The 54,295-nt window shown below is 65.6% G+C and carries 45 protein-coding genes and 1 riboswitch (1 of these 46 cut by a window edge); of the genes, 15 read left to right on the forward strand and 30 right to left on the reverse strand.

Annotated features, from left to right (window positions below):
* The 4 genes in view from KHN96_RS19820 to KHN96_RS19835 are tightly spaced (at most 32 nt apart) and all read left to right on the forward strand, a layout consistent with a single transcriptional unit that may run on beyond the window.
* Positions 1-599, forward strand: the 3' portion of a protein-coding gene (locus KHN96_RS19820; protein WP_009241687.1) for a copper resistance protein B. Its footprint begins 376 nt before the window's first position; only the last 599 of its 975 coding nucleotides appear in the window; its start codon lies beyond the left edge, outside the window; it ends in the stop codon at positions 597-599.
* 32 nt (positions 600-631) lie between these two features.
* On the forward strand, positions 632-1,018 hold the full coding sequence (copC, locus tag KHN96_RS19825) for a copper homeostasis periplasmic binding protein CopC (RefSeq protein WP_009241686.1): 387 nt from the start codon (positions 632-634) through the stop codon (positions 1,016-1,018).
* A gap of 4 nt (positions 1,019-1,022) precedes the next feature.
* Positions 1,023-1,952 carry a copper homeostasis membrane protein CopD gene (copD, locus tag KHN96_RS19830; RefSeq protein WP_009241685.1) on the forward strand — a complete coding sequence of 310 codons (930 nt, stop codon included), beginning with the start codon at positions 1,023-1,025 and terminating at the stop codon, positions 1,950-1,952.
* A gap of 31 nt (positions 1,953-1,983) precedes the next feature.
* A complete protein-coding gene (locus KHN96_RS19835; protein ID WP_021197391.1) occupies positions 1,984-2,472 on the forward strand; it encodes a DUF411 domain-containing protein in 489 nt (162 codons plus the stop codon).
* A 43-nt stretch (positions 2,473-2,515) separates the two neighbouring features.
* Here the strand turns inward: KHN96_RS19835 and KHN96_RS19840 are convergent, their stop codons facing one another.
* From KHN96_RS19840 to KHN96_RS19850, 3 genes are all read right to left on the reverse strand, one after another.
* Complete coding sequence (locus tag KHN96_RS19840; protein ID WP_009241683.1) at positions 2,516-3,781, reverse strand: hypothetical protein; 1,266 nt, start codon at positions 3,779-3,781, stop codon at positions 2,516-2,518.
* Between the two features lie 364 nt (positions 3,782-4,145).
* Positions 4,146-4,784: a PepSY-associated TM helix domain-containing protein gene (locus tag KHN96_RS19845; RefSeq protein ID WP_238587603.1), complete on the reverse strand. Its 639-nt coding sequence runs from the start codon at positions 4,782-4,784 to the stop codon at positions 4,146-4,148.
* Positions 4,785-4,805: 21 nt separating this feature from the next.
* Positions 4,806-6,944 carry a TonB-dependent receptor gene (locus tag KHN96_RS19850; RefSeq protein ID WP_062739568.1) on the reverse strand — a complete coding sequence of 713 codons (2,139 nt, stop codon included), beginning with the start codon at positions 6,942-6,944 and terminating at the stop codon, positions 4,806-4,808.
* A 269-nt stretch (positions 6,945-7,213) separates the two neighbouring features.
* On the opposite strand from KHN96_RS19850, the gene KHN96_RS19855 reads away from it, so the two are divergent.
* Together KHN96_RS19855 and KHN96_RS19860 are read left to right on the forward strand one after the other, a co-directional pair.
* On the forward strand, positions 7,214-8,311 hold the full coding sequence (locus tag KHN96_RS19855) for an oxidoreductase (protein ID WP_062739567.1): 1,098 nt from the start codon (positions 7,214-7,216) through the stop codon (positions 8,309-8,311).
* On the forward strand, positions 8,308-10,404 hold the full coding sequence (locus KHN96_RS19860; protein ID WP_062739566.1) for a cation:proton antiporter: 2,097 nt from the start codon (positions 8,308-8,310) through the stop codon (positions 10,402-10,404). Before KHN96_RS19855 ends, KHN96_RS19860 begins: the two co-directional genes overlap by 4 nt.
* A gap of 66 nt (positions 10,405-10,470) precedes the next feature.
* On the opposite strand, the gene KHN96_RS19865 is transcribed toward KHN96_RS19860, so the two are convergent.
* The 4 genes from KHN96_RS19865 to KHN96_RS19880 all read right to left on the reverse strand — a co-directional run bounded on the left by KHN96_RS19865 (position 10,471) and on the right by KHN96_RS19880 (position 14,940).
* The gene (locus KHN96_RS19865) at positions 10,471-11,733 is read right to left on the reverse strand and encodes a DUF3734 domain-containing protein (protein WP_045220065.1); all 1,263 of its coding nucleotides are present in this window, start codon (positions 11,731-11,733) and stop codon (positions 10,471-10,473) included.
* Between the two features lie 32 nt (positions 11,734-11,765).
* Positions 11,766-12,551 carry a 3-hydroxybutyrate dehydrogenase gene (locus tag KHN96_RS19870; RefSeq protein WP_062739565.1) on the reverse strand — a complete coding sequence of 262 codons (786 nt, stop codon included), beginning with the start codon at positions 12,549-12,551 and terminating at the stop codon, positions 11,766-11,768.
* 47 nt (positions 12,552-12,598) lie between these two features.
* Complete coding sequence (locus KHN96_RS19875) at positions 12,599-13,342, reverse strand: acetoacetate decarboxylase (RefSeq protein WP_062739564.1); 744 nt, start codon at positions 13,340-13,342, stop codon at positions 12,599-12,601.
* Positions 13,343-13,536: 194 nt separating this feature from the next.
* Complete coding sequence (locus tag KHN96_RS19880) at positions 13,537-14,940, reverse strand: aminotransferase-like domain-containing protein (RefSeq protein ID WP_045220503.1); 1,404 nt, start codon at positions 14,938-14,940, stop codon at positions 13,537-13,539.
* A gap of 154 nt (positions 14,941-15,094) precedes the next feature.
* Here KHN96_RS19880 and aptA point away from each other — a divergent pair, with 154 nt between their 5' ends.
* On the forward strand, positions 15,095-16,432 hold the full coding sequence (gene aptA / locus KHN96_RS19885) for an omega-aminotransferase AptA (RefSeq protein ID WP_062739563.1): 1,338 nt from the start codon (positions 15,095-15,097) through the stop codon (positions 16,430-16,432).
* Between the two features lies 1 nt (position 16,433).
* Positions 16,434-17,957: a CoA-acylating methylmalonate-semialdehyde dehydrogenase gene (locus KHN96_RS19890; protein WP_045220074.1), complete on the forward strand. Its 1,524-nt coding sequence runs from the start codon at positions 16,434-16,436 to the stop codon at positions 17,955-17,957.
* A gap of 75 nt (positions 17,958-18,032) precedes the next feature.
* On the opposite strand, the gene KHN96_RS19895 is transcribed toward KHN96_RS19890, so the two are convergent.
* Together KHN96_RS19895 and KHN96_RS19900 are read right to left on the reverse strand one after the other, a co-directional pair.
* On the reverse strand, positions 18,033-18,239 hold the full coding sequence (locus tag KHN96_RS19895) for a cold-shock protein (protein WP_045220075.1): 207 nt from the start codon (positions 18,237-18,239) through the stop codon (positions 18,033-18,035).
* Positions 18,240-18,448: 209 nt separating this feature from the next.
* Positions 18,449-18,652 (reverse strand): cold-shock protein, encoded by a 204-nt coding sequence (locus KHN96_RS19900; protein WP_045220077.1) that lies wholly within the window; start codon positions 18,650-18,652, stop codon positions 18,449-18,451.
* A gap of 331 nt (positions 18,653-18,983) precedes the next feature.
* Here KHN96_RS19900 and KHN96_RS19905 point away from each other — a divergent pair, with 331 nt between their 5' ends.
* Positions 18,984-20,879, forward strand: coding sequence for a potassium transporter Kup (locus tag KHN96_RS19905; protein WP_062739562.1), 1,896 nt, complete (start codon positions 18,984-18,986; stop codon positions 20,877-20,879).
* Positions 20,880-20,887: 8 nt separating this feature from the next.
* Here KHN96_RS19905 and fdhD read toward each other — a convergent pair whose 3' ends face one another.
* The 9 genes from fdhD to KHN96_RS19950 all read right to left on the reverse strand — a co-directional run bounded on the left by fdhD (position 20,888) and on the right by KHN96_RS19950 (position 33,091).
* On the reverse strand, positions 20,888-21,703 hold the full coding sequence (fdhD, locus tag KHN96_RS19910; RefSeq protein WP_045220080.1) for a formate dehydrogenase accessory sulfurtransferase FdhD: 816 nt from the start codon (positions 21,701-21,703) through the stop codon (positions 20,888-20,890).
* Complete coding sequence (locus tag KHN96_RS19915) at positions 21,700-21,945, reverse strand: hypothetical protein (protein WP_045220082.1); 246 nt, start codon at positions 21,943-21,945, stop codon at positions 21,700-21,702. The genes fdhD and KHN96_RS19915 overlap by 4 nt, the downstream gene beginning before the upstream one ends.
* Positions 21,945-24,284: an FdhF/YdeP family oxidoreductase gene (locus tag KHN96_RS19920; RefSeq protein ID WP_062739561.1), complete on the reverse strand. Its 2,340-nt coding sequence runs from the start codon at positions 24,282-24,284 to the stop codon at positions 21,945-21,947. The genes KHN96_RS19915 and KHN96_RS19920 overlap by 1 nt, the downstream gene beginning before the upstream one ends.
* Before the next feature lie 31 nt (positions 24,285-24,315).
* A complete protein-coding gene (locus KHN96_RS19925; RefSeq protein ID WP_045220085.1) occupies positions 24,316-25,971 on the reverse strand; it encodes an OFA family MFS transporter in 1,656 nt (551 codons plus the stop codon).
* Between the two features lie 368 nt (positions 25,972-26,339).
* Positions 26,340-26,840: an Hpt domain-containing protein gene (locus tag KHN96_RS19930; RefSeq protein ID WP_238587602.1), complete on the reverse strand. Its 501-nt coding sequence runs from the start codon at positions 26,838-26,840 to the stop codon at positions 26,340-26,342.
* A gap of 65 nt (positions 26,841-26,905) precedes the next feature.
* On the reverse strand, positions 26,906-30,001 hold the full coding sequence (locus KHN96_RS19935) for an efflux RND transporter permease subunit (protein ID WP_062739560.1): 3,096 nt from the start codon (positions 29,999-30,001) through the stop codon (positions 26,906-26,908).
* Positions 30,002-30,003: 2 nt separating this feature from the next.
* Entirely contained in the window at positions 30,004-31,167 is a 1,164-nt protein-coding gene (locus tag KHN96_RS19940; RefSeq protein WP_045220089.1) for an efflux RND transporter periplasmic adaptor subunit, read from the reverse strand.
* Between the two features lie 4 nt (positions 31,168-31,171).
* Positions 31,172-32,425, reverse strand: coding sequence for a TolC family protein (locus KHN96_RS19945; RefSeq protein ID WP_062739571.1), 1,254 nt, complete (start codon positions 32,423-32,425; stop codon positions 31,172-31,174).
* A gap of 276 nt (positions 32,426-32,701) precedes the next feature.
* Positions 32,702-33,091: a MerR family transcriptional regulator gene (locus KHN96_RS19950; RefSeq protein ID WP_045220091.1), complete on the reverse strand. Its 390-nt coding sequence runs from the start codon at positions 33,089-33,091 to the stop codon at positions 32,702-32,704.
* Positions 33,092-33,180: 89 nt separating this feature from the next.
* Here KHN96_RS19950 and KHN96_RS19955 point away from each other — a divergent pair, with 89 nt between their 5' ends.
* A complete protein-coding gene (locus tag KHN96_RS19955) occupies positions 33,181-33,603 on the forward strand; it encodes a hypothetical protein (RefSeq protein WP_045220094.1) in 423 nt (140 codons plus the stop codon).
* Here KHN96_RS19955 and KHN96_RS19960 read toward each other — a convergent pair.
* From KHN96_RS19960 to KHN96_RS19995, 8 genes are all read right to left on the reverse strand, one after another.
* On the reverse strand, positions 33,600-34,016 hold the full coding sequence (locus KHN96_RS19960) for a BON domain-containing protein (protein ID WP_062739559.1): 417 nt from the start codon (positions 34,014-34,016) through the stop codon (positions 33,600-33,602). The genes KHN96_RS19955 and KHN96_RS19960 overlap by 4 nt on opposite strands.
* A 60-nt stretch (positions 34,017-34,076) precedes the next feature.
* Entirely contained in the window at positions 34,077-34,547 is a 471-nt protein-coding gene (locus KHN96_RS19965; protein ID WP_062739558.1) for a DoxX family protein, read from the reverse strand.
* The gene (locus KHN96_RS19970) at positions 34,544-35,302 is read right to left on the reverse strand and encodes an HvfC/BufC N-terminal domain-containing protein (protein ID WP_062739557.1); all 759 of its coding nucleotides are present in this window, start codon (positions 35,300-35,302) and stop codon (positions 34,544-34,546) included. Before KHN96_RS19970 ends, KHN96_RS19965 begins: the two co-directional genes overlap by 4 nt.
* Complete coding sequence (bufB, locus tag KHN96_RS19975; RefSeq protein WP_062739556.1) at positions 35,289-36,158, reverse strand: MNIO family bufferin maturase; 870 nt, start codon at positions 36,156-36,158, stop codon at positions 35,289-35,291. Before bufB ends, KHN96_RS19970 begins: the two co-directional genes overlap by 14 nt.
* A 22-nt stretch (positions 36,159-36,180) precedes the next feature.
* Positions 36,181-36,447, reverse strand: a complete 267-nt coding sequence (locus KHN96_RS19980; RefSeq protein WP_027679010.1) for a BufA1 family periplasmic bufferin-type metallophore — start codon at positions 36,445-36,447, stop codon at positions 36,181-36,183.
* 243 nt (positions 36,448-36,690) lie between these two features.
* Complete coding sequence (locus KHN96_RS19985) at positions 36,691-37,221, reverse strand: hypothetical protein (protein WP_062739555.1); 531 nt, start codon at positions 37,219-37,221, stop codon at positions 36,691-36,693.
* Positions 37,222-37,334: 113 nt separating this feature from the next.
* Positions 37,335-37,586, reverse strand: coding sequence for an H-NS family nucleoid-associated regulatory protein (locus tag KHN96_RS19990; RefSeq protein ID WP_062739554.1), 252 nt, complete (start codon positions 37,584-37,586; stop codon positions 37,335-37,337).
* Between the two features lie 155 nt (positions 37,587-37,741).
* Entirely contained in the window at positions 37,742-38,641 is a 900-nt protein-coding gene (locus KHN96_RS19995) for a DMT family transporter (RefSeq protein ID WP_062739553.1), read from the reverse strand.
* A 123-nt stretch (positions 38,642-38,764) separates the two neighbouring features.
* Between KHN96_RS19995 and KHN96_RS20000 the strand changes: the two genes are divergently transcribed.
* Positions 38,765-39,217 carry an Lrp/AsnC family transcriptional regulator gene (locus KHN96_RS20000; protein ID WP_062739552.1) on the forward strand — a complete coding sequence of 151 codons (453 nt, stop codon included), beginning with the start codon at positions 38,765-38,767 and terminating at the stop codon, positions 39,215-39,217.
* Positions 39,218-39,437: 220 nt separating this feature from the next.
* On the forward strand, positions 39,438-41,153 hold the full coding sequence (ggt, locus tag KHN96_RS20005; protein WP_115044518.1) for a gamma-glutamyltransferase: 1,716 nt from the start codon (positions 39,438-39,440) through the stop codon (positions 41,151-41,153).
* A gap of 68 nt (positions 41,154-41,221) precedes the next feature.
* On the opposite strand, the gene KHN96_RS20010 is transcribed toward ggt, so the two are convergent.
* The 3 genes from KHN96_RS20010 to KHN96_RS20020 form a co-directional block, all read right to left on the reverse strand.
* Positions 41,222-42,475, reverse strand: coding sequence for a D-amino acid dehydrogenase (locus tag KHN96_RS20010; protein ID WP_062739550.1), 1,254 nt, complete (start codon positions 42,473-42,475; stop codon positions 41,222-41,224).
* A gap of 145 nt (positions 42,476-42,620) precedes the next feature.
* A riboswitch (glycine riboswitch) is annotated at positions 42,621-42,726 on the reverse strand.
* A gap of 64 nt (positions 42,727-42,790) precedes the next feature.
* The gene (gene eutC / locus KHN96_RS20015) at positions 42,791-43,591 is read right to left on the reverse strand and encodes an ethanolamine ammonia-lyase subunit EutC (protein ID WP_062739570.1); all 801 of its coding nucleotides are present in this window, start codon (positions 43,589-43,591) and stop codon (positions 42,791-42,793) included.
* 20 nt (positions 43,592-43,611) lie between these two features.
* Positions 43,612-44,994, reverse strand: a complete 1,383-nt coding sequence (locus KHN96_RS20020; RefSeq protein WP_062739549.1) for an ethanolamine ammonia-lyase subunit EutB — start codon at positions 44,992-44,994, stop codon at positions 43,612-43,614.
* A 130-nt stretch (positions 44,995-45,124) separates the two neighbouring features.
* Here KHN96_RS20020 and chrA point away from each other — a divergent pair, with 130 nt between their 5' ends.
* The 3 genes from chrA to uvrA all read left to right on the forward strand — a co-directional run bounded on the left by chrA (position 45,125) and on the right by uvrA (position 53,593).
* Positions 45,125-46,363, forward strand: coding sequence for a chromate efflux transporter (gene chrA / locus KHN96_RS20025; protein ID WP_062739548.1), 1,239 nt, complete (start codon positions 45,125-45,127; stop codon positions 46,361-46,363).
* A gap of 259 nt (positions 46,364-46,622) precedes the next feature.
* Positions 46,623-47,513 (forward strand): class II glutamine amidotransferase, encoded by an 891-nt coding sequence (locus KHN96_RS20030; protein ID WP_062739547.1) that lies wholly within the window; start codon positions 46,623-46,625, stop codon positions 47,511-47,513.
* Positions 47,514-47,755: 242 nt separating this feature from the next.
* Entirely contained in the window at positions 47,756-53,593 is a 5,838-nt protein-coding gene (gene uvrA, locus KHN96_RS20035; protein ID WP_115044520.1) for an excinuclease ABC subunit UvrA, read from the forward strand.
* Between the two features lie 295 nt (positions 53,594-53,888).
* Here the strand turns inward: uvrA and KHN96_RS20040 are convergent, their stop codons facing one another.
* Positions 53,889-54,164, reverse strand: coding sequence for a hypothetical protein (locus KHN96_RS20040; protein ID WP_062739545.1), 276 nt, complete (start codon positions 54,162-54,164; stop codon positions 53,889-53,891).
* Positions 54,165-54,295: the final 131 nt, after the last annotated feature.

A 54,295-nucleotide genomic window follows, 5' to 3' on the forward strand; every position in this document is an offset into this window, starting at 1 on the left:
TGGAGTGGGTGCACGGTAACGATGCCAATGCAACCGCCTACGAATTGCAAGCCCGGTTCGGCAGCGTGTACAACAAAGCGGTCCTAAAAGCCGAAGGCGATGTCTCAAAGGGGCGCTTCGAAGAGGCGCGCACCGAGTTGCTGTGGAGCCATGCCGTCACAACGTTCTGGGATACCCAGCTCGGTGTGCGGAATGACACGGGTTTCGGCCGACCCACACGCAACTGGGTGGCCTTCGGCGTGCAAGGTCTGGCTCCATACTGGTTCGATGTCGAGGCCACCGCCTATGTGGGCAATAGTGGACGCACGGCATTGCGTCTGTCCAGCGAATACGAGCTGTTGCTGACCCAGCGGCTGATCCTGCAGCCGCGCATCGAAGCCAACTTCTATGGCAAGCGCGATCCCGATCTCGCCGTTGGCAGCGGGCTTTCCAACGCGACGGTGGGCTTGCGGCTGCGCTATGAGTTCAGCCGCCAGTTTGCGCCCTATATCGGCGTCGAACGCAGTCAGGCATTTGGCGGTACCGCCAACATGATCGAAGCGGCCGGTGGGCGCCGCGGCGACACCCGTTTTGTTGCGGGTGTGCGCCTCTGGTTCTAGTTTTCTCAACTCCCAACCACAAGGGTGTTTCTATGTTCACGTCTCGTTTTGCCACCAAGGCCATCATTGGCACGTCCTTGGCGCTTCTGGCTTCGGCCGCGTTCGCGCATCCCAAACTGGTCTCTTCGACGCCCGCCGATCAGGCGGAAGTGACTGCGCCGACGAAGATCGAGCTGAAGTTCTCGGAGACCCTCACGACACAATTCTCCGGGGCCAATCTCGTCATGACGGAGATGCCCGGCATGTCGGGGCATAACCCGATGAAGGTTGGCGCAAAAGTCTCCGCCGGCGACGACGCCAAGACGATGGTCATCACGCCCGCACAACCGCTGACGACCGGGACGTACAAGGTGGAGTGGCGCGCGGTCTCGTCGGATACCCACCCGATGACGGGGAATTTCACGTTCAAGGTGAAGTAAGGCCATGGCGGACGATTGGCTCAATATCGCCCTGCGCTTTGGGCTGTACCTGGACTTGACGATCCTTTTCGGGGTCTCGCTGTTCGGGGTCCAGGCGTTGCGACCCGATCACCGGGCCACGGCGATTGCGCGCCGATACGTCCGTGCCGTCGGAGTCACTGCCGCATTGGGCATCGTGCTGTCGCTCTGGAGCTTCGTTGTCATGGCCAAGGCGATGACGGGGGCCACCGAGTACGCTGAACTCACCAGCCATGTCTTCAGCATGATGCTGACCACCACCGCGGTTGGCCTGGCCTGGATGGCGCGATTGGTGGCCCTGGCCGGATGCTTGGTCGCCGTTGCGCGTTTGCGGAAGCACCCAGCGCCTCACTTCGGCGTGTGCGCCGGGCTGGGTGCGGTGGCTCTGCTAACGGTCACTTGGGCCGGGCATGGGGCGATGGACGACGGTGTGAAGGGATACCTTCATCTCACATTTGATATCGCGCACGTTTTGGCCGCGGGCGCCTGGGTTGGCGCATTGGCAGCGTTTGTGCTGCTGGCGTCGACAAGACAAGCGGCCTCATCGGAAACGGTGGAAATCCTTAGTCACACATCCAATGGCTTCGCGCGTCTTGGGACGCTGATTGTTGCCACGCTGTTTGCGACAGGGACGTTCAACTATTTTTTGATCGTTGGGCCGACGATTAACGGGTTGTTCACCACGCCATACGGGCGCTTATTGTTGATCAAGCTGGCTTTGTTCGCGCTGATGCTCGGACTGGCCGCAGCCAATCGTTATCGGCTGAGCCCACGGCTTGCGGCGGCGGTTAGGGCCGCAGACCACGTCCACGCGGTGATAGCACTGCGCCGCAGTCTGGTCATGGAAACCAGCCTTGCCATACTGATTTTGGCGTTGGTCGCTTGGCTTGGTGTGCTTTCGCCGCCTGGAACCTGATACTGCTTACCTGTTTGCCGGAGGAACCATGATGATGAAATCGCCGACTGCCAAGCCCGTGTCCGCGACAAGACGGTCCCTGATTGCAGGTCTGTTACTGCTGCCTGCCGTAGCCCTGGCGCAAAAGGCCGGATCGAAACCCGTGATCCAGGTGTGGAAAACGCCGGGTTGCGGCTGCTGCAAGGATTGGCTTGCCCACTTGCGGGACAACGGGTTCGACGTGGTTGCACATGACGTCGAGGAAACGGTGGAAGCCAGGCGAAAGGCTGGCATGCCAGAGCGCTATGCCTCTTGTCACACGGGCATCGTGCAGGACTATGCGCTGGAAGGCCATGTTCCGGCACGCGAAATCAAGCGTCTGCTGCAGGAGCGCCCGAAAGCGATCGGGCTGGCGGTCCCCAGCATGCCGCTCGGCGCCCCTGGCATGGATGGGCCGGCATACGGTAATCGGCGCATGCCATACAACGTCCTGCTGATCGGATTGGACGGACAGGCCACCGTGTTCCGCGCATACAGCTGATGGGGTGTGACCGTCTCCTTGGCACCCGCAATCGTGCCACCGGTCAGAGCGTTTTGGCGATGGCTTCAATCGGCTTGATACCTGCGCCGAACCGGGCCATGGTTTCCCGGTGCTCGGTGAGGCTGGTGTAGGGCACATATCGGATGCCAAGTTCCGATACGCGGCTGAAGGCGGGGCGTGCAAGTTGAGCGCGCACGTCGGCCTCTCGTCCATCCGGCGCAACCAGGAACAGGTGTTTCTTCGCCGGCTGTTCTGTGCCCAGGGCTAAATCAAGCAGTCGCACGATGCCTGAGTAGATCGAAGTGGTGTGTTCGACCTCGAAGGCGGCTTCCACCTCCAGCGAAGCAGCGTTCAGCCAAACGACGTCGATAAGGGGCACGGTGTCGGCACCCGCTACCAACAGCGAGTTCGGCAACGTTGCCAGGCAGCCATCGCTGAGCACGCCGCCGTTGTAAGGGCGGCTACGGTCGTTGGTTGCCACCCATACTGCGAAGCCCAGTGCCTTGCCGAGATCGCGCAACCAGCCTTGCACCTCTGTATGGGAGGCATCGTCGGTTCGTCCCGCCTGAAGTTGTTTGGCGAAGGAGGCCGCTTCCTCGCGCGCCTTGGCCAGATTGCTCTCCCACTCAGCGATCGTGGCAGCATCGCCTTCTCGCGGCGGCGCCGGATAGCGCTCCATTCCGATATCGAACAGCAGTCCGGCAACTGCGCCCAAATCGTTGGACAGGAGGTCGCGGTAGCGACCATTCAGGGACAGCACACCCTCGCGCATGGCCAGGTAGTGGTCCCATTTCCCGAGCTTGACGCGAGAACCCGTCAGCGCGTTGTATCCGTTGACGATCGCGGTGTTGAAGGGAACCGCCAGCGTCGGGTGAATGAAGTACAGCAGGTTGGCGACGGCCGGGCCCAGCCCCTTGATGCCGTGTTGGTTCAACTGCTGAATCGCTTGAACCAGTTCTTGTTCGGTGTCGCAGCAATTGCACGTATGCAGCAGCCTGGCGAACGCTCGCTGATGATCGGCATTCTCATAGATGTCCGGGATGCGCAGTTTGGGCTTCCAGAGGAAGGCATGGTCCGCCCCCTTGAAGATCTGGCGCTGCTCTGCAATCGAGGAGACCACGGTTTCGAGGGGGGACCCGCGATAGGCGTTGCCGAATGTCCCAGCTTGAATCTCATTGACGACCGCGCCGATGCCGCGCCGAATGGAGCGGAAGTTCTTGAGGCGCTCCGGCCAGAGAAACCACGTCTGATATGTCCCGTCCCTGTCAGCTTTCCATCGCTCAATGAGCGTTCTTGTCAAATCGGTCATGCACGCCAGTGTTCTTCAAAAGATCGGAGTCTATCTTCTCAAAGAATGCGTTCAATTTGTCGCTCGTATGCGCGTCTTGTTTCGATAACCAGCGTGCTGGTGCCGGGAATGCTGTATGGGCGCAAACTGATTTCGGCGGACACCCTGGAACGTGCACCGCAGGCGTCAGGTGATACCAGTGTGGCTCACTGAGAGCAGGGTCGGTGGCCGTACGGCCAATTGCGAAGGTGTATGTTTTTGAAGTGTACGTTGCCCCTTGAATCCATAGAGGCGCGCTCCACCGCTTGATCCTATGACCTATTTTCTTTTCAAATCAGCACCTTAGATCGGATGTGGCGGATTTTTTACGAATCCCGGCCATCCCTCAATACAGCCCACTGAACGCGGCCAGCAGATACAGCGGCAACACCAGCGTGCCGACGACGGTGTGCACATCCCACCAGCGGATGCGCCCCGCGCGGCTCCACCGGATCATGAGCCAGCTTCGCCAGTTCGCGACGCGTTTCGGCCACCGCAGATAGAGGCCGGACAACGCCATCACGACCAGCGCGATGGTGCTCGCCCCGACAATCTGCTTGCCCACTTCGTCCGCCAGCAGCGTGCGGTGCAGCAGCTTGACGGTGGCAAAGAAGCGCTGGCCGCGCGCCTCGGGAAGCAACGTGCCGGTGCCGGCATCGATGTAGCGCAGTTCCCCGCGGCTGCTGCCGCCGCGCTTGCCGGGCGGCCAGGCATACCAGACGCGCCACGGCTCGGTGGGGTCGGATGCGGCGGTGATGAACGTGACGGGGCGCTGCGGCATGGCTGCGCGCGCCTGTGCGGCCACCTGCGGCAGCGTCGGGGCGGAGCCGCTGCGCGCGGGCAGGGTGAGCACGCCGGGATTGAGGGCGCGCAGGAGTTCGTCTTCGTACGCCATCAGCGCGCCGGTGGCGCCGACGATGGCCAGCACCACGCTGGCTGACAACCCGATCAGCCAGTGCAGGCGGAAGAGCACCCGTCGCAGCATCGCCATTCGCCTGTTGGACGCTTACATCTTGTACCGCACGCCGAGCAGCGCCATGCGAGGCGCGCCCGGCATGTTGTAGTGCTCGGCGCCGCCGTGGGCCGACACGTAGTACGCGCGATTGAACAGGTTTTGCAGGTTCAGCGTGAGGTCGACGTGCCTGCTGCGGTAGCCTGCGCCGAGATCGACCGTCATGTAGCCGGGCAGCGTCGTCAGGTTGTACTGCGACGCATAACGCGCGCCTTCGGCACGCACGCCGCCTGCCACGTAGAAGCCGTTCGGCAGATCATGCTTGAGCCACAGCAAACCGCTATGCCGCGGTGTGAGCGAGGGTTGATTGCCCGTGACGGCCGTTCCGGCGCTCCGGTCGTATGGGTTGTCCAGGCGGCCGTTCAGATAGGCATAGCTGGCGATCAGGGACCAGGTTTTGACGATTTCACCCGTGAACGACAACTCCAGCCCGCGCGTACGCTGTGTACCGATAGGCACGCCGAGGCCAGAGTTATCCGGGGCTGCTGCCGTCAGGTTGGTCTGCTTCATATCGAACAGCGACGCCGTCACACTCGCGCCGGCCGACAGGTCGTACTTGGCGCCGATCTCGTAGTTGGTGGTCCGCTGCGGAGCCAGCGCACCGCTGTTCGGGAAGAACGTGAAGCTGTCAGCCAGCGGCTGGAACGAGCGGCTGTACGACGCGTACAGCGAGAGTGGCTCGACCGGGTGGTACACCACGCCCAGGCGCGGGCTGACCGGCTTGTCGGTCCGTGCCAGATCCTGGTTCTTCGGCGTGAGGTCGTCGCGGCTTTGCTTGAGGATCTCGTAGCGAAGGCCGGCGAGCACCGTCCATTGCGGCGAGAACTTGATCAGATCCTGCACATACGCGGCATACGTTTCGTTGTGCGAGAGGCCGTAGTTGGTGGGCGTGGCGTTGGCGGGCACCGTGGGCAGCACCGGCAGCACGGGGTTGAACAGGTTGACCGTGAAATTGCCCGGGGCCGCGGCCACGCGGTCGCTCTTGTCCTGGTAGCCGAGCTCGATGCCGTACAGCAGCGTGTGCTGGATGCCCCAGGTCTCCGCCTTCTGCGTCAGTTCGTTCTGCCAGACCGTGCCGCGATCGCTGCGGTTGCGCTGGTTGACGCTGAGCGTCACGGTCGGGATCGGGCCGTCGTTGACGCTGCGCACGGTCGTGTAGTTGTTGCGGCCGAGCGAGTACTCGTAATTGCGCACCACGCTGTGGAACGACCACTTGTCGTTGAAGCGGTGGTCCAGCGTGCCGGTCACGCTCTTGACCGTCGATTCGACATTGCCGGCGCCTGCATCGGCCGAGCCGTATCGCGTCTCGATGGGCACGTTGGCGGGGCGGCCGTGATAGGCGGGCACGCCCTGGTCTGCGATGCGCTTGTCGTGCAGGTAGTCGAACTGCACCGTCAGCTTGGTATCCGGCGACAGGTTGAACAGGAACGACGGCGAGATCGCCTGGCGACGCAGGAAGTAGTCGTTGCGGAAACCGCCCGAGTCTTCCACCGCGCCGGTGATGCGTGCGCGGATGGCGTCGTCATTGATGGAGGTGTTCAGGTCCAGCTCGGCGCGTTTCTGACGCTCGGTGCCCACCAGTACGCCCACTTCGGCCAGCGGCGTAGCGAGCGGCTTCTTCGTGACACGGTTGATGATGCCGCCTGACGAGCCGCGCCCGTACAGCACCGCAGCCGGGCCCTTCAGCACTTCAATGCGGTCGATGTTGGAGAGGTCGCGGAAGTAGAGGGAGTCGTCGCGCAGGCCGTCGACGTACTGGTCGTTGATCGACGAGAACCCGCGGATGGTCACCTGGTCGCGCTGGGCATCCCCAAGCGAGGCCGACACGCCCGGCACGTTGCGCAGCGCCTCGTTAAGCGACGTCACGCCCTGGTCCTGGATCACCGCGTGCGGCACCACGTTCACGGTTTGCGGAATCTCGCGCAGCGGCACGGGGATCTTCGTGGCCGTATTGGCGATCGGCGTGTCGTAGCTGGCCGTGCTGCGCGTGCCCTTGACGGTCGAGGTGGGCAGCGTGCCGGCGTCGGCTGCCGCAACCACGGCGTCTGCAGCGGTTGCCACGTGGGCCAGCGGCAGCGTTCCAAGGACGGCCAAAGACAGGCGAAGACCCTCTCGACGAAATTTCGGCGGCATTACAGTTCCCGTAAAGTGAAAGTCGCGCCGACAGGCGCACTGGCGACGCGATCCCACCCCCGGAATGCTGTGGCGCGTCTTCAAAATGTGAAGCCGCAAATAATAATGAGAGTAATTCTTATTTACAAGAGACTTAGAAGTCGTTTTTGACGATGGGCAACGTTTGCTGATGCCAAGCGGGGCAATTCCGTACGCAAAGGTGCGCAGGTTGCCGGCACCAAATTGCGTTCGGGACGTCTCATTCGCTCGCGTTCCGCCTTTTTCCTGACATGTCCCATCCTCCACACGAAGCACCGCTGCGCGTGGCCCTCGTGGGCTACGGCTATGCCGGCAAGCTGTTTCACGCCGCCTACATCGACGCCACCCCGGGGCTCCAGCTGCACGTGGTCGGCTCCAATCGTCCGGACACGGTGCTGGCCGATCGGCCGGACGCCGTGGTGTGCGCGCCCGAGGCTGCCGTAACGCATCCCGAGGTGGATCTCGTGGTGATCGCCACACCCAATGACCGGCACGCCCCTTTGGCCGAAGCCGCGCTCCGGGCGGGCAAGCACGTGGTCGTCGACAAGCCGTTCACCGTGACGCTGAGTGAGGCGCGGCATCTCGCCCGCGTTGCCACTGACACGGGCCGGTTGCTGTCCGTCTTTCAGAACCGCCGCTGGGACAGCGACTTCCTTGCCGTGCAGGCTGCCATCGCAGGCGGGGCCATCGGGCAGCCAATGCACATCGAGGCGCATTTCGACCGCTACCGCCCGCAGGTGCGTGCGCGGTGGCGCGAGCAGGCCGGGCAGGGCACGGGCATCTGGTTCGACCTGGGGCCGCACCTCGTCGATCAGGCATTGCTGCTGCTGGGCCTGCCCGACGCCGTGAGCGCATCGTTCGCGCGCCAGCGCGCTGGCGCCGAGACGCCGGATTGGGCGCATGTCGTTCTGCATGCCGCAGAACGCCGCGCCATCCTGCACGCCAGCATGCTCGTGGCGGGCGGATCGCCGCGCTGGACGGTGCACGGCACGCGCGGCTCCTTCATCAAGCGCCGCATGGATCAACAAGAGGCGCAACTCCTTGCCGGCGTGGCGCCCGGCGCGCCCGGCTGGGGCGTGGATGACGACGCTGGTGTGCTGATCGGGGGCGCCACGTCCGCACAGAGCGATATGCCGACGCCCAGTGGCGATCAGCGTGCCTTCTATGCCGCGGTGCGCGATGCCATTGCGGGGGCGCGGCCGAACCCCGTGCCGCCCGTACAGGCGGTGGCGGTCATGGCGGTGCTGGAGGCCGCCGTGGCCGCGGCGCAGACCGGTGCGACCGCGGTGCCGGACCTGACCGATACGGAGCGCGCCGACTGGGGCGCCGCGCGGGAGGCGGCTTCGTGAACGGCGTGGTGATCCTGTTGCTGGTGGCGGGCGGGCTGCTCGCCGTGGTGGCGCTCGTGCAGATGCTCGCCTCGCGCCTGACTTTGCCGGAGTCGACGCTGCTGGCGCTGGCCGGCATCGGCATCGGCGGGGCGTATGTGGGCTTGCAGAACACCGCACCCACTTTCGCGGCCACGTTCTTTACACCGCTCATCAACCCCAGCTGGCCGGCCGAGGCCTATCTGTGGCTCTTTCTGCCGCCATTGCTGTTTCAGGCGGCGCTGTCGGTGGACGTACGCCGCATGGCGCCCGACGCCGCGCCGATCCTCATGCTGGCGGTCGTGGCCGTGGTGCTCGCCACGGGCGTGATCGGTCTGGCGGCCGCGGCCGTGGCGCCGTTTGGCATTGTCACGTGCCTGCTGCTCGGGGCCATGATCGCGACGACCGACCCGTCCGCGGTGATCGCCGTCTTCCGCGATGTTGGCGCACCGGCACGGTTGATTCGCCTGGTGGAAGGCGAGGCGCTGCTCAACGACGCGGCGGCCATTGCCATCATGGGTGTGCTGCTTGCCATGCTGACCGGGCACGGCGGCGAGGCCAGTATCGGGGCCGGCTTGCGCGAACTGGCCCGGGCATTCGGCGGCGGCGTGATGTTCGGATTGATTGCCGGGCGCATCGCCGCGTTCCTGCTGCCGGCCCTGCGCGGGATCGCCCAGGCCGAAGCCGCATGGACGCTGGCGCTGCCTTACCCGCTGTACCTGGTGGCCGAAGACGTGCTTGGTGTGTCGGGCGTGGTGTCGGTGGTGTGCGCGGGGTTGGTGATCGGGGCGCTGGGGCGCACGCGCCTGACGCCGCGCAACTGGTCGCACCTGCAATTGATCTGGGAGCAGATTGCCGCGCTGGCGGGCGCCGTGGTCTTCCTGCTGGCCGCGGTGCGCGTGCCGGAGCTGCTGCACGGCGTGGAGTGGAGAGACGCGCTCTGGCTCGCGGTGATCGTCGCCGCTGCGCTGGCGGCGCGCCTGGCCGTGCTGTTTGGGCTGCTGCCCGCACTCGCGTGGCTCAGGCTTTCCGCACCGGTCAGCCATGCCTACAAGCTGGCGATTGCGTGGGGCGGCCTGCGCGGTGCCGTGACGCTGGTGCTGGCGCTGGGCGTGGCCGAGAACCCGGCCGTGCACGCTGCCGACCGCCATTTCGTCAGCATCCTCGCGACCGGGTTCGTGCTGGTGAGCGTGCTCTTCAACGGCGCGACGCTGCGCTGGGTGATGCGCCAGCTCGGGCTCGACCAGCTTTCGCCGCAGGAGCAGGTGCTGCAGGGCCAGGCGCTGAACGTTTCGACCGAAGAGGTGGAATCGACCATGCGCCGCATCGGCGGGCACTTCCACTTCACGGCCGGCGCCACGGAGCAGGCGGTGCAGGCATACCGCCGCGAGGTGGCCGCTGGCGCCGCAGAGCTGAATCTGGAAGAGGCGCTGTCCGAACGGGAGCGCCTCACCATCGGGCTCGTGGCCCTGGCCACGCGCGAGCGCGAACTGATTCCCGAATACGGCAACGGCCTCATCTCGATCCGCAACCTCGACGCGATGATGCGCAATACCGCCGACATGATCGACGCCGCGCGTGCGGAAGGGCGGCTCGGTTACAAGCGCGCCTCGCGGCGCATCCTCGCCAAGCACTTCGGCTATCGCCTGGCATGGTGGGTGCACCGCGTGCTGCATATCGACCGGCCGCTGGCGAACGCGCTGGCCGATCGCTTCGAGCTGCTGGTGTGCCGCCAGACGGTGCTCGAACGCCTGCGCGCCTACAACCGCACGTCATTGCAGCCGGTGCTGGGCGAGCGCATGGCGGACCTGCTCGACGGCGTGCTGATCGCGCGCATCGAAGCCGCTGAAGAAGGCCTGGCCGAACTGCGCGGCAATTTCGGCGACTACAGCGCCGCGCTGGAGAAGCGCCTGCTCCTGCTGTTCGCGCTCCACATCGGTCAGAGCAAGATCGACACGATGCTGGCCGAAACGGTGATCTCGAAGGAGGTCTACAAGCAGATCAGCGGCGTCATCCATCGTGCGTGGACGGCGGCGCTGCCTCGTCCGTCGCTGGCCTTGCGCACGCAGTCGTAGGTGCATGGCACCCCGCGCGGCCGGCTCGTGCCGCCTGCGCAGACGCCGCAGGCGACATTGATCTGCTTACAAGCGCTTGGGGGGCCGTTCCACGTGCAGATGCCGGTGAACGTCATGGGTCGCGAAGCCCGAATCGCCGGTCGGCATCGCCAGCCACTCGGGGTGCGAAAGCGACTCGCGGATATCCGCCAGGCCCGAGGCCCAGTGCTCGCGCATGGTCGCCGGGCCGAACTGGATGTCCTTGCCGGGGCCTTCGTCTTCCTTGGCGGCGTAGATCAGGTGGATGACGTTGTAGCGCTTCGTGCAGGCCAGCTCCTGCGCGTGCTTGTACCACTGCGTGCGGCCGAATTCCTTCTCGGGCAGGTGGTCCAGCATCTGGCGCACCAGCCGCCGCGTGGATTGCGAGCGCTCCATCCAGTCCGTAATCAGGCGTGTCCGGCTCGAGTACTGCAGATCCTTCTGCCGGCTGGCCACGCCGATCATGGTGTCGGGCACCGGGCCCACGGCGCTCCACAGGTCCACCTGGAACACCAGCGTATCCTTGCGCGGCTTTGCGCCCAGCACGTAGGAGAGCGGCGTGTTGGAAACGACACCGCCGTCCCAGTAATACTCACCGTCGATGAGCACGGGCGGAAAGCCCGGCGGCAGCGCGCCTGATGCCATGAAGTGCTCGGCGCGCAACCGGCGTTCGGTGTTGTCGAACGCTTCCAGGTTGCCCGTGCGCACATTGACGGCACCGACCGACACACGGATGCCGCCATCGTTGATGCGGTCGAAATCACACAGGCGCTCGAGCGTGGCCTTGAGCGGCGCGGTGTCGTAGTAGCTGGCGTCGAGCGGGTCGACTTCGCTGGCGGGCAGCGGCGGCGGAACGCGCGGCGTGAAAAAGCCGCGCTGCCCTTCGAGCAGCGTGTCGGCAGCCTGCATGGCGGTCAGCCATTTGCGCAGGTGCGTGTTGCCGTCGAACCAGGCGTTCTCGAGAATGTCGGGCAGCGGCGGTGAAAAGCCCGGCTGCGTGATCGTCTGCCAGAACTCGCGCAGCTTCGCGTGCCGATCCTTCGGCGCGTTGCCGGCAATGATCGCCGTATTCAGCGCCCCAATGGAGATGCCCGCAATCCAGTTCGGCACGATGCCGGCTTCGTCCAGTCCTTCGAACACGCCGGCCTGGTACGAGCCCAGCGCGCCGCCGCCTTGCAGCACCAGCGCGATGTTCTCGTATTCGGGAAGCACGATGCGCTGCGCTGTAGTGAGCGGCGCATCTGCGGGGCGTGACGACTCTGCCGGCGTGGGCCGCTTGGTTGCGGCCACGCGTAGTTTGGGTGCGGGCATATCTCCTCCAACCTCCTTGCGGGTACTTGGATTTACTGCATGAACCAGCCGTGGCTCACCACGAAGGATTGCCCGGTCAGCGCGGCACTCGGGAACGTCGCCAGGAAGCGCACCGTCTCGGCCACGTCCTCCACGGTGGTGAACACGCCGTCCACGGTATCACCGAGCATGACCCTTTTCACGACATCCTCTTCGCTGATGCCGAGTTCCTTTGCTTGCTCGGGGATCTGCTTTTCGACCAGCGGGGTGCGCACAAAACCGGGGCACACCACATGCGAGCGCACGTTATGCGCCGCACCTTCCTTGGCCAGCACCTTGTTCAGGCCAAGCAGCGCATGCTTGGCCGCCACGTAGGCCGACTTGAGCGGCGAGCCTTCATGCGAGTGCACCGAACCCATGTAGATCACCACGCCGCCACGGTCGTCCTTGTACATGTGGCGCAGCGCTGCACGCGTGGTCAGGAACGCGCCATCGACGTGGATGGCCTGCATCTTCTTCCAGTCGGCAAACGAATAACTCACGAACGGGTTGACGATCTGGATGCCGGCGTTCGAGACGAGGATGTCGACCGAGCCGAGTTCTTCGGCCACGCGGTCAATGCCGCTGTCCACGGCTTGTTCGTCGGTCACGTCCATGCGCAGGCCGATGGCCTTGCCGCCGGCATCGGTGATTTCCTTGGCGACGGCCTTGGCGCCGTCTTCGTTCAGGTCAACGATGGCGATGGCCGCGCCCGAACCGGCGAGCGTGAGGGCGATCTGCTTGCCGATGCCGCTGGCGGCACCCGTGACGACGGCGACTTTGCCTTTCAAATCAGACATGTGTGTACTCCAAGGGGTGGCGGGAAAGGAATGGCGTTGGGCAGGCGTTACTTCGCGAGGTAATCGAACACGACTTCGCCCATGCCGAGGGTCAGGTCTGCAATGATGTGCCGCGCTTCGACAATCTCCAGCACGGGCAGTTCGGCCACGGGCGCCAGCGCATGGTGCGCCAGTTCGAGCGATGCGGGGCCGGTCCACGCACCTTTCATGTCGATGTCGATCATGTAGTTGCGCGACAGCTCGCAGATGCGCGCGGTTTTGCCGTCCACGTGCGGAATGATCTTGAGCAGGAAGTTCGGGCGCTCCAGGCGGCGTTTCTGTTCGGCCAGATCCAGCTCGCGGTGCTTGTAGCCCATGGTGCCGGTCGCCACGCGCACGGGGCCGTAGTCGAGCGTGCCGATCAGCGTGTCCTTGTCGGTCACCAATCTGGGCGAGGCGAGCTTCTTCGGGAAGCCCCACATTTCGCGGCCGCCGGCCAGGGGCGGATGGTCGTCCAGGTACATTGCCAGCGTGTACGTGCCAGGAGTGCCTTCGTAGGTGACGGGGATGACCTGGCCGCTTTCGGTGTAATCGCCAAAGCCGGTGGAATCAGCCATGCGGATGAACTCGTAGGCGACGAGCGGTTCGGGCACTTCCAGCGGCTCGGGCACCATGGCGCGCAGCTTGGCGGGGTCGGTGCGGTACGTGATGATGAAGAACTCGCGATGGATGAAGCGATACGGGCCGGGCGGGTAGGCGGGGCTCGTCAGCGGCATCGCAAAGGCGGTTTCGCGGATGGTCTTGATGTCCATGGCACTCCTTGCGCAGGTTGGACTGCAGGTCGCGTTGGGAATCGATACGGCGCAAGAGAACGGTAGACGACAGCGCATCGTGTCGCGCCTTTGTGACGCTGCAACTTTCCGTTCACGCCAATTTCACGTTTGAGTGCCGGTAACGTGATTGATTGCATGCAATACGTCATTGCGCCGCATGCAGCGTGCGCCTGTCAGGCGTGCGAGAGGAATTCCCAGAGCGCCGGTTCAGCGGAATACGCCACGTTGAAGCGCAGCCACGGGCTCGGCTCGTCATGCGGCCGGAAGTACTGGCCGGGCGCGAGCCAGATGTTGTGGTCGATGGCCTGATTGGCTAGCGTGGCGGCATCTGCATGGCCGGGCAAACGCGCCCACAGGAAGAGGCCGCGGCCCGGCGTATCGAACGGCTCGGCACGATGCTCGCGCATGAGGGCTTCGACACGTGTGTGGGCCTCGCCCAGTCGCGCGATCAGTCGCGCCACGTGCTCGGCATAGACGGGCCGGGTGACGAACGCATGCACGATGCGCTCGGTAATTTCGGACGAGGTGAGCGCCACGGCCATCTTGGTGCGCGCCAGTTCGCGGGTGATGGCGGCATCCGCCACGACGTAGCCGGCGCGCAGCGAGGGCGAGATCGTCTTGGAGAAGCCGCTCACGTACAACGTGCGGCGCAACCCGTCGAGCGCGGCGAGCATGGGCGCGGCGGGATCGGCGAGCTCGCGGTGCAGGTCGTCCTCGACGATCCACAGGCCGTGCTGCTCTGCCAGTTGCAGCACACGGTACGCGTTCTGCGCCGTCATGGAAGAACCGGTGGGATTCTGCAGGACGGAGCTGGTGAAGAGCGCGCGCGGGCGCTCGGCCTCGTCGGCGCGCAGGATGGCTTCCAGTGCCGCCGTGTCGAGCCCGTCCGGCGTGCGCGGCACACCGACCACGCGCAGGCCGGCGAGCTTCAGTACCTGCAGGACGTTGCAGTAGCCCGGGTCGTCCACTGCCACCACATCGCCGGCCTTGAACAGCGTGCGCACGATCAGGTCCAGGCCCTGTGTGGCACCGCTGGTCAGCAGCACCTGTGAGCGCTCCACCGGCAGCCCGCGCAGCGTGAGCGATTGCGCAACGTGCTCGCCAAGCGGCGCGTATCCCAACGGATGCCCATAGCCGGCCACGCGAAGCGCCGAGACGCGGCTCACCGCGCGCATCGCTTCCTGCACGCCGCGCTCGTCCAGCCAGTCGTTCGGCAGCCAGCCGCAGCCCGGCTTGACGGCGATCGAGCGATCGGCAAACACATCCGACAGCAGCCACGCAGCGTTGAGCTTGGGCGGCTCCCAGCGCGGCGCAACCGGCGCGGGCTGGGCCGGCGTGCGGGCGGCCACCAGGTAGCCGGAGCGCGGGCGCGCCACGATGGCGCCCAGGGCGGCCAGCCTGGTATATGCCTCCGCGACGGTGAAGGTGCTGACCTCGTGCGCCTGGGCGAGCTTGCGCACCGAGGGCAGCCGGGTGCCCGGCAGCAGGCTGCGGTTGTCCACGGCCGCGCGAATGCCTTGGACGATCTGGTCGACCAACGTACGCTGGGGATGATGAGGATCCAGTTCGAGCTGCATGCTGCGATGCGACATGAGAAGGAGGGCGGACCTATACAGTTTCTTATAGATCCGTCATCTGTGCATGTCGGCGTGGCGCCCGACTCTGTACAGTTTGCGTCAACCGCTGGTTCGCCAGCTTGCGCCTTGTCGCTTCATTTTTCCGGAGACGCCGATGAAACCCGCACCGCACCCGCTGGAAACCACCGACCTGTCCTACTTCTGGATGCCGTTTACGGCCAACCGCCAGTACAAGGCCGCACCGCGCCTGCTGACTTCTGCCCAGGGCATGTACTACCGCGACGCCGGCGGCCGCGAGGTGCTCGATGGCACGGCGGGTCTGTGGTGCGTCAACGCTGGCCATGCGCGCAAGGAAATCGTCGACGCCATCGCCGCGCAGGCCAGCACGCTCGACTACGCGCCGACCTTCCAGATGGGCCACCCCCTGGCCTTCCGCGCGGCCGAGAAAGTGGCCGAGATCATGCCCGAGGGGCTCAACCGCATCTTCTTCGTCAACTCCGGTTCGGAAGCGGTGGATACGGCGCTCAAGATTGCGCTGGCCTACCACCGCGCGCGCGGTGAAGGCCAGCGCACGCGCCTGATCGGCCGTGAGCGCGGTTACCACGGCGTGGGCTTCGGCGGCATTTCGGTCGGCGGGATCTCGCCGAACCGCAAGGCGTTCTCGGCCAACCTGATCCCGGGCGTGGACCATCTGCCGCACACGCACGCGCCTGAGCACAACGCGTTCTCCAAGGGCCAGCCGGCGTGGGGGGAGCACTTGGCCGACGAGCTGGAGCGCATCGTCGCTCTGCATGATGCGTCGACCATCGCCGCCGTGATCGTCGAGCCGCTGGCGGGGTCCACCGGGGTGCTGGTGCCGCCCAAGGGCTATCTGCAGCGTCTGCGGGCGCTGTGCGACAAGCACGGCATCCTGCTGATCTTCGACGAGGTCATCACCGGCTTCGGGCGCCTGGGTGCGGCCACCGCGGCAGAGTTCTTTGGCGTGACGCCGGACTTGCTGACGATGGCCAAGGGCATCAACAACGCAGCGGTGCCGATGGGCGCCGTGGCCGTGCGCCAGTCGGTACATGACGCCGTGATTGACGCCGGTGCGCCGGGTGCGATCGAGTTGTTCCACGGCTACACGTATTCGGCGCACCCGCTGGCAGCGGCCGCAGCCGTCGCCGCGCTGGATCTGTATCGCAGCGAGGGCCTGTTCGAGCGTGCCCGCGCGTTATCGCCGGCCTTCGAGGCGGCGGCGCATTCGGTCAAGGGCGCGCCGCATGTGAAGGACATCCGCAACCTGGGGCTGGTGGCCGGCATCGAGCTCGAATCGCGTCCTGGCGCCGTGGGTGCGCGCGCCTACGAAGTCTTCCTGAAATGCCTGGAGCGTGGCGTGCTCGTGCGCTACACCGGCGACATCCTGGCGTTCTCGCCGCCGCTCATCATCGAAGAGGCGCAGATCGCGCGCATCTTCGACACCGTTCGTACCGTTCTGCAAGAGGTAGCCTGAAATGAACCGACCGATTGATCCTGCCGTGACGGAATCCGTCGTCAGCCATTACATCGGCGGACAACGCCATACCGGAAGCGGCAACCGTAGCGCCGATGTGTTCAACCCGGCCACCGGCGCCGTGAGCGCGCAGGTGCTGCTGGGCGGCAAGGCCGAGGTGGATGCCGCCGTGGCCGCCGCGCACGCCGCCGCGGCTGCCTGGGCCGAGACATCGCCGCTCAAGCGCGCACGCATCCTGTTCAAGTTCAAGGAGCTGCTGGATCAGAACCAGGACGCGCTGGCCGCCGCCATCACGCGCGAGCACGGCAAGGTGTTCTCCGACGCCAAGGGCGAAGTCACGCGCGGCATCGAAGTCGTGGAATTCGCCTGCGGCATCCCGAACCTGCTCAAGACGGAGTTCACCGACAACATCGGCGGCGGCATCGACAACTGGAACCTGCGCCAGCCGCTGGGCGTGGTGGCCGGCATCACGCCGTTCAACTTCCCGTTCATGGTGCCGATGTGGATGGCGCCCGTGGCGCTGGCGTGCGGCAACACGTTCATCCTGAAGCCCAGCGAGCGTGACCCCAGCCCGAGCCTGATGATTGCCGACCTGCTCAAGCAGGCTGGGCTGCCCGACGGCGTGTTCAACGTCGTGCAGGGTGGCAAGGACGCCGTCGACGCGCTGCTTGCGCACCCGGATGTGCAGGCACTGTCGTTCGTCGGCAGCACGCCCATCGCTGAGTACATCTATACGGAAGGCACCAGGCACGGCAAGCGCGTGCAGGCGCTGGGCGGCGCGAAGAACCACCTGGTCGTCATGCCCGATGCGGACCTCGACCAGGCCGTCGATGCGCTGATCGGCGCGGGCTATGGCTCTGCCGGCGAGCGCTGCATGGCCATCTCCGTGGCGGTGGCCGTGGGCGACGTGGCCGACAGGCTCGTGCCGCGCCTGGCCGAGCGCGCGAAGGCGCTCAAGATCGGCAACGGCATGGAAGCCGACAGCGAAATGGGGCCGCTCGTCACTGCCGCGCACAAGGCCAAGGTGGAAGGCTACATCGCCAAGGGCGTGGAAGAGGGCGCGACGCTGGTGGTGGACGGACGCGGCCACACGGTGCCCGGGCATGAACAGGGCTTCTTCACCGGCGGCACGCTGTTCGATCACGTCACGCCGGAGATGACGATCTACAAGGAAGAGATCTTCGGTCCGGTGCTGTCGGTGGTGCGCGTGCGCGATTTTGCCGAGGCCGTCGACCTCATCAACGCGCACGAATACGGCAACGGCGTGTCGTGCTTCACCAGCGACGGCGGCGTGGCGCGCGCGTTTGCACGGCAGATCCAGGTCGGCATGGTCGGCATCAACGTGCCGATTCCGGTGCCGATGGCGTGGCACAGCTTTGGCGGCTGGAAGCGATCCCTGTTTGGCGATCACCACGCCTATGGCGAAGAGGGCGTGCGTTTCTACACGCGCTACAAGAGCGTCATGCAGCGCTGGCCGGACTCGATCGGCAAGGGCGCGGAGTTCGTCATGCCGACGGCAAAGTAACGGAGGCGTCCGTTTTGAAGAAAGGGAGGCACTGCCTCCCTTTTTCTTTGCGCGATGCTGCGTGAAACCGGCACGTCATATCGGCCGGATATTGACCGCGATGGGCTCGCCATCCGGCCCGATCTCGATATCGAAACTCACACGCTGGCCCTCCTGCAATGTTGGCGAGCGTGAGAACCGGATTTCCGAATCCCGAATGAAACTCGGGGCAGCGTGCATTTCTGCAGCTGCCCCGGCGGGCGGATCATATTGAACGGCGTGATCTTCAATTCGGCTGGCCATTGCATTCTCCCGAGAGGGGTTTCGTCAAACCCGGGTGCCGCTGTTTAACGGCGGCAGCCCTTCGACCGCTGGATGGCAAACACGTACTGAACAACCCTTGCAACCTGATTCCTTGGGGCCTTCCGACCGGTACACACTCTGCCCGAAGAGTGCGCCCGTCCTGCAATCGTGATGACGATCTTGGCTCTGCCTGCGCCCCGGCCTTCGGATTAAGCCGCCTGGATATTCGAGGCTTGCTTGCCCTTCGGGCCTTGGGTGACTTCAAACGACACCTTTTGACCTTCCTTCAGGGTTTTGAAACCCTGCATGTTGATCGCGGAGAAATGAGCGAAAAGGTCCTCGCCGCCATCATCCGGGGTAATGAAGCCAAAACCCTTTGCGTCGTTGAACCACTTGACGGTACCAGTAGCCATGATCTTGAGTCGTGAAGTTGAGAAATCGATCGACTGCCGGCCAAAACCACACAGCAGGCAGACCCGGCCAAACCAGCCAAACGATCGTTTGCTGAATATATGCTTGGCGCGTCTCCCCGTCAAAGTGTGTTTTTTTGGAACGTTACGTTTTGCAAGGTAAGCATGGACGGTGCCAGCCTCGCCATCGGTGCAAACACTCGCGCAAAAACGAGCGTTTTCACCTAAGCTTCAGTGGCGTCTGCGGCACTCCACCGAGCCGGCGGGGGTTCAAGTGCCGCAGATGGCGCACGGAAATTGCGTGTGCTTCCGCCGTTCCAGTTGCAAGCCGCCCATGACGACAGCCGCCGCCAGTACAACCACAAAAAAACCCGCGTTGATGGCCACCATGATGGGTGCGATCGGCGTGGTGTTCGGGGACATCGGTACCAGCCCCCTGTATGCACTCAAGGAGTGCTTCAACCCCGAGCACGGGGTTCCGTTTTCTGACCAGACCGTCTACGGCATCCTCTCGATGCTGTTCTGGGCGATGACCCTGGTGGTCTCGATCAAATACGTCCTCTTCGTCATGCGCGCCGACAACAACGGCGAAGGCGGCATCCTCGCGCTGACGGCGCTGGCGATGCGCGCCAGCAGCGGCAGTGCGCGATTCACGCGCACCCTCATGCTGCTCGGCCTGCTGGGGGCCGCCATGTTCTACGGCGACGCCGTCATCACGCCGGCCATTTCGGTGCTCTCGGCCATCGAGGGCATGGAAATCATGGCGCCCGCACTACAGGCGTGGGTGCTGCCGCTGGCGCTCGTCGTGCTGATCGGCCTGTTCCTGCTGCAGAAGCACGGCACGCATGTGGTCGGGCGGCTGTTCGGTCCGATCATGCTGCTGTGGTTCGTGCTGCTCGGGCTGCTCGGGTTGATCTCCGTCGTGCAGTCTCCGCAGATCCTGGTGGCGCTCAATCCGCTCTATGCCATCGAATTCGGATTCCGGCACACCATGCAGGCGTTCGTCGTGTTCGGGTCGGTGTTCCTGGCGCTGACCGGCGCGGAGGCGCTTTATGCCGACATGGGCCACTTCGGCGCGCGCCCCATCCGGTATGCGTGGTTCTACATCGCGATGCCGTGCCTGCTGCTGAATTACTTCGGGCAGGGCGCCATGCTGCTGCGCGAGCCGAGCGCCGTGCAGAACCCGTTCTTCCTGTTGATGCCGGGCTGGGCCGTGGGGCCCATGGTGGTGTTGGCCACGGCGGCCACCGTCATTGCTTCGCAAGCGGTCATTTCCGGGGCATTTTCGATGACGGCGCAGGCCGTGCATCTTGGCTACGCACCGCGCATGAAGATCCTCTACACGTCTGACGTGGAAATCGGCCAGATCTATGTGCCGGTGGTCAATTACGTGGTGCTGGTTCTGGTGGTGGCGGTCGTGCTGGCCTTCGGCAAGTCCGATAACCTGGCCGCCGCATACGGCATTGCCGTCACGACGACCATGGTGCTGACCACGGGCCTGGTGACGGTCGTCATGCGCAATGCCTGGAAGTGGAGCCTTCCGGTGGTGGCCGGCCTCGGCGCGGTGTTCCTCGCGGTGGACCTGTCGTTCTTCAGCGCGAACCTGCTCAAGATTGCAGCCGGCGGGTGGTTCCCGCTGCTGCTGGGCGGCCTGATCTTCTTCCTGATGGTGACGTGGCATACCGGCACGCAGTTGCTGAAGGCACGCAACGTGGAAGGCGGCATTCCGCTCGAGCCGTTCATGGAAGGCCTGCTGCGCCATCCGCCGCACCGGGTGGATGGCACGGCCGTCTATCTGACGCCGAGCATGGATTTCGTGCCGCTGGCGCTGCTGCACAACCTCAAGCACAACCACGTGCTGCACGAGCGCGTGCTGTTCATCCACTTCCGCACGCTCGCCGTGCCCTACGTGCAGCCGGCCAAGCGCCTCTCGATCAAGACGATCGGCGACAACATCTACGCGGCGGTGGCGGACTTCGGCTTCAAGGAAACCCCGGCAGTGGACGAGATCGTCAAGAACGTCGGCGAGCGCCTGGGCGTGGTCTTTGAAGATATGGAGACGTCGTTCTTCATCACGCGCGCCACGGTGGTGCCATCGCCGTTGCCCGGCATGGCGATGTGGCGCGAGGCGCTGTTTGCGTGGATGCAGCACAACAGCGCCAAGCCGTCGGATTTCTTCCGCATTCCTGCCAACCGGCTGGTGGAGCTGGGGAGCAAGGTGGAGATCTAGCGGCGCCTTCAGGCAAACCGCGTCACGCTATCCCCACGGCAGAACGCCAGCAACGCCAACTGCCCGGCCTGGGCGTGGCGGATCGCCAGCGAAGACGGCGCGGAGATCGTCGCCAGCAGTGGCACCTGCAGCTGCACGCACTTGCGTGCCAGCTCGTAGCTTGCACGACTGGTCATGACGATGAATCCGTCTGCCGGGCGGATGCCGAGTCGCGCCAGCCGGCCGATCAGCTTGTCGAGCGCGTTGTGGCGCCCCACGTCTTCCAGCACATGCAGCGGTGTGTTGCCGTCCGCAGACACCCAGCCGGCGGCATGCAAGCCACCGGTGAGGGCGTTGGCCGGCTGATGTGCCGTCATCGCATGCATGGCGTCCAGCACCTGCGCGTCGGCAAGAGACGCCAGCCATGCGGGTGGCGTCAGCGGCGCCGGTGCGTCTTCAAAGGTTTGCAGGCTTTCAATGCCGCACAGGCCGCAGCCCGTGGGGCCCGCCAGGGCTCGGCGGCGCGCCTTCAGCCGCACGAAGCAGTGCGAGGCGATTTCCGCGTGCACCTCCAGCCCGTGCGGGTGCGTTTCCACATCGGCTCCACGCCAGTCGGCACGGCTGTCGATGATGCCTTCCGAGAGCGCAAAGCCGAGTGCAAAGTCCTCCAGGTCTGTCGGCGACGCCATCATCACGGCGTGCGTGATGCCGTTGAAGACGAGCGCGACCGGGGCTTCATCGGCGACGGGGGTGGTGGCGGCTTCGTGCGTGCCGGCGCGCGTGCGGCGCGTTGCGGTAGTGGAAACGACGGGCAAGCCCGCGGGGTGACGGAGGAGGGCGGTCATTCGGTCAAATCAGGCAGCGCGCGGCCCGCGTCAAGCAACACGATGAGCCAGCGCGTGTCGTCCATGGCGACGCGCAGCAGGCCCGCATCGGCCAGCGGATGCAGCGCGCGCAGCACCGTGCTGGCGCGCTCGCCCACGCGCTTGGTCAACCACGGAAGCGACACCGGCTTGCCGGCATCGGTTTCGCGCAATGCGGCCAACAGTGCCAGCTGCAGCGCAGACCACGCGGCCGTCGTTGGCATCAGGCCTGGGCCGTGGAGGCTGCCTGCGTGCCCGTGCTGCGTTCAGCCTGGCTTGGCACGAGCATCACCGGAATCGATTTCGACGTCGGCGTGCGCGCGTGGTCGGCCACGGACGACAGCGGCACCAGCGGATTGGTCTCCGGATAATACGCCGCCAGGCACCCGCGCGGAATGTCATACGCCACGAGGCGGAAGCCATCGGCGCGGCGCGTGGTGCCGTCTTCGGACAGCGTCACCATGTCGACCCACTCGCCGTCTTTCATGCGGATCGTGCGCAGGTCTTCCTTGTTGATGAAGACGACGCGGCGCTGGCCGAACACGCCGCGGTAGCGGTCGTCCATGCCGTAGATGGTGGTGTTGTACTGATCGTGCGAGCGCACCGTGGCCAGCGTAAAGACGGTCGCATCCGCATGGCGCTCGCGCGCGCGGTGCACCGGCGTATCGGTCGGGATCGCGTGCGCATGGAATTCCGCCTTGCCCGACGGCGTGTTCCAGACACGCTCCGATGCCGTGTTGCGCAGGCGGAAGCCGCCGGGCACGCGAATCTTCTCGTTGAATCCGGCAAAATCGTCGAACACCGCTTCGATGCGGTCGCGAATGCGGTCGTAGTCTTCCACCAGCCAGCGCCATGGGATGGGGCTGTCGGGCAGCGTGGCCTCGGCCAGCCGCGCCACGATGGCCGGTTCCGACAGCAGGTGCGGCGACGCCGGCGGATTGATGCCCGCCGACATGTGCACCATGCTCATCGAATCTTCCACCGTCACGCCTTGCGTGCCGCCGGCCTGTTGGTCGACTTCGGTGCGGCCCAGGCACGGCAGGATCAGTGCGGCCTTGCCGTGCACGATGTGGCTGCGGTTGAGCTTGGTGGTCACGTGCACGGTGAGGTCGCACTGGCGCAGGCCGGCCCACGTGGCAGCGGTGTCCGGCGTGGCCGCCGCGAAGTTGCCGCCCATGGCGAAGAACACGCGCGCCTTTCCACTGCGCATCGCCTCGATCGCGCCGACGGTGTCGTAACCGTGCTCGCGCGGCACCTGAATGCCGAACACTCTCTCGAGCCGATCGAGAAACGCAGGCGCGGGCTTCTCATAAATGCCCATCGTCCGATCGCCCTGCACGTTGCTGTGGCCGCGCACGGGGCACGCGCCGGCGCCTGGGCGGCCAATGTTGCCGCGCAGGAGCAGCAGGTTGACGATCATCTGGATCGTCGCGACCGAATGCTTGTGTTGCGTGATCCCCATGCCCCAGCACGCGATGACGCTGCCGGCCTTGATGTACGTATCGCCGGCCTGGCGGATTTCGTGTTCTGGCAAGCCCGATTCGGCTTCGATCGTTGCCCACGATTCGGCACGCACGTCAGCGGCAAAGGCGTCATAGCCACCGGTGTGCTGGGCGATGAAGGCGTGGTCGATGATGGCCGGCTCACCGCGGCTGCGGGCCACGTCATCGCGCTCGATCACGTGTTTGATGATGCCCTTGACCGTTGCCAGGTCGCCGCCGATGCGCACCTGGTGGTATTCGGTGCTGATGCGCGTGGAGCCGAGCGTCAGCATCTCGATCTTGCTTTGCGGATCGGCAAAACGCTCCAGCCCGCGCTCGCGCAACGGGTTGAAGGACACGATGCTCGCGCCGCGCTTCGATGCCTCACGCAATTCGCCCAGCATGCGCGGGTGGTTCGTCCCCGGGTTCTGCCCGAAGATGAAGATCGCGTCGGCCTTGGTGAAATCGTCGAGCGTGACGGTGCCCTTGCCGACGCCGATGCTGCTCCGCATGCCCGTGCCGGAGGGCTCGTGGCACATGTTGGAGCAGTCGGGGAAATTGTTCGTGCCATACGCGCGCACGAACAACTGATAGAGGAAGGCCGCCTCATTGCTGGTGCGGCCGGAGGTGTAGAAGATCGCCTGGTTCGGATCGGGCAGCGCGCGCAGGTGCTGCGCGATGAGCGCGAAGGCGGCGTCCCATTCGATCGGCACGTACTTGTCGCTGGCCGCTTCGTAGACCATCGGGTGCGTGAGGCGCCCTTGATCTTCCAGCGCGTAGTCCGACCACTCGGCGAGTTCGCGCACGGTGTGCTGTGCGAAGAACTCCGGCGTGGTGCGGCGGGACGTCGCTTCTGCAGCCACGGCTTTGACGCCGTTTTCGCAGAACTCGAAGGTGGATGCGTGGTCGCGGTCCGGCCAGGCGCAGCCGGGGCAGTCGAAGCCGTCAGGCTGGTTGGCCGACAGCATGGTCTTGGCGCCCTTGGCCGCGATGCCTTGCGACAGCAATTGATGCGCAACGCTTTTAAGCGCGCCCCAGCCGCCGGCCGGGTGACGGTAAAACTCGATCTTCTGGTGCTTCATGGGTGGCGGGGCGGCGACTTTAAATCACGTATTAGGAGAACAGAACGGCAGCTTTTTGGAGTGTAATCCAAACCCCCCAGCCCAACGGCAGCCCCACGGCGGCCCAGGCCAGCACCACGGCCACGGCCGAACCCGGATGCGCCTTCCATTCCAGCGACGTTTCCGGCGCAGCCACCGACGGCGTCGGGCTCTTGCTTGCCGCAGCGTGACGCTGCTCGTCGAGTTGCGCTTCGGTCATGAAGTGCTTCGCGTTGACGGGGCGCACCAGCAGGTTGCAGATGAAGCCGAGGATCAGCAGGCCGGCCAGGATCATCATCGTGATGTCGTACACGGCTGCGCGTTCCACGCCATGGGCGATCTGGTATTCGCGCAGGTAGTTCACCAGCACGGGGCCCAGGATGCCGGCCGTCGACCACGCCGTGAGCAGGCGGCCGTGGATGGCGCCCACCATCTGCGTGCCGAACATGTCGGCCAGATAGGCCGGCACGGTCGCAAAACCGCCGCCGTACATCGACAGGATCACGCAGAAGGCCAGTGCGAACAGCGCGATATTGCCGGTGTGCGAGGTCCACGGAATCGATGCGTACAGCACGAAGCCGAGCACGAAGAAGACCGCGTACGTCATCTTGCGGCCCAGGCGATCCGACAGCGATGCCCAGAAGAAACGGCCGCCAATGTTGAACAGACTCAGCAGACCCGTGAAGCCCGCGGCGATGGCTGCGATCTGGCCTTTTTGCGCGGCTGTCAGGTCCATGAACGACGTCGTTACGCCCAGCAGCTTTCCACCGAAGACTTCCTGCAGCAGCGGCGAGGCCATGCCCAGCACGCCAATACCGGCCGATACGTTCAGGCACAGCACGGCCCAGATCAGCCAGAACTGCGGCGTCTTCAGGGCTTCATTTGCGTGGACGTGGCGTTGCGTGACCATCGTGTCCTTCGCCTTGGCGGGCGAGGGCGTCCAGCCGGCCGGCTTCCAGCCCGTGGGCGGTACACGGTAACCGAGCGCGCCGGCCATCATGAAGACGAAGTAGATGCCGGCCAGCACGATAAACGTTTGCGACACACCCACAGATTCTGGCGTCGCAAACAGCTTCATCAGGCGGTCAGCCAGCGGGGCGCCGATCATTGCGCCGCCACCGAAGCCCATGATGGCCATGCCGGTCGCCATGCCGCGCTTGTCCGGGAACCACTTGATGAGCGTCGACACGGGCGAGATGTAGCCCAGCCCCAGGCCGATGCCGCCGATCACACCCGAGCCCACCCACAGCAGCCACAGCTGGTGCATCTGGATGCCGAGCGCGGAAATCAACAGCCCGCCGCACCAGCACACGGCCGAGACGACGCCGGCCTTGCGCGGGCCAACGCGCTCGAGCCAGCCGCCCCACATGGCAGCGGATGCGCCCAGGAACACGAAGAACAGCGTAAACATCCAGCCAAGGCTGGAGACGCGCCAGTCGCAGGTGGTGGTGAACAGCTCGGCGATCAGCGAGACGTCGGCGCCACAGGTGAGCGGCTTGGTGATGCCCAGCGCGCGGCCAAGCGGCAGCCAGAAGACGGAGAAACCGTAGGCCATGCCGATGCACAAATGGATGGCCAGCGCGGCAGGCGGAACCAGCCAGCGGTTGAAGCCAACCGCGGCGACGGTGCGCTCGCGTGAAAAAAATGGATGCAGGACTGCTTCGGACATCGAATCCCCCCGGATAAGTTGAGTGCCCGTGTTGTGACGTAATGCGGTAGACGGCCGCACAGGTCGTAGCCGGTACGTACCCGCCGGTTGCAGAGGCACTGCGCCGACGTTGCCCGCGACAATAGAGGTGCGGCGTGCTTTACATCAATAGCTGATGTTGCCCGTTGTATTGCGGATCACGCAACGCACAGCCGAATTGTGTCTTTTATGCGACCGGGAACATAAATGATGCCGCGCGTCGCCGCCGTTGCGGCAGGCCCGCTCCGGAATAACGTTGACGAGGCGGGGAGGCGCAGCGCTGCGCAAAGGGCAGGCCAGTACTTCGGAGAGTGCCGTGGGGGGGGCGGATGCAACGACGCGGGTACCGGTCACGCACCCGCGACCGGCGCATCGGGCCACACACAGTCGCGGGCCGCTTGGCGGAACTGGTCTACCAGGCCGCGCAACGCGGCGAGGCCGGTGCGCATGGCCGCTGTGCGTTCGTGATGCGGCCCGACGCCTTGCGCCGCGCGCTCGATGGCGCGTGCCGCATCGCCGATGGACAGATGCCCCAGCATGCGCGCGGAGCCGACGATGCGGTGCGCCGCCTCGATGATGTGGGCGTCTTCACCGCCGCGGATGGCCTTCTCGAGATTGCAGAGGTCCTGTTCGACCGTGTCCGAGAACAAATCGATGATGAAGCGCCATTGCTGCAAGTCGTTGCCGAACAGTTCGGTGAGGGCGGCGATCACTTGCGCGGGGAGTCTGGCGGCGATGTCGGCAGGCGTGGAGGCTGTGGGTTGCATGGTGGCGTAGAGGCGATCAGGGCATACGCACTGTGCCCGCCGAGCCTGCATGCAGCCATCGGAATAATCCGATTCAGCCGGCACCGGAAACAAATCGGGCGCACCGTCGGCAGCCGGCGCGCCCGCTTGTGTTGATTACCGCCGTCGCATCAGGGCAGCATGGCCGCCGTCGGTGTCACGTCGGGCTCGCGCGGGGGCGTACCGCGATGGCGGTGCGCCCACGTGAACACCACCGGCAGAACCAGCAGTGTCAGGATCGTCGTCGTCACCATGCCACCGACGATCACCAGCGCCAGCGGACGCTGCGCCTCCGAACCGATGCTGTGCGACAGCGCCGCGGGCAGCAGGCCCAGGCCGGCCAGCATGGCCGTCATGATCACGGGCCGCAAGCGCAGCGCAGCGCCTTCCACCGTGGCTTCGCGCAGGTTTTCGGATTGCGCCAGGCGGTTGACGTACGAGATCAGGATCACGCCGTCCTGGATCGCAATGCCGAACAGCGACAGAAAGCCGATGCCGGCCGAAATCGACAGCGTCTCGTGGGCGATGTGCAGCGCCAGCAGCCCGCCGATGGCGGCAAACGGCACGTTCAGCACTACCATCAGCGCGTCCTTGAAGTTGCCGAAGGTGCTGTACAGCAGCAGGAAGATGACGAGGATGGTCAGCGGCACGATCACCATCAGCTTGCCCTGCGCGACCTTCATCTCGTTGAACTGGCCGTCCCACTTGACGGTGTAGCCCTCGGGCAGGGCGACGTTGCTGCCGACCACGCGTTGCGCCTCATCGACCGCGCTGCCCAGGTCACGCCCGCGCACGCCAAACTTGATGGCGATGTAGCGCTTACCGAGTTCGCGGTAAATGAAGAACGGGCCGTCGGTCATTTCCACCTTCGCGACCATCGACAGCGGGATGCGCTGGCCGTCCGGCGTGTCGATCAGCAGTTCGCGGATGGCGTCGTACGATGCGCGGGCCTGCTGGTTCAGGCGCACCGCGAGCCCGAACGATTTCTCGCCTTCCAGGATCTGCGTGACCGGCGCGCCGCCGATGGCGTACTGCACGAGGCTCTGTACATCGCTCACGTTGATGTTGAAGCGCGCCGCCGCCTGGCGGTCGATGGACACGTTCAGCGTCGGCTGGCCAAGCTCGCGGAAGATGCCCACGTCCACGAGGCCCGGCACTTTCTTGAGCTGCGCCTGGATCTCGTTGGCCTTGGCTTCGAGCACGTTGAGGTCGTTGCCGAACAGCTTGACGGAGTTCTCGCCCTTCACGCCGGAGAGCGCCTCGTCCACGTTGTCCTGGATGTACTGCGAGAAGTTGTATTCGATGCCCGGGATCTTCTCCAGATGCTTTGACAGGCGCTCGACGAGCTTGCCCTTGGTCATGCCGTCGGGCCACTTGTCGGGCGCGGCAAAGTACAGGCCGTACTCCTGGTTGAATACGCCCGTGGAATCGGTGCCGTCATCCGGGCGGCCGATCTGCACGGAGACCTGCCTGATTTCCGGCTGCTTGACGAAGTACGCGCGCAGATCATTCGCAACCGAAGCCGAGTAATCCAGGTCCACCGTATTGGGCAGCGTGATGCGCAGCCACAGGTTGTTCTCTTCCAGCGTGGGCAGGAACTCCGTGCCGAGGAAGGTGGCGCTGTACAGCGTGAGCAGAAGCGCCGCGATAGCCGTGGCGAACACCGCCATCGGCCGTGCGATCAGCTTGCGCAGCAGCGGCTTGTACCAGCGCAGGATCGCCGTGATGAACGCGGGCGAATGCGGATGCAGCGTCTTTCCGAAGACGAACGACGTGGTAGCCGGCACGAACGTCAGGCTCAGCACGATGGAGGCCATCAGCGCAAAACCCATCGTGAACGCCATCGGCTTGAAGATGATGCCCTCCACCCCGCCGATGAAGAACAGCGGCGAGTACGCCACGATGATGATGCCCGTTGAGAAGATCATCGCGCGCTGGACTTCGCTGGTGGCCTTGACGATGGCGTCGTCCAGTTTCTGGGCGCCTTCCTCGAGGTGACGCATGATGTTTTCCATCACGATCACGGCCGCGTCGACGATCACGCCAAAGTCGATCGCCCCGAGCGAGATCAGGTTGGCCGGCACATGGAAGTGTTCCATGCTGATGAACGACACGCACAGCGCCAGCGGAATCACCGCGGCCACCACGGCCGCCGCACGCAGGTTGCCGAGGAAGACGAACAGCACCGCCAGCACCAGCGCAATGCCCACCACCAGCGTGTGTTCCACCGTACCCATGGTGATGTCGAGCAGCACCTGGCGGTCGTAGAACGGCTTGACCTGGATGCCCTTCGGCAGGATGCCGTTGTTGAGCTCGGCCACCTTTTCGCGCACCTTAGCCAGTACCTCGCTGGCATTGGCGTCGCGCTTGAGCAGCACGATGCCTTCCACCACGTCGGGCTGGTCGTTGTATTGCACCTGGCCCAGGCGCTGCACGTTACCGACCTCCACATCTGCGATATCACGCACGCGCACCGGCACGCCGTTGTTGGCGGCCACCACCACGTTGCGGATGTCGTCCACCGTCTGCAGCAGGCCGACGCCGCGCACGACGAACTGCTGCTCGCCGTCGCGCAGCAGGTTTCCGCCGGTGTTGTTGTTGGCATTGCCGATGGCGGTGATGAGCTGCGACAGCGTGATGGCGTACGACTGCAGCTTCGCCGGCGACGGCACGATGTGATACTCCTTCACCTTGCCGCCGAAGGAGCTCACATCTGCGACGCCCTGTACGTGCTTGAGCTCCTTGGTGATGTCGTAGTCCTGGTAGCTCTTGAGCGTAGTGAGGTCCACGCCGTCGCCCACGAGGCGAAAGCGCATGATCTCGCCGGTCGCGTCCGAGTCGGGGCTCAGCGACGGCTGTACGCCGGTCGGCAGGTTGGCGCTGGCCAGGTACTGCGAAAAGTTCTGTCGCGCCTTGAAGCTGTCGGTGCCTTCCTTGAACTTGAGCGTCACCACCGACAGTCCGAACAGCGACACCGAGCGGAACGACTGCACATCGGGCACACCAGCCAGCGCATTCTCGATCGGGATGGTGATCTGCTGTTCAACTTCCGTCGTGCTGCGGCCCGGCCATTGCGTGATGGCCTGCACCGACAGCGGCGCCACGCCCGGATACGCCTGCAGCGGCAACTCGCGAAATGACAGCACGCCCGCCACCAGCAGCGCGATCGCCAGGAAGACGATCAGCAGCCGGCGCTTGAGGATGCCCGCGATGGGGTTGAAGCCCATGCCTACGCCCCCGCCTTGACGATCATCTCGTTGAGCAGCGCGGCGCCGCGCACGACCACCTGCGATGAGGCATCCAGCCCCGCCGTGACCGCAAAGTTGCCGTCGGTACCGGTGTCCTTGCCCTGTACCTGGACGCGCTTGAAGTGCCTGGCGTCGCTCTGCACGATCACGTAGTAGCTGCCGTGGTCTTTCACCAACGCCGATTTGGGCACCACCGTGGCCAGGCCGCTGCCGGTCTGGATGCGCGCCGTGGCGTACATCTCGGGGCGCAGCAGGCCGTCGGGGTTAGGCACGTCGCAGCGCACCGTGAGCGTGTGCGTGGCCGGATCGATGTTGGGCGCGATAAAGCTCACCCGGCCCGTGAACTCGCGCTGCGGATAGGCGGCGGTGTGCAGCGAGATCGGCTGCCCGATGCGCACGCTGGCAATGTCGTTCTCGTACACATTGCCGGTGAACCAGAGCACACGCGTATCAACGATGCTCATGAACGAATCGCCGACGTTCAGGAAGGCGCCCGGGTCCATGTTGCGCTTGACGATGGTGCCCGAGATGGGCGCGCGCAGCGTCAGGTGCTCGGCCGGTGCGCCGCGCCGGGCGATCTGCGCGACTTCCGCGTCGTTCAGGCCCAGCACGTGCAGGCGGTTCGCGGCGGACTGCGCCGTCATGTCGGCGTCGTCCTGCAATTCCTTCATGTTCGAGCTTTTGAGCTGGCGCGCGGTATTCAGTGCGAGCAGGTATTCCTTCTGCGCAGAGACGAAGTCCGGCGCGTACAGCTCGGCAATCGGCTGGCCCTCGCGCACCTGCGCCCCTTCGAACTGCAGGATCTGGTCAAGCCGGCCGGCCACGCGAGCCGAGGCCAGCTTCGTGCGCTCGGCGTTGTAGGCCAGCTTGCCCGGCGTCGACAGCTCCACCGGCACCGCCAGCTGGCTGACCTGCGCCACCTTCACCTGCTGCGGGTCAAAACCGCCTTCGGGGATCTCGACCGAGTCGGGTTTCGGGCGCGCGGGCGCGTTGCTCGCCAGCGTGGAGCCGGCGCCCAGGGTCGGCCTCGTCGTGTCAGCGGGGGCAGCGGCCGGCCACTTGCGCCCGACCACCACGCCCACGGCAACGGCAGCCGCAAGGGCGATCACTGAAACGACAGTGGCGAGGGGAGAGAACGTCTTCATGGTCTTATTGAGCTTGAACGGGCGATCGGCCCGTGGCCGCGAGCAGCGCGTGATAGGCCTGCAGGGCCGTGGCCTGGGCCTGGGCGACCGCCAGCTCGGCGTTGCGCAGCGCGCCCTGGGCGGTGAGCAGATCGTTGAAGTCGGCGTTGTTGCTGGCGTAGTTCGTCATCGTCACGCGATACGCCGCCAGCGCCTGGGGCAATTGCCGCTGCTTGTTGAAGTCGAGCTGTGCAAGCGTCTGGCGCAGCGTGTTGTAGGCCGTATCGACCGCGAGCAGCGTCTGCTGGCGCACCGACACATCGTTAGCCTCGGTGGCAATCTGGCTCTCCACCGCCTGGTTCACGCCGTACTTCTCTTTGGTGAAAAACCAGAACGGGATGATCACGTCCAGCTCGATCTGGTAGCTGTTCGGGCGCACGCCGTAGGGCGGGTTGTCGGTGGTGACGGTGGCGATGACCTGGAAGTCGGGCAGGTAGGCCTTGCGCGCCAGCGTCACGCTCTTGCGCGCGGCGTCCATCAACTCGGCCGATGCCTTGATCGACGGATGCTCGCGCAGCGCCTGGTTCTCCAGCTCGGGCAGCGGCACTTCGGGCAGGTGCACGGATTCGTCGTCGGCGCGCAGCACGAGCGGAAAGCTCGGCTCCTTGCCGATCAGCGTGTTGAGCGTCTGCAGCGTGCTGTCGTACTGGCGCTGCGCCGCGAACAGGTCATTCTGGGCGCTGCTCTGCATCACCTGCGCGTTGAGGTAATCGGCGTACGCCGCGGCGTTGTTGGCGTAGCGCACCCGCGCGATCTGCTTGACCTGCTCCAGGCGGGTGATGGTCAGCTTCTGCACATCGATCTGCTTCTGCAGCGCGATCGCCTGGTAATACGTGGTCGAGAGCTGCGCATACAGCTGCAGGTACAGTGCATCGGATTGCGCGTTCAGCGATTCCGCCTGGCGGTCGGCGATCTCGGCGGCCAGCGCCTTCTTGCCCGGAAATGGAATCTGCTGCGTGAGGTTGTACTGGCTGCCGCCCGCGCGGTTGACGGCCAGCGGGAAGCCCTTCGGGATGCTGTTCCAGATGTAGCCGAGCTGCGGGTTGTTCGGCGCCGCCAGTTGCGGCGGGATCGACTTGGCCGACAGGTAGTTGTGGCGCGCCTGGATGAGCTGCGGATTGTTGCTCTTGAGTTCCTGCAGCAGCTCAACGAGGTTGAAGCCCGGGCCCGTCACGCCGGGCACGGATGGCTTGATCGGCGGCATGGCCGCCACCGGCAGGCTGGCTGCCGCGGGTGCCGGCGCAGCGCCCCATGCAGCGGCAAGTGGCAGGCACGCCGCCGCGCACAGCACGGCCTTTACCAGCGGATGGAACGCAACCCGATGTTTCACTGCAACTGACTCCCCTTGTAACGGGAGCGTTTTTACTGGCGCGATCTTTCAAGCGCCTTTCACGACTCAGCCTGTCGTCACGACGCATGAGACCGCCCGCAAACCGCCCCCGCAGCGGCAGTCTGCGACAGTCATATGACAAAACAAGGCGGCCGCGGGGCGGGCTCAGGTGGTTGCGAGAGGGCAGCGCATGCCGACGCGCGCGGCAAGTGCGTCGCGCATGGCTTGCAGGCTCGCGATGCGGGCGTCGATGGCCGCCAGCTTGTCCCGAAGCAGGGCCGCGACGGCCGCATCGGTGTCGGGCTGCTGCCACACCTGCGTCATCCCGTCGCCAATTTCAGCCAGCGTGAAGCCGAGTTGCTGGGCCGTCCGCACATAGCGGACGAGCTCCACGGTCTGCGCCGGGTAGGCGCGATAACCGTTGCTGCGCCGCCGTGCACGGATCAAACCGCGCGCCTCGTAAAAACGCAGGCCATCGCGCGATACGCCCGTCGCGGCAGACAGGTCGCCAATGGAAAGCTCGTCTCGGTGTGGGGGCAGGGGCGGGTGTGACATGGCGCTTTGACAAGGATCGGGACTTGACCCTTGAGCGTACACCAGCCTTTAACGTGGCGGCTCATCCACTTTACAACCGGAGTTTCGCCATGGTTTCCGAATCGACGTTCGTGCGCCTCGTGCGGGCCAGCGGCTGGTACGACCTGATCGTCACTGCGCCGTTTGCCACGCCGTGGAGCTTCATGCTGCTGCACCACGCGCTCAATGCGGTGGCGGGCGTGCTGGGCATTGCCGGTCTGCCGCCGTTTGAGCCGGCCCACATGCTGATGGCCAACCTCATGGGGTCGGTGGTGTGCGTGTGGTCTGTGCTGCGGATACGCCACCCCAGCGTTGCGCTGGGCCGGTATGACGCCGTTGCGCGCACCCTGTTTGCAGCCTGGCAGGGATACGCATTGGGCTCGGGCGCCACGCTGCTGGTGGTGCCGTTCATGGTGGCCGAGGCTGGTTTCGGCCTGCTGCAGGCCATGCCGGTGCGGCGCGTGCCCGTCCACACCGGGGCGCAGACGGCCTAGCGGGCAGCCGGAGCGCTGGCCGGTGCCTCGGGCGGCAAACCCGCCGGAATCAGCGGCCCGCCGCCCAGCACCTGCGAGCGCGAGAGCACGCGCAACTGGTTATCAAATTTGGCCGGGTCGACGAAGCGCTTGACGTCGTCGCCCGCACGGCGGGCCATCTCGGGCGTATCGACCCAACCCGTGAGCGTGACCTTGCCTTCCGGCGTGGTGTGGATGCGGATCTGGCGCGGGTTGAGGGCCGTGTCGTAGTCCAGCGCCGCCTTGACCTGGTACGCCAGCAGCGAGTCGTCGGTCATGCGGGCGCCGGTGCTGTTCGGGCTATCGCCCCAGGCGCAGGCTGTGAGCAGGACTGCGGCGCCAATGGCAGCCAACACACCGGCCGAGGCCGCGAAGGGCAACTGAGGGAAGCGCATCGATGCTCCTGAAGAGATGACGGAGAGCCACATGATAAGCCCGCCGCCACCGCAATCCGCTTAACGCAAGCGGCGTTGCCAAAGGGTCTGTGCCGCAAGCCCACCCGGTCCGATGGTCGCCACGAGCGCAATCAGCACGCCCCACACGAAATGAAATTCGATGGCCGAGCCCGACAGATTGGCCCAGTACGACACCGCCGCCACCACGTTGACGAAGAACAGCCCGGCAGCCGCCAGCCTTGGCACGATGCCGGCCAGCATCAGAGAAGGGAAAACCAGTTCGCCGAACGTGCCGAGCGCTGCTGCCAGTGCGGGCGGCAACAGCGGCACTTTGTATTCCTCGGTGAAGAGCAGCACGGTCGTGTCCCAGTCGTGCAGCTTGGTCAGGCCGGAGCGGAAGAACACGTAGAAGAGATACGCCCGGGCGATCAACAGGATGACCGAACACAGCGTGCTTTGCGGACCGGCAAGCCGGTCGAACGACGCGCGCAGGCGCGTAAGCGGGGCAAACGTCCTGGTGAGGGTGTTCATGGCGTGTCTCCAGTAGACGAGGGTGTTGGGGAGGCAGACAGTGCGAGCAGCCCCGAGCGATAGAGGCCGGACAGGCATGCAGTCAGATCAAAATTCGGGCGCTCGGCCAGGGTGGTTTCGAGCGCGGCCTGAAGCGAGGTCTCCGCTTCGCAAGCGGCGAGGAAAGTGGCGGTCGGGGGATCGAAATCGAGCACGGCAACGCGATGCCCTCGCACGGCAATCGCTGCGGCTTCGCCGACGCCCAGGTCGATTGCACTGAGCGCGAGGGTTTCGCCCGGCTGGTGCGCGCGCCAGATCGACACCACGGGCCACCGCGACGCCACCCATTGCGCACCCTCCACCAGCCCCGCGCGGATGGTGTCCGCAGGCTGCGCGAGCAGCGTGGCGTCCGCCGCTTCAACGTGCGCGTCCGGGGCGTAATGCGCCCAATGCACGCACCATTCCAGGCGTGCGACATCGGCCAGATAGGGCACGCTGTGCGCCAAGGGCGATTGCGCAATGACGGCCGGCAGCGCGTTTCCGTAGCGATGCAGGTTCGGTGATGTGGAGGCCTGCACGGCAAGCGTGTCGCGCACGAGTGCATCAAAGCAGTCCTCGCCGACGAGCGCGCGGCAGACGGGGTAGGCTCCCGCCAGCGCGTTGCGCAGAATCGCCAGACGCGCGTTGCGGTAGATGGCGATGCCGGGTGTTTCTTCGTCGGTTGCGGCGGCCGTCAGTGCGCTGATGAGGTGCGCTTCCCAGTCAGGCAGTCGCATGGCGTGGCTCCTGCATGACGGCGTTGGCGTGGCGATCGAGCGTCGCCTGGGCGCGTGCCACTTCGTCCAGCAACACTTGCACGGGCGGCAGTTCAGCGTCCCATTCGATCAGCGTGGGACGCGGGCCGTGCTTGGCAATCCACGCGTCGTACAACGCCCAGACGGGTGCATGCACGGGCGCGCTGTGCGTGTCGATCAGCATGCCGTCTTCCACGCTGAAGCCCGCCAGGTGAATCTCGCCGACCAGCGTTGGGTCGATATCGGCGAGCACCGATTTGACGGTCACGCCGTGGTTGACGCTGTTGACGTACAGATTGTTCAGGTCCAGCAAGATGCCGCAGCCCGTGCGCCGCGCGAGGGCGGTCAGGAACGCCCCTTCGGAGACGGCGTCGTCGGCATCGACCAGCGTGCGGCAGTCGATGTACGCGGCAATGTTCTCAATCAGCAGCGGCCGCTTGAGGATGTCCTGTGCGCGCATGACGTTGGCGCAGACGATCTCAAGCGATTCGCGGGAATAGGGCACGGGCAGCAGATCGTTGACGACCTGTGCGCCGCTGCGGTTGAAGCACAGGTGCTCGGAAATCGCGGCAGGCGCAACGGCGTCCGCCAGGGCAGCGATGGCGCGAACGTGTTCGACGTCCAGCCCATCTGCGTTGCCGAGCCCCATGCCCACGCCGTGCAGGCTCACCGGCTGGCGCTCTCGCGCGGCCAGCAGCGCTGCGCGTGCGGGGCCGCCATACAGATAGTTCTCGCTGTGCACTTCCGCCCACGGGAAGCGGGCTTCCCCGTGCAGCAGGGCGGGAAAGTGCGGCGCGCGCAGGCCTGCGCCGGCGCAGGTTGGCAGAGCAGTCTGCATGGCGGTCACCCGGCGTCGCGCGTTACTTGGACGCAGGCTGCATCGTGCCGCCCATCTGCGCGCAGGTGCCGGCCGGCACGTACTTCCACGACATCGGGTCTTTGTCGATCTTCGACTGGCCGGCGCAGGCGTGGGCGCTGCCGGGGCTGGCGCAATCGTTCTGGCCGGCCTTGGCGACGCCGTAGCACTTTTCCTTGCCGGCAGCGTCGGCGGCCTGCACCGGCGTCGACAGTGCGCCCAGCGCGAGCAGGCTACCCAGGGCGGCGGCGATCATGGCGTGTTGTTTCATGGGTGTTCTCCTTGATTGAACAGGTGTCGTTGAACGGCTGGCAGGGCGAAATCCCTCGCCGTACGGTGCACTGCGGCATCGCGCAGATGTGTTCCGTGCACCTTCGTCGGCGCATGACAGCGTTCCTGACACGGAGAACAGAAATTTTTTTGAGTTTTTTTTTGGGAAGGGCAAAGAAGGCGAGACGAACCGCCAAGAAAAAAGCGACCCCAACGGGCCGCCTTCAGGCTGGACAGGAAAAATTTACCGGGCGTGCGCAGCGCGTGTGCGTGCCGCCTTCTTTGCGGCAGCGGAACGGCCGGCTGCGCCCTTGGTGGCGGCGCCTTTCTTGGCCGCCGCCGAGCGCTCGCTGCTCGACCGCTTCGACGCCGCGCTATGCGCCTGCTTGGACAGCGACGACTTGGATGCCGCCGAATGGCCTTCCTTCTTCAGCGTCCGTGTCGTGGTCTTGCTGCGCTTGGCCGTGGATTCCTTGCTCGCACTGGCGTGGCTAGTCTTCTTGCCGCCAGTCTTGCTGCCGGCCTTGACGTCGTGTTCTGCCTTCTTGCGGGTGGCGGCTGACGCCTTGCCTTCCCCAGGCGGCTTGACGGCAACGCCGGAGCGGCGCGCCTTGGACAGCCCGATCGCAATGGCCTGCTTGGTGTTTTTCGCACCGTGCTTGCCTTCGCGGATGTGATCCATCTCTTCCTTCACGAAGTTGCCTGCCTGCGTCGAGGCGGCCTTGCCGTGGCGCTTGTCGGTGCGCGCACGTTCTACGGTCTTGCGTTCCGGCATGATGTCCTCCGTTGGGTTGGAGCGTCGGCCGGGCGGAGCAGTGGATCAACAGGACAAACCGGCCGCGCTTGCACTTGCAACCACGCAACAGGCGTACCCGCACGGCGCGGGCATCAGCCCACGCGGAAATGTTCGATGCTCTGTCCTGCGTTGACGGCGCGCTGCAGCCAGTCTGGCATTTCGCCGGTGCCGTCCCAATGCTGGCCGTCGGCGCTCATGTAGACCGGCCCGGCGGGCGGGGGCGGGGCTTCGAAGCAGCCGTGCGCCTGCAAGTCTTCGACGGACAGATCGTAGGTTTGCATTTGCTCCTGGATCCAGGCAATCGCGGCTTCGCGGCCTGGTTCCGGCGGGTGACCTTCCTTCATCTTGTGCGTATGTCTGGAGTTCTTCTGTCCGCCGGCTGCCAGAGGAGGAGAGAGGCAGGCGCAGGGCGCGCCGGGGCGCCAGCGGAAAACGCACAAGAATAACAGCAGTTTGGCGCCGCTTCATGGCGGAGCCAAACTGCGTCCCGAGCCTCGCGCTACTGGGCGGCGGAACCCGTGTGCCCGCGCAGCCACCGGTATGGAGACCACCCGAGGTTCATGCCCGCGGCCGCCAGCAGGATGGCCGCCGCCCCCAGGAACTGCGCAAGCTGCAGCCGATGCCCGAAGGCGACGATGTCCACGATGATCGCCACGATCGGATAGATGAACGACAGCGAGCCGGTCAGATGCGTCGGCAGCCGCTGGATGGCGCCGTAGAGCAGGATGTACATGAGCCCCGTATGCACGACGCCGACGGTGATGAGGATCACCCATGTGTGCGCATCGGCAGGCGGATGCGACAGGTTGGCGAGCGGCGCCAGCATCAGCACGCCCACGCACACCTGGATGAGCGCGATCAGGTGCGGGGGGGTACCGGCCAGCTTCTTTGTAATGATGGCCGCCACCGCGTAGGCGAACGCGGCGCCCAGCGCCAGGGCAATGCCCGTCAGGTAGTCCGATCCGGTGCTGGCCGCAGGCCCCACCTGCACGATCAGCACCACGCCGATGAACGCGATGGCCAGCCAGGTCAGCTTGGTTGCGGTCAGCCTTTCCGACAGGAACAGCGCGCCGAGCCCGACGAGCATGAACGGCTGCGTGTTGTAGACCGCCGTGGCGATCGAGATGGACGCCCGCGGATACGCTGCAAACAACAGCAGCCAGTTGATGACAATGGCCACGCCGCCCAGCGCCGCGATGCCGGTGCGCCGCCACGTGATGGCCCCGCGCAGCAAACCGAGCGCCGTACAGACCGCCAGCAGCGCCAGCGCGCCAAACGCGCAGCGCCAGAACACCACATCCATCACCGGTTGGCCCGAGCGGACGACGAACCAGCCGATCGTTCCGGAAATCGTCATGGCGGCGGTCATTTCCACCGTGCCGCGTGTCTTGTCGTTCATGTGGATTGCCTCGTATGTCGATGTTGGAAGGATCGCATGCGACTGGGCTGCCTTCCATGTGTTTTCTGAGGCAAAATTCCGCTTCCTGCTAATGAAATAAGGCAAAAGTCCTCTGGAGGCGCGATGAACGCAATCGACGACGTGGACCAGCGGATCCTGGACGTTCTGCTGACCGATTCCCGCATCTCGCTCAAGCAGCTGGCGGAGCAGGTCGGGCTCTCGGCGCCGAGCGTGTCGGAGCGGCTGCGGCGGCTGGAGGAGCGCGGCGTGATCCGGCAGTACACGGTCGACCTCGACCCGAAGGCGCTCGGCTACCCGCTGCAGGCCATCGTGCGGGTACGGCCGATGCCCGGCAAGCTGCATATCGTGCAGCGGCTCATCGAAGAGATTCCGCAGATCAGCGAATGCGACAAGGTCACCGGCGAAGACTGCTTCATCGCCCGGCTCTTCGTGCAGTCCATCGACCAGCTCGACCAGATTCTCGACCGCGTGGCCGATCACGCCGAGACCAACACCGCCATCGTGAAGGCCCAGCCGGTACGCCGCCGCGCACCGCCGGTGGCCCGGGGTGGCTGAACCGACCGGCGGCGCGGCAGCGGTGCGGCGGCGCGATTCCGCCTGCCCCCACGCGGAACGTTCGGCGTGCATCGGCGGCGCGGTGCGTCAATACGGGGATGAGGCTATAGTGCGCGAGCGCGCGGCCTGATAACGTTCGCGCGCCAATAACACGCACGCCGGCACAACCGGCGTCCATGAAGGTACCGAAGGAGCTCCTATGCAGAATCCAAGAACAGGCATGCGGTGGATCGTCGCCGCCATCGCGTCGGTCAGCATCACAGCCGTCGCCCCGTCGTACGCCGCATCCGTGGCGCCGGTGGCCGCAGAAAACGGCATGGTCGTCTCGGCCCAGCATCTGGCCACCAAGGTCGGTGTGGATGTGCTCAAGCGCGGCGGCAATGCCGTGGACGCCGCCGTGGCCGTGGGCTACGCGCTGGCCGTGGTCTATCCGGCCGCAGGCAACCTGGGCGGCGGCGGGTTCATGACCATCCAGTTGGCCGACGGGCGCAAGACCTTCCTCGACTTCCGTGAAGTCGCGCCGAAGGCCGCCACCGCAAACATGTACCTGGACAAGGACGGCAACGTCATCAAGGGCGCCTCGACCAAGGGCCACCTGGCCGTGGGCGTGCCGGGCACCGTGTCGGGCATGGAGTACGCCCGCCAGAAGTACGGCACCATGCAGCGCGCCGCGCTGGTCGAACCGGCCATCCACCTGGCCGAGAAGGGCTTCGTGCTCGACCAGGGCGACGTCGACATGCTGCATACCTCCACCAAGGACTTCCAGGAAGACGCCGCCACGGGCGCGATCTTCCTGAACAAGGGACAGCCGTTCCAGGTGGGCGAGAAGCTTGTGCAGCGCGACCTGGCCAAGACGCTGCGCGAGATCAGCAAGAAGGGCACCGACGGCTTCTACAAGGGCTGGGTCGCCGAGGCCATTGCCGCATCGAGCAAGGCCGGCGGCGGACTGATCACGCAAGAAGACCTGGCCAGCTACAAGACCCGCGAACTCGCGCCGGTCGAGTGCGACTACCGCGGTTATCACGTGGTGTCGGCCCCGCCCCCGAGCTCGGGCGGCGTGATCATCTGCGAAATGCTCAACATCCTGGAGGGCTATCCGCTCAAGGAACTGGGCTGGCATTCCGCGCAGGCCACGCATTACCAGATCGAAGCCATGCGCCACGCCTATGTGGACCGCAACAGCTACCTGGGCGACCCCGACTTCGTGAAGAACCCGCTGGACCGCCTGCTGAGCAAGGACTACGCGGCCAAGATCCGTGCCGTGATCGACCCGAAGAAGGCGGGCGTGTCGAAGGACATCAAGCCAGGCGTCGAGCCGCATGAGGGCAGCAACACGACGCACTACTCGATTGCCGACAAGTACGGCAACGCCGTGTCGGTCACGTACACGCTCAACGACTGGTTTGGCGCCAAGGTTACGGCCGCCAAGACGGGCGTGATCCTGAACGACGAGATGGACGACTTCACCGCCAAGGTCGGCGTGCCGAACCTGTACGGCCTGGTGCAGGGCGAAGCCAATGCGATCGCCCCGGGCAAGCGCCCGCTGTCGTCGATGAGTCCGACCATCGTCACCAAGGACGGCAAGCCCGTCATGGTGGTGGGCACGCCGGGCGGCAGCCGCATCATCACGGCCGTCATGCTCACCATGATTAACGCCATCGACTACGGCATGAACGTGCAGGAAGCGGTGGATGCGCCGCGTTTCCACCAGCAGTGGTTGCCGGACGTGACCAACGTCGAGCCGTACGCACTGTCGCCCGACACGCGCAAGATCCTGACCGACATGGGGCACAACCTGGGTGCACCGCAGCCGGCCAACCATCTGGCGGCGATCATCATCGGTGCGCCGTCGCTGGGCGGCAAGCCGGTCGGCAACAACCGCTTCTATGGCGCGAATGACCCGCGTCGCAACACGGGGCTGGCAGCCGGCTATTGATCGGCATTGCAGCACCCGCAGTACGAAAAAAAGCCCGCCGAAACCTGGCGGGCTTTTTTTGTTTGCGATCAATGCAGCGGGCAATCTCGCGCGATCACGTCGCCCACCATCGCGGCGGTGGCGCCAGACAGCGTCCAGCCCAGATGCCCGTGGCCCGTGTTGTAGAACACGCGCGCGTGCCGCCCACGGCCGACGCGCGGCATCATGTCCGGCATCATCGGGCGCAAGCCGGCCCAGGGCACCACACGCGATGTGCCAATCGCAAAGTTGCGGCGCGTCCATGCCACCAGCGGTTCGATGCGGTCCGCACGGATGTCGCGGTTGTAGCCATTGAACTCCGCCGTGCCCGCGACGCGGAAGCGGCCTGCGCCCAGCCGGCTTGTCACGATCTTCGCGCTCTCATCGAGCAAGCTGACCCACGGTGCGCCTTGCACGCTGGCGTCGTCGTCCAGGTGCACCGTGATCGAATAGCCCTTGACCGGATACACGTTGATGCGATCGCCCACCAGCTGGGCGATATGCCGGCTGCCCACGCCCGCGCACACGACCATCGCATCGGCGGCAAGGTCCTGTATGACATTCGCCGCGCTGGTGGAAAGGCGGTCATCGAGCGTGGTTTGCAACAGCAGGCGCACGCCGCTTCCGGTGGTCTCCACATCGCGCACATCCACGCCGTGCATGAACCGCACGCCGCGCTTCTCACACGCCTGCGCCAGGCCACGCGTGAACTTGTGGATGTCGCCCGTGGCGTCGGATGCGGTGAAGTAGCCGCCGTAGTAATTGCCGCGCAGCGTCGGCTCAATGGCGGCAATCTCCTCGGGGCTCACGGCGTGGCGCTCAAGGCCGCCGGCGACGAGCAGGGTGTTGGCCTTGCCTGCTGCCGCAAAGCTGGCCTTGTCGTGATAGACGTGCAGAATGCCGCGCTTTTGCAGGTCGAAATCGATCTGCTCCCGTTCGGCCATCGCAAACAGATGCTTGCGTGCCTCGATGGCCATGCGCGTGGTTTCGATGGTGTTGCGCCGGTAGTGCGCGATGTTGGCGACGAACTCGCCGATCCAGGAGTATTTGTGCCACGAGGGCTTGGGGTTGAGCAGCAGCGGAGCGTCGTTGCGCAGCATCCATTTGATGCCCTTGAGCAACGTGCCGGTGCTGTTCCAGACTTCAGCGTTGCTGGCGGAAAGCTGGCCGCCGTTGGCGAACGAGGTTTCCATGGCCGGATACAGGTGGCGGTCGAGCACCGTGACCTGATAGCCGAGTTGCGAGAGCGTGTAAGCGGTCGTGACGCCGGATATGCCGGCGCCGACGATGACGATGTGCGTCATGGCGATCCCTATGGAGTGATGTCATGACCGGACGATCCGGTCGGCTCACCCCATCTGTCTTGGGACCTGAGAGCTTGGGCATCAGCAGCGCTGGCGCCTTCCCCTTCGGTGGGCGCGCGCGTGCACGCCTCTCTCCAGATTCGCAGTCGACGCCACAGTCCTTTTGCCTGAGAGTTTCCGGGGTGGTTGCTCCATCGGCGCCGGGCGGTGCGCGTATGCGCGTTGGGCCCGGTCTCTCCTGCGGCGTGTTGCAGCTGTCGTTGGTGCGTCAGCCGCGCCTGCGTGCTGCCGGTGTGGGCAGCGGGAGGGAGTGTGTCATGGGCTCTGCCGTTCGGCAAGTCGGGCCGTACCCGAGGCAACCGCAGGAACGGGTGGGGTATCGTCCTTCAGGTCGACGCCGCTGCGGCCGAGCGCCAACGCGCCGTTGAGCAGGAACACCAGCCGGCTCGCTGCCTGGTCATAGGACAAACCTGCCGGCCGCACATTGGAGATGCAATTGCGCTCAGCATCGGAGCGGCCAACACGCGGCGCGTAGGTCAGGTAAATGCCCAGGCTGTCAGGCGAACTCAGCCCCGGCCGCTCACCGATCAGCATCACCACCTGCCGCGCGCCCAGCAGCGCACCGATCTCATCCCCCAGCGCAACGCGGGACTGCTCGGCGATGGCGACTGGACCGATCGACCGGCCGGCCGGCAGACGCTCACGCACGCTGCAAAGCAGCGGCACGGCATGGCTTTGCACCGCCAACGCGGAGAGCCCATCGGCAATCACGAACACCACATCGAACGGCTGCGCTGGCCGCAATGCGCTGAGTCTTGCGCGGCTGGCCTCGTCAAGGCGGCGGCCAAGGTCGGGACGGCGCAGATACTCGGCGCGATCCGCAGCCGCGCTGTGCGCCGTCACCGCTGTGAAGCCCGCTTCCCCAAGTGCGGCCGCCAACGCTGCGCTATCGAGCGGCAGGTGCACGGCATCGCGCGCCTGGGCATGCGCTACGCCGAATGCCAGCACGGCGTCGGTCGTCTGGCTGTTGCCGGCGCGGCCCAGCGCGATACGGGCGTCGGTAAAGGCGCGCAGGTGCGCCCACGTATTGGGCTGAACGAGGGGGTGTTTCGGCATGTTCGGCTTCTCCACCGAGTTCACAGTGCGTGAGCCAATTGCAGCAGCGGTTGCCGCGCCGTGGCGTCTTGCAGGCGGCCGGCCGCATCGACGATGCCCATGCTTTGCAGCCACGCCTCGAACTCCGGTGCAGGCCTCAGGCCGAGCGTATCGCGCAGATAAAGGGCGTCATGAAACGACGTGCTCTGGTAGTTCAGCATGATGTCGTCGGCGCCCGGCACGCCCATGATGAAATGGATGCCCGCCACGCCAAACAGCGTCAGCAGCGTATCCATGTCGTCCTGATCGGCTTCTGCGTGGTTGGTGTAGCAGACGTCGCAGCCCATCGGCAGGCCCATCAGCTTGCCGCAGAAGTGGTCTTCCAATCCGGCGCGGATGATCTGCTTGCCGTCATAGAGATACTCCGGCCCGATGAAGCCGACGACCGTATTCACCAGCAAGGGCGAGAACGCCCGCGCTACGGCATAGGCCCGCGCTTCCATCGTTTGCTGATCGACGCCGTGATGCGCGTTGGCCGACAGCGCGCTGCCCTGGCCGGTCTCGAAATACATCGCGTTGTTGCCGACCGTGCCGCGCGAGAGGCTTTGCGCTGCGTCATGCGCTTCGCCCAGCAATGCGAGGCTGATGCCGAACCCCGCATTGGCTTGCTCGCTGCCGGCCACCGACTGGAACACCAAGTCCACCGGGGCGCCTTGGTCAATCGCGCGCATGGTGTTCGTCACGTGGGTCAGCACGCACGACTGCGTGGGAATGGCGTAGCGGTTGCGCAGCTCATCCACCAGTTGCAGCAGCGAAACGATGGCGCCGAGATTGTCGCCGGCCGGGTTGATGCCGATGGTCGCGTCGCCGCAGCCGTAGAGCAGGCCATCGATGATCGACGCAGCAATGCCTTTGGGATCATCCGTCGGGTGATTGGGCTGCAGCCGGACCGACAACCGGCCCGGCAAACCGATGGTGTTGCGAAAGCGCGTGACCACGCGGCACTTGCGGGCCACGGCGATCAGATCCTGATTGCGCATCAGCTTGCTGACCGCGGCAGCCATTTCCGGGGTGATGCCAGCGGCGACGCTGGTCAATGTGGCGCTGTCAGTCTCGTGCAGGAGCAGCCAGTTGCGAAACTCGCCCACGGTGAGCGAGGCGATCGGCTCGAAGGCCCGCGCGTCGTGCCGATCGAGAATCAGGCGCGTGACCTCGTCGTCTTCATACGGCACCAGCGCTTCGTTGAGGAAGACCGACAGCGGCACGTCCGCCAACGCCATCCGCGCGGCCATGCGTTCGCCCTCGGTGGCCGCGGCCAGCCCCGCCAGGTAGTCGCCGGAGCGCGCTGGGCTAGCTTTGGCCAGCAGCGTCTTGAGATCGTCGAACACATGACGCTGTGCGCCAATGGTGTGGGCAAAGTGCATGATGGGATACGCGGCAGAGTCCGGTGACGGTGACGGTGACGACGAGGCCTATCCTGCCACTTTAGTGGCCTTCCAAGCCATGGCGGCAATGTTCTAATACGCGTTCCTTGAACATCGAGATCCCGCCCCGATGACCGCTTCCGCCACACCGTCCCGTACACATCGAGCGGGCTCTGCCATGGAAGTGCTGACGGTCTTTCTCAAACTGGGCCTCACGAGCTTTGGGGGCCCTGTGGCGCATCTGGGGTACTTCCGCCGCGAGTTCGTGGAACGGCGCCGCTGGCTCGATGACGAGGCCTTCACCGACCTCGTCGGGCTGTGCCAGTTCCTGCCGGGGCCGGCCAGCAGCCAGGCGGGGGTTTCCATCGGGTTGCTGCGTGCGGGCTGGCTGGGCGGGCTGGCTGCATGGTTCGGTTTCACGCTGCCTTCTGTCTTGCTGCTGCTGGCCTTTGCCATGGTCGCGCCCAAGCTCAATGGCATGCTCGGAAACGGGCTCGTTCATGGGCTCAAGCTCGTGGCCGTCGCCGTCGTCGCGCAGGCGGTCTGGGACATGGCCCGGCGGCTGTGCCCGGATCGCAGGCGCGCCGCCATCGCGCTGATCACCTTGGCATTGCTGGCCCTGCTGACGACGGTCTACGCCCAACTCATCGTGATCGCCGTCGGGGCTCTCCTTGGCTGCGCGTTGTGCCGCCCTTCGCAGCCGGTGCCGGCAGCGCAAGGAGGAGCAGGGCAGAGGTACGCATTCCACGTCGCGCATGCAGCGAGCATCGGCAGCCTGATGTTGTTCTTCGCGCTGCTGTTAGGCCTTCCTGCCCTGACGCAGGCGTACCCGCTGCTGCCCGCCGAGGTATTCGGTGCGTTCTACCGTTCAGGCGCGCTGGTCTTCGGCGGCGGCCACGTCGTACTGCCGCTGCTGGAACAGCAGACCGTCGCCACAGGCTGGGTGACATCGGCAGACTTCCTGGCCGGCTACGGCGCCGCGCAGGCCGTGCCGGGGCCGCTCTTCACCTTCGCGGCGTTCCTGGGCTGGACGATCGGGCCCGGGCTGAACCACTGGGTGGGCGCCGCACTCGCGACGGCGGGCATCTTCCTGCCCGGGTTGCTGCTGGTGGTGGCGGCGTTGCCGTACTGGCAGGCACTGCGCGCTCGGCCATCCATGGCGGCATTGCTCGCCGGAGTGAACGCAGCGGTGGTCGGACTGCTCGCCATGGCGCTTTACTCGCCGGTGTGGGTGAGCGCGGTGCGTTCGGGCCGGGATTTCGCCATTGCGGCGGTCGCGCTGTTGCTGCTCACGCGGTGGAAAGCGCCACCGTTGCTGGTGGTGGGGCTTTGCGCTGCGGCGGGCATTGCGCAGGCGGCATTTGGGTGAAGACGGTGCCGGCCGGCCATGTCAATGAGGCGGGGGAGAGCGTCCGGGCTCACACCTAGTATTTAACATAATATAGATTATGCGAGAAAAGGTACCCAATTCTCCCGATGCGAACGGTGCGCGTGTCAAGGCAGACCACCACCTCCGCAGAGCTGTTGCGCGCCGAACACGCGCCGGGATTTCTCTGTGCATTCCGAAACGCATTGCATAGACTCCCTTTTCAGGCCGTCTCCTCACCTTGTTTGAAAGGCAATGCATCATGTGTCGCTGGCTGGCGTATTCGGGCAACCCCATTCAGATGGAGACGGTGCTGTTCCGGCCCCGGCACTCACTGATCGATCAGAGCCTGCGGGCGCGCCTTGGCGGCGAGATCACCACCAACGGTGACGGCTTCGGCATCGGCTGGTATGGCCGCCATTCCGAGGTGCCGTTCCGCTATCGCTGCCTGCATCCCGCCTGGAACGACACGAACCTGCGTGAAGCCGCCCGCGCGATCCGCTCCCCGATGTTCATCGCGCACGTGCGTGCCGCCACCGATACGCCCGCGCAGGAAACCAACTGCCACCCGTTCCGCTACGGCAGATGGCTCTTCGCGCACAATGGGCTGATCCGCGAATATCCGGTGCTGCGGCGCGCGCTGATGATGGAAGTCGCGCCGGAACTGTTTCGCTGGATCGAGGGCTCGACCGATTCGGAGATCATGTTCTTCCTCGCGCTGACCTTCGGCCTGGACCGCGACCCGCGTGGCGCGCTGGAGCAGATGGTCGGCCTGATCGAAGACATCGGCCATCGCCACGGCGTGGAATACCCGCTGAACATGACCGTGTGCGCCACGGACGGCACCCAGATCGTCGCCGCACGCTACTCCAGTGAGCGGGAATCGCGCTCGCTCTTCCACAGCACCTCGTTCAAGCACCTGCACGAGCTCTATCCCGAAGGAACAGCCATCGACGAGGCGGGCGAGGATGCGTTTCTCGTGCTGTCCGAACCGCTGATCGACCTGCCCCACGCCTGGGCCGAGATTCCGGAGGAAACCATCGTCATCGCGAAGGACGGGGTTGTGCAGCACCACCGGTTTGTCCCCCGGCGGCCGGGGCCAGACTTTGCCCTGCCGGCCAACCAGGCGTCTTACGGGCGAGCGGCCAGCTGACGCACCTGAGGAAAGTGGTCACAGCACCACTTCTGCCTCGCTGCCTTCCTCCGCCTTCCACTGAAAGCTCCTGACAAAACGCTGTCAGGAGCCCTGCGCTACCCTCCCCGCCCGGGATTCGTTTCATGCACGAAGCGGATCTCAAGAATCCGTTACAGTTTACGGCTCGAATTCTGATTGCCAGGGCGGCGCGACCGTGTCTCTGCGCTGGCAATTTCCCCTACCTCCAAGGAACACCCTCCATGTCCTCCGGTGTCATTCGCCTGCGCGGAGCCCGTCAGCACAATCTCAAGAACCTCGATCTGGACCTGCGCACGGGCGAGATGACCGTTGTCACCGGCCCGTCCGGCTCCGGCAAGTCCAGCCTGGTGTTCGACACCTTGTACGCGGAAGGCCAGCGCCGCTACGTCGAGACCTTCAGCGCCTACGCGCGCCAGTTCCTTGACCGCATGGACCGGCCGCAGGTCGAGCACGTGGAAGGCGTGCCGCCCGCCATCGCCATCGACCAGACCAACCCGGTGCGCAGCTCGCGATCGACGGTCGGCACGATGACGGAGCTGAACGATCACCTCAAGCTGCTGTTTGCCCGCGCGGCGCAATTGTTCGATCGGGAAACCGCGCTGCCCGTGCGGCACGACACGCCGGAAACCATCTATGACGAGCTGCTGGCACGCACGCGCGAGGCTGATCCGCGCCTGGTCGTGACGTTCCCGGTGGAGCTGCCGGCCAACACGAGCGCCGAGGAGATCGCGCAGTGGCTGTCGGTCAGCGGCTATACGCGCGTGCAGGCCGAGCGCGTGAGCGGCGAACGCAAACTGCTCGACGTGGTCGCAGACCGCTTCCGGCTGCAAGGCACCGAACGCGCCCGCGCACTGGAGGCGATCGAGTCGTCGCTCAAGCGCGGCGGCGGCCGGGTCAACGTCTACGTATTGCCCGCCGACGATGCCGCCGAGCCCGAGATCTGGCGCTTTTCGACCGGCCTGCACTGCCCGGAGAGCGACCTGCGCTACGCCGATCCGCAACCCGCCCTCTTCTCGTTCAACTCTGCGTATGGCGCGTGCGATGCCTGCCGCGGTTTCGGTCGCGTGATCGGCGTGGACCTCGGCCTCGTCATCCCGGACGAGCGCAAGACGCTGCGCGAAGGCGCCATCAAGCCGATGCAGACCCCGGCCTGGAAGGAGTGCCAGGACGATCTGATGCGCTATTCGGCGGCGGCCGGCATTCCGCGCGACACGCCCTGGGCTGAACTCACGCAGGCGCAGAAGGATTGGGTCATCCATGGCGACCCCACGTTCAAGCGCGGCGGATGGAACAAGCAGTGGTACGGCGTGCGCCGGTTCTTCGATTACCTGGAATCGAAGGCGTACAAGATGCACATCCGCGTGCTGCTCTCCAAGTACCGCAGCTACACGACCTGCGAAACCTGCGGCGGTGCACGACTGAAAACCGAGTCGATGCAATGGCGCCTCGGCACCAAGGAAAACGCCGATGCCGTGCTCGCGCCCGAACACCGCTTCATGCCGCGCGGCGTGACCTGGAGCCGCGCCCAGCTCGAAGCCTTGCCCGGGCTGACCGTGCACGACCTGATGCTGCTGCCGATCGAGCGCATCCGCCGTTTCTTCGATGAACTGACGCTGCCGTCCACGCTGCTCGACGACGCGCTCAAGCTGCTGCTGGACGAGGTGCGCACGCGCCTGGCCTATCTGTGCGACGTCGGCATCGGTTACCTGACGCTCGACCGGCAGAGCCGCACGCTGTCGGGCGGCGAAGTGCAGCGCATCAACCTGACCACCGCGCTGGGCACGTCGCTCGTCAACACGCTGTTCGTGCTGGACGAACCCAGCATCGGCCTGCACCCGCGCGATCTCGATCGCATTGTCGAAGCCATGCAGCGCCTGCGCGATGCCGGCAACACGCTGGTAGTGGTAGAGCATGATCCATCCGTGATGCTCGCGGCCGACCGCCTGATCGACATGGGCCCCGGCCCCGGCGAGCGCGGCGGCACGATCGTCTTCGACGGCACACCGGCGGCCATTCGGCAGGCCGACACGCTCACCGGCGCGTATCTGTCGGGCAAGCGGCGCGTGGCCGATGCGACGGACTGGCAAGCGCGTCCCGTGGAGGACGCCACGCCGCGGCTCGTGCTGGAAAGTGCCACGGAGCACAACCTGCGCGACGTCACGGTCGAGATTCCGCTGCAGCGCCTAGTGTGCGTGACCGGCGTGTCCGGCTCGGGCAAATCGACGTTGATTCAGGACGTGCTGCACCCAGCCCTGGCGCGGCACTTTGGCAAGGCAACCGAATCGCCCGGCGCATTCCGCGCGTTGCGCGGCGCCGAACAGATCAGCGACGTGGTGTTTGTGGACCAGTCCCCGATCGGCAAGACCGCGCGTTCGAACCCGGCCAGCTACGTGGGCGCGTTCGATGAAATCCGCAAGCTGTTCGCCAAGGCGCCGATGGCGCTGCAGCGCGGCTACACGGCCGGCACGTTCAGCTTCAACTCGGGCGACGGCCGTTGCCCGACCTGCGGCGGTTCGGGCTTCGAACATGTCGAGATGCAGTTCCTGTCCGACATCTACCTGCGCTGCCCCGATTGCGACGGCACGCGCTATCGCGCCGAGATCCTCGAGGTGAAAATCGCGCGCGCCGGCCGTGCATTGTCCGTGGCCGATGTGCTCGAGCTGACGGTGAGCGAAGCCGCCACCGTCTTCGCCGATGACGCTGATGTGCTGCGCGTGCTGCAGCCCATCGTCGATGTGGGCCTGGAATACGTGAAGCTCGGCCAGCCTGTGCCGACGCTCTCGGGCGGCGAGGCGCAGCGCCTGAAGCTGGCGGGCTTCCTCGCCGAAGCCGCGCAAACGGCCCAGGCGGCCGCACGCAAGCGCGTCAAACCCGATGCGCCTGCCAATGCCGGCCGGCTCTTCATGTTTGACGAACCGACCACCGGGCTGCACTTCGACGACATCGCCAAGCTGATGCGCGCGTTCGGCAAACTGCTCGACGCCGGGCATTCGCTGATCGTGATCGAGCACAACCTCGACGTGGTGCGTGCGGCGGATTGGATCATCGACCTCGGCCCCGAAGGCGGCGATGCCGGTGGCCTGCTCGTGTGCGCCGGCACCCCCGCTGCGGTCAAGGCGTGCGCCGCTTCGCACACCGGTGCGGCGCTCAAGCAATACGAGGCCAGCATCGGCAAGCCCGAGGCCACCGAAGGCGTGCCGCTGCAAACGGCACTGGCCGACCGCCGCGCCAAGCGCACGGCGCTGGCGGAAGTCCAGGGCGAGAACGTCGTGCGCATCGTCCACGCGCACGAGCACAACCTCAAGGGCCTGAACGTCGATATTCCGCACGGCAAGTTCAACGTGGTGACGGGCGTGTCGGGTTCGGGCAAGTCGACGCTGGCGTTCGACATCCTCTTCCACGAGGGGCAGCGTCGCTATCTTGAATCGCTCAACGCGTATGCGCGTTCCATCGTGCAGCCAGCGGGGCGGCCGGAAGTCGATGCCGTCTACGGCATTCCGCCCACCGTGGCCATCGAGCAGCGCCTGTCGCGCGGCGGCCGCAAGAGCACGGTGGCGACCACGTCCGAGGTGTGGCACTTCCTGCGCCTGCTGTATGTGAAGCTGGGCGTGCAGCACTGCATCCACGACGGCACGCCGGTGTCGGCGCAAAGCCCGGAGGCGATCTTCGCGCAGCTCATGCGGGATCATCGCGGCCAGCACATCGGCCTGCTTGCGCCGCTGGTCGTGAACCGCAAGGGCGTCTACACCGACCTGGCCAAATGGGCCAAGGCGCGCGGCTATACGCACCTGCGCGTCGATGGCGAGTTCCTCACCGTCGACCCATGGCCGCGCCTGGACCGCTTCCGCGAGCACACGCTGGAACTGCCCGTCGGCGACATCGTTGTCGCCCCGGAAAACGAAGCCGCGCTGCGTGCCTTGATGGAACAGGCGCTGGAATACGGCAAGGGCATCATGCACGTGCTCGCGCCGCTCGACGGCCTGCAGCACGCCATGCACAACGGCGACACGGCGCATGTCGGCAGCGTCAAGGTGTTCTCGACCAAACGCGCCTGCGCGACGTGCGGCACCAGCTACCCCGAGCTGGATCCGCGCATGTTCTCGTACAACAGCAAGCACGGCTGGTGCGCGAGCTGCGTCGGCACGGGGTTGGCGTTGACGCGCGAGCAGCGTGCCGCGTTTGACGATACGGTGCTCGGCGGCGACGACCGCGGCCGCGAGCAGACACTGCCCTCGGAGGAAGTCGATCCGGAAGGCATGACCGACCTGCCCTGCCCCGACTGCCACGGCACGCGCCTGAACCCGACGGCGCGCGCGGTGACCTTGGCCGACAAGCCCATCGTCGACATTGCGCAGTGGACGGTCAGCCAGACCCGCCGCTGGGTCGAGGGCCTGGACCTGACCGGGCGCGACGCCGACATCGCCCGCGACGTGGTGGCCGAGATTCACAGCCGTCTGTCGTTCCTGGAGGAAGTCGGCCTGGGTTACCTGAGCCTGGATCGTGCCGCGCCGAGCCTGTCGGGCGGCGAAGCGCAGCGTATCCGTCTGGCGGCGCAACTCGGCAGCAACCTGCAGGGGGTCTGCTACGTGCTGGATGAGCCGACCATCGGCCTGCATCCACGCGACAACCAGATCCTGCTGGACGCATTGCGCAAGCTGGGCGACAAGGGCAACACGCTGGTGGTGGTCGAGCACGATGAAGACACCATTCGCCGCGCCGACCACATCATCGATATCGGCCCCGGCGCTGGCAAGCGCGGCGGCACGCTCGTCGCGCAAGGCGGCGTGGCAGACCTGGCAGCCCAGCCGGACTCGCTCACGGGCCGATTCCTGTCGCAGCCGATCGAGCACCCGCTGCAGCCGCGCCGCCAGGTGGTTGCGCCGCGTGCCGGCAAGCAAGCCGTGCCGGAGCAATGGCTGACGGTGCACGGTGCCAAGCTGCACAATCTGCGCAACGTGACCGCGACGATGCCACTGTCGCGTCTGGTGGCGATTACGGGGGTGTCAGGCTCGGGCAAATCGACGCTGGCGCGCGATGTGTTGATGACAAACCTGCTCGATGCGGTCGGCCGTTCGGTGCTGTCTTCGCCGGCAACCCGCCGCGCACGGAAGGCCGCGCAGGCTGAGACGCCTGAGGCGAAGATGCCGCGCAAGCTCGACGTCAAACACGACTGGCATGGCTGCGACAGCGTCACCGGCTGGGAAACCATCGACCGCGTGCTGGAAGTCGACCAGACGCCGATCGGCAAGACGCCGCGCTCGTGCCCCGCCACGTACATCGGCGTGTGGGACACCATCCGCAAGCTCTTTGCCGACACGCTGGAGGCCCGCGCACGCGGCTACACCGCCTCGCGCTTCTCGTTCAACACCGGCGACGGCCGCTGCCCCGCCTGTGAAGGCCAGGGCGTGCGCACCATCGCCATGAGCTTCCTGCCCGACGTGAAAGTCGCATGCGACGTGTGCCACGGCCAGCGCTTCAACCCCGAGACGCTGGCCGTCACCTGGCGCGGCAAGAACATCGGCGAAGTGTTGACCATGGAGATCGACGAGGCGGTCGAGTTCTTCGGCGCGATGAACAGCATCGCCCACCCGCTGCAACTCATGAAGGACGTGGGCCTTGGCTACCTGACGCTGGGCCAGCCGTCGCCCACGCTATCCGGCGGCGAAGCACAGCGCATCAAGCTCGTCACGGAACTTGCCAAGGTGCGCGACGACATCACACGCCGCGGCCAGAAGGCCCCGCACACGCTGTACGTGCTGGACGAGCCGACCGTGGGCCTGCACATGGCCGACGTGGCCAAGCTGATCCGCGTGCTGCATCGGCTGGCGGACGGCGGCCACAGCGTGATCGTGATCGAGCACGACCTCGACGTGATTGCCGAGGCGGACTGGATTCTCGATCTCGGCCCGGAAGGCGGCGACGGAGGTGGCACGATCGTCGCGGCTTGCGGGCCGGAGGCGCTCACGCGGGTGAAAGCCAGCCATACCGGTGCGGCACTGGTGCCGGTGCTGGCGCGTGGCAAGCAGGTCGATCCGAGCAAGGAGGGTGAAACGGTCTAGGCTGCGCGTGGCGGTGTCCACCTTGGGCCGTCAGCGCTGCCCAGCGCCTCGTGTGGGGCAGCCCTGCCTTCCGCTGAAAGCAGAGTCGCCCTGTTTTTAGGTGGACAGGGCTTTTCAGTTCGGGGGGTGATGGTTCCGCTGCGAATGCCGGCCGTCGGGGCTACGTAGCGCATACGACTTGCTGCGTTGGTGTGCAGTGGACCGAGGCTGTCCTAGACCGCACGCATTTCCTTATCGATGGACGGGCGCTCGCATGCCCGCAAGCGCCGGCCTCGAAGCTGCCAAGCCTCCAGTTCTACTGTTGTGGCTTTCCCCACAACGGGTTTTTGTTATCAGAGCCCAACACCTGGGCGAGCACTTCTGCATCGCCGTCGCTCGCCACCGGAGCGCCCTTGCGCGCGCGGGTAATCTTGGCTCGCTTGCCGTGCTTCTTTGCGTGCACGGCCTTCTTGATTCCGCTTTGCGGGGCATTGCCTGATGCCGGCTCGGTGGTGGTGTGCTGGGCGCAGGTGCCTGCGGTCATCCAGGCGGTGGTGAGGAGGGCTACGGCGAGTTTGTATTGCACTTGCATTTGGCAGAGTCGATTTAAAGGGGACCTGTCAGCAATTTCGTGTTCAAGGCATAACATGCTCCCAAGGAGACCTTATGCCTGGCAAACCGAAGACCAAGCCGGCCGATCTGCCGGCGATCCCCGCCGAACTG

Source organism: Ralstonia mannitolilytica, from assembly GCF_905397375.1.
GTDB lineage: Bacteria > Pseudomonadota > Gammaproteobacteria > Burkholderiales > Burkholderiaceae > Ralstonia > Ralstonia mannitolilytica.

Coding starts and splice junctions, on each gene's coding strand:
- KHN96_RS19900 (WP_045220077.1), bottom strand. CDS start 18,652: ATGGCTACTGGTACCGTCAAGTGGTTCAACGACGCAAAGGGTTTTGGC.
- KHN96_RS20000 (WP_062739552.1), top strand. CDS start 38,765: ATGAACGCAATCGACGACGTGGACCAGCGGATCCTGGACGTTCTGCTG.
- KHN96_RS19845 (WP_238587603.1), bottom strand. CDS start 4,784: ATGCTGCGACGGGTGCTCTTCCGCCTGCACTGGCTGATCGGGTTGTCA.
- KHN96_RS19870 (WP_062739565.1), bottom strand. CDS start 12,551: ATGTCTGATTTGAAAGGCAAAGTCGCCGTCGTCACGGGTGCCGCCAGC.
- KHN96_RS19880 (WP_045220503.1), bottom strand. CDS start 14,940: ATGCAGCTCGAACTGGATCCTCATCATCCCCAGCGTACGTTGGTCGAC.
- fdhD (WP_045220080.1), bottom strand. CDS start 21,703: ATGACCGCCCTCCTCCGTCACCCCGCGGGCTTGCCCGTCGTTTCCACT.
- KHN96_RS20040 (WP_062739545.1), bottom strand. CDS start 54,164: ATGCAAGTGCAATACAAACTCGCCGTAGCCCTCCTCACCACCGCCTGG.
- KHN96_RS19980 (WP_027679010.1), bottom strand. CDS start 36,447: ATGAAACAACACGCCATGATCGCCGCCGCCCTGGGTAGCCTGCTCGCG.
- KHN96_RS19960 (WP_062739559.1), bottom strand. CDS start 34,016: ATGCGCTTCCCTCAGTTGCCCTTCGCGGCCTCGGCCGGTGTGTTGGCT.
- KHN96_RS19915 (WP_045220082.1), bottom strand. CDS start 21,945: ATGCCAACGACGGCCGCGTGGTCTGCGCTGCAGCTGGCACTGTTGGCC.
- eutC (WP_062739570.1), bottom strand. CDS start 43,591: ATGCCGAAACACCCCCTCGTTCAGCCCAATACGTGGGCGCACCTGCGC.
- KHN96_RS19895 (WP_045220075.1), bottom strand. CDS start 18,239: ATGGCCAGCCGAATTGAAGATCACGCCGTTCAATATGATCCGCCCGCC.
- KHN96_RS20010 (WP_062739550.1), bottom strand. CDS start 42,475: ATGACGCACATCGTCATCGTCGGCGCCGGCATATCCGGCGTCACGACC.
- copD (WP_009241685.1), top strand. CDS start 1,023: ATGGCGGACGATTGGCTCAATATCGCCCTGCGCTTTGGGCTGTACCTG.
- KHN96_RS19865 (WP_045220065.1), bottom strand. CDS start 11,733: ATGCCCGCACCCAAACTACGCGTGGCCGCAACCAAGCGGCCCACGCCG.
- KHN96_RS19955 (WP_045220094.1), top strand. CDS start 33,181: ATGGTTTCCGAATCGACGTTCGTGCGCCTCGTGCGGGCCAGCGGCTGG.
- KHN96_RS19855 (WP_062739567.1), top strand. CDS start 7,214: ATGTCCCATCCTCCACACGAAGCACCGCTGCGCGTGGCCCTCGTGGGC.
- KHN96_RS19920 (WP_062739561.1), bottom strand. CDS start 24,284: ATGAAGCACCAGAAGATCGAGTTTTACCGTCACCCGGCCGGCGGCTGG.
- aptA (WP_062739563.1), top strand. CDS start 15,095: ATGAAACCCGCACCGCACCCGCTGGAAACCACCGACCTGTCCTACTTC.
- KHN96_RS19970 (WP_062739557.1), bottom strand. CDS start 35,302: ATGCGACTGCCTGACTGGGAAGCGCACCTCATCAGCGCACTGACGGCC.
- KHN96_RS19965 (WP_062739558.1), bottom strand. CDS start 34,547: ATGAACACCCTCACCAGGACGTTTGCCCCGCTTACGCGCCTGCGCGCG.
- KHN96_RS20030 (WP_062739547.1), top strand. CDS start 46,623: ATGTGTCGCTGGCTGGCGTATTCGGGCAACCCCATTCAGATGGAGACG.
- KHN96_RS19935 (WP_062739560.1), bottom strand. CDS start 30,001: ATGGGCTTCAACCCCATCGCGGGCATCCTCAAGCGCCGGCTGCTGATC.
- KHN96_RS19850 (WP_062739568.1), bottom strand. CDS start 6,944: ATGCCGCCGAAATTTCGTCGAGAGGGTCTTCGCCTGTCTTTGGCCGTC.
- bufB (WP_062739556.1), bottom strand. CDS start 36,158: ATGCAGACTGCTCTGCCAACCTGCGCCGGCGCAGGCCTGCGCGCGCCG.
- KHN96_RS19990 (WP_062739554.1), bottom strand. CDS start 37,586: ATGAAGGAAGGTCACCCGCCGGAACCAGGCCGCGAAGCCGCGATTGCC.
- chrA (WP_062739548.1), top strand. CDS start 45,125: ATGACCGCTTCCGCCACACCGTCCCGTACACATCGAGCGGGCTCTGCC.
- KHN96_RS19985 (WP_062739555.1), bottom strand. CDS start 37,221: ATGCCGGAACGCAAGACCGTAGAACGTGCGCGCACCGACAAGCGCCAC.
- uvrA (WP_115044520.1), top strand. CDS start 47,756: ATGTCCTCCGGTGTCATTCGCCTGCGCGGAGCCCGTCAGCACAATCTC.
- KHN96_RS19905 (WP_062739562.1), top strand. CDS start 18,984: ATGACGACAGCCGCCGCCAGTACAACCACAAAAAAACCCGCGTTGATG.
- copC (WP_009241686.1), top strand. CDS start 632: ATGTTCACGTCTCGTTTTGCCACCAAGGCCATCATTGGCACGTCCTTG.
- KHN96_RS20020 (WP_062739549.1), bottom strand. CDS start 44,994: ATGCACTTTGCCCACACCATTGGCGCACAGCGTCATGTGTTCGACGAT.
- KHN96_RS19875 (WP_062739564.1), bottom strand. CDS start 13,342: ATGGACATCAAGACCATCCGCGAAACCGCCTTTGCGATGCCGCTGACG.
- KHN96_RS19925 (WP_045220085.1), bottom strand. CDS start 25,971: ATGTCCGAAGCAGTCCTGCATCCATTTTTTTCACGCGAGCGCACCGTC.
- KHN96_RS19835 (WP_021197391.1), top strand. CDS start 1,984: ATGATGAAATCGCCGACTGCCAAGCCCGTGTCCGCGACAAGACGGTCC.
- KHN96_RS19995 (WP_062739553.1), bottom strand. CDS start 38,641: ATGAACGACAAGACACGCGGCACGGTGGAAATGACCGCCGCCATGACG.
- ggt (WP_115044518.1), top strand. CDS start 39,438: ATGCGGTGGATCGTCGCCGCCATCGCGTCGGTCAGCATCACAGCCGTC.
- KHN96_RS19940 (WP_045220089.1), bottom strand. CDS start 31,167: ATGAAGACGTTCTCTCCCCTCGCCACTGTCGTTTCAGTGATCGCCCTT.
- KHN96_RS19950 (WP_045220091.1), bottom strand. CDS start 33,091: ATGTCACACCCGCCCCTGCCCCCACACCGAGACGAGCTTTCCATTGGC.
- KHN96_RS19890 (WP_045220074.1), top strand. CDS start 16,434: ATGAACCGACCGATTGATCCTGCCGTGACGGAATCCGTCGTCAGCCAT.
- KHN96_RS19840 (WP_009241683.1), bottom strand. CDS start 3,781: ATGACCGATTTGACAAGAACGCTCATTGAGCGATGGAAAGCTGACAGG.